Below are 55,297 nucleotides of genomic sequence, written 5' to 3'. Positions count from 1 at the left end.
TCGGGGTCGGGCTCCATGGGCTCGGGTTCCGGTGGTTCGGGCTCGGGCTCCATGGGCTCCGGCGGTTCGGGTTCGGGCTCCTCGGGTTCGGGCTCCTCGGGCGACCAGGGGTCGGGTATCTAACGGTATAGCTGCACGTACCAACAACGACGGCGGCGCCCCACCTGTGAAGGTGAGGCGCCGCCGCCGTCGTGCGTTGAAGCGTCTGAGGACTTAGCCCAGGCGGGTCTTCAGGTTGGCATCGAGCTCAGCGAGGAATTCCTCGGTGGTCAGGTATGCCTGGTCCGGGCCGACCAGGGCCGCGAGGTCCTTGGTCATCTTGCCGGACTCAACCGTCTTGATGACAACATCTTCGAGGGTTTCAGCGAAGCGAATGACCTCAGGGGTGTTGTCCAGCTTGCCGCGGTGCATCAGGCCACGGGTCCACGCGAAGATCGAGGCGATCGGGTTCGTGGAGGTGGGCTTGCCCTGCTGGTGCTGACGGTAGTGGCGGGTAACCGTACCGTGTGCTGCTTCGGCCTCGACGGTCTTGCCGTCCGGGGTCATCAGCACTGACGTCATCAGGCCCAGCGAGCCGAAGCCCTGTGCCACGGTGTCGGACTGAACGTCGCCGTCGTAGTTCTTGCAGGCCCAGACGTAGCCGCCTTCCCACTTCATCGCGGAGGCAACCATGTCATCGATCAGGCGGTGCTCGTAGGTGAGGCCGGCTGCTTCGAACTGGTCCTTGAACTCGGCGTCGAAGACTTCCTGGAACAGGTCCTTGAACTGGCCGTCGTAGGCCTTCAGGATCGTGTTCTTGGTGGAGAGGTACACCGGGTAGTTCCGCTGCAGGCCGTAGGCGAAGGACGCCCGGGCGAAGTCGCGGATGGAATCGTTGAAGTTGTACATACCCATGGCCACGCCGCCGTCGTCACCGTACGTGACAACCTGGGTCTTGATTTCTTCCCCGCCGTCCTTGGGGGTGTAGGTCAGCGTCAGGGTTCCGGCACCGGGCACCTTGAAGTTGGTGGCCTTGTACTGGTCGCCGTGGGCGTGGCGGCCAATGATGATCGGCTTGTTCCAGCCCGGGACCAGGCGCGGAATGTTGGAGATGATGATCGGTTCGCGGAAGACCACGCCGCCGAGGATGTTGCGGATGGTGCCGTTCGGGGAAACCCACATCTTCTTCAGGCCGAATTCCTCGACCCGGGCCTCGTCCGGTGTGATCGTGGCGCACTTGACGCCCACGCCGTGTTCCTTGATGGCGTTGGCAGCGTCAATGGTGACCTGGTCATCGGTGGCGTCGCGGTTCTGGATGGAGAGGTCGTAGTACTTCAGGTCTACGTCCAGGTACGGGTTGATCAGGCGGTCCTTGATGAACTGCCAGATGATACGGGTCATCTCGTCGCCGTCGAGTTCTACAACAGAACCCACAACCTTGATTTTCTCAGCCACACGATCTCCTTGTGTGTTGGTGGGCTCCGAAGCATGTCTTTTGGCATGACGGAACCCGTCTTTTTGGTCTGTATTTGTCTCCAACTATGCCACAGCCCACTAGGGGCACCCTAAAATCCGGGGCGGCGGATTACTCCCACCGCCCCGGGACCATGGAGCCCACGGACCGCTGCCGCTAGTGGAAGAAGTGCCGTGCTCCGGTGAAGTACATGGTCACACCGGCAGCCTTCGCTGCCTCAATGACCTCCTGGTCGCGGATTGAACCGCCCGGCTGCACAACGGCCTTCACTCCGGCGTCAATCAGGATCTGCAGGCCGTCCGCGAACGGGAAGAACGCATCCGAGGCGGCAACTGCACCGCGGGCGCGGTCGGTATCCGGGGCGCCCAAGGTGTTGGCCCGCTCGACGGCAAGGCGGCAGGAGTCCACCCGGTTGACCTGTCCCATGCCCACGCCCACGGACGCGCCGTCGCGCGCCAGCAGGATGGCGTTGGACTTGGCGGCGCGTACCGCCGTCCAGGCGAAGGCGAGATCGGCCAGGGTGGCCTCATCGGCGGCCGGTCCGGAGACGAGCGTCCACGTTTCGGGGCTGTCTCCTTCGGCCTGCATCTTGTCGGATTTCTGGATGAGCATTCCGCCGGAGACCTGGCGGAATTCGGCCGGGTTGCGGCCGTAGCCCTCCGGCAACGTCAGCAGGCGGATGTTCTTCTTGGCCGTGAGGATTTCCAGTGCGCCCGGCTCGAAGTCCGGCGCGATAACCACCTCGGTAAAGATGTCCTTCACGGTCTCGGCCATGCCGGTGGTGACGGTGCGGTTGGCTGCGATGACGCCGCCAAAGGCGGACACCGGGTCGCAGGCGTGGGCCTTGGCGTGGGCGTCAGCGATGGGATCCGCGGCGTCTGCCGAGGCCACGGCCACACCGCAGGGGTTGGCGTGCTTGACGACGGCGACCGCGGGTTCGTCGAAGTCGAAGGCCGCCCGCAGGGCAGCATCGGCGTCGACGTAGTTGTTGTAGGACATCGCCTTGCCGTGCAGCTGGTCAGCCTGGGCTACACCGGGTTTGGAGCTCTTGTCGACATACAGGGCTGCGTCCTGGTGCGGGTTTTCGCCGTAGCGCAGCACCTCGGAACGCTCCAGTGCCAGGCCGGTGTACGCGGGCCAGGTGGTGCCCTCGACTCCGGTTTCGAACTGCTCTGCGGTCCAGGCTGCCACGGCGTTGTCATAGGCGGCGGTGGAGGCAAAGGCCTCTGCCGCCAGCCGGCGCCGCTGGGCCAGGTCGAAGCCGCCCTCGGCTGCGGCACTGACAACGTCCGGGTATTTGGCGGGATCCACCACGACGGCCACCGACGGATGGTTCTTCGCTGCGGCACGGACCATGGAGGGGCCGCCGATGTCGATCTGCTCAACCACCTCGTCCTGGCTGGCACCGGATTTCACGGTCTCCACGAACGGATACAGGTTCACGACCACCAGGTCGAACGGCTCAATGTCCATTTCCGCCAGCTGGGCCACGTGATCTTCGCGGCGGCGGTCAGCCAGGATGCCGGCATGCACCCGCGGGTGCAGCGTCTTCACCCGCCCGTCCAGGCATTCCGCGAAGCCGGTGACTTCGGCAACCTCGGTGACTTCCACGCCCGCGGCAGCGATCTGTTTGGCGGTGGAACCGGTGGAAACGATGCTCACGCCGGCGGCCGCGAGGCCCTGGGCCAGTTCGGTCAATCCCGTCTTGTCATAGACGGAGATCAGGGCCCGGCGGATGGGAACACGGTTCAGTGGCTGTGAGCTCACGCAAATCTCCAAAATGAGGGGGTGTCGGTGGGTTCAGTTTAGGTCACACCGCTCTGCCGGGCAGAGTATGAAGCTGGAAGTTCCGGGGCTGTGGAGGGGTGAATATGCCCCGGCGCCGCGACAACGGAAACCGTTTAGGTCGGTGGCATCAATCGCCCGTCCGGCGTTGTACAGTTTCTTCGGACCTGCCGCCGGCCGGCCCAGCCACCACCTCCGCTTCCCGGAAGGCCGTTCCCTCGATGACAACCACGCATGCCGTGCCTACCGGCGACCAAGTGGTCCAGGACCTGCCCTGGAAGTGGAAGGTCCAGGGGAAGATCTTCATCATCGGCGGGCTGGGCTTCATGTTTGATGCCTGGGACGTCACCCTGAACGGCGTCCTGATCCCGCTGCTCTCCAAACACTGGGCGCTGGAGCCGGCGCAGGCCGCCTGGATAGGCACTGCGAATCTCCTGGGCATGGCCATTGGGGCCTTCGTTTGGGGATCGATCGCAGACGCGATCGGCCGCAAGAAGGCCTTCACCGCGACCCTGCTCATCTTTTCGTTGTTCACGGTGTTGGGTGCCTTCTCCCCCGACGTTGTCTGGTTCTGCATTTTCCGCTTCATGGCCGGATTCGGCCTCGGCGGATGCGTCCCGGTGGACTATGCGTTGGTCGGCGAATTCACCCCTCGTAAACAGCGGGGCCGGGTGCTGACGGCAATGGACGGCTGGTGGCCCGTGGGAGCCGCGCTCTGCGGGGCGGTGTCGGCCTTGATCATGGCCACGCTGGCCGACTGGCGCTTCACCATGCTGATCATGGTGCTGCCGGCGCTGCTGGTGTTCTGGGTCCGGCGGTCCGTGCCCGAATCCCCACTGTTCCTGGTCCGGAAGGGCCGCACCGCCGAAGCCGAGACAGTCATTAATGACCTCATCAAGCGCACCGGATCCCCGGTAACGGAATGGCGGCTGCCGGCCCCGGAAGCAACGGAGAAGTTCACCCTTGCCGCCGTCGCCACCCAGTTGACCGACCTGTGGCGGTACAGCTGGAAGATCACCGTGGCAGCGTGGTCGCTGTTCCTCACCATCCTGCTGGTCTACTACCTGGCCCTGACCTGGATGCCGAAGATCCTCGTGGATTCCGGGTTCAAGGAGTATGCCGCGTTCCTGACCACCTCGGGGATGGCCGCCGTCGGGCTCCTGGGCGTCATCGCCGCCGCACTGCTGGTAGAGCGGGTGGGACGCAAGTGGGTCCTGGCGGTGACTGCCCCGCTGGCGGCTGTCATCCTCGTGATCGTTGCCCTGGTCCTTGACGTCCCCGCTGCCGCCACGGCCTGGCTGCTTGCCTACGGGTTTGTGGTGCAGGTCGCCATTCCGGTGCTTTATGCCTACGTCTCGGAGCTATACCCCACGGAACTGCGCGGCAGTGGCTTCGGCTGGGCATCAACGGTCTCCCGGATCGGCGCCGGATTTGGCCCGCTGATCTTTGTTTCCGTCATGTGGCCGTATCTGGGCCTGCCGTTGTCCTTTGGACTGGCCGGCGTGTTGGTGGTGCTGGCCGTGCTGTGGATGGCGCGGTTCGCGCCGGAAACCAGGGGCGCCGCCCTGGACTAGGAACGGCCCGGCAGGCCCTCGGCACTGAGCCGGCCGAGGGTTTCCAGCAGCAACCGGCGTTCCTGGACCTTGATGCGCTCGTGCAGGGTCTCTTCGGTGTCGGTCTCGAGCACGTCAACGGCCGCCTGCGCCAGGATGGGCCCGGTGTCCACCCCCGCATCAGCAATGTGCACGGTGCAGCCGGTGACCTTGACGCCATAGGCCAGTGCATCCCGCACTCCGTGGGCGCCGGGGAATGAGGGCAGCAGGGCCGGATGCGTGTTCAGGTACCGGCCCTCGAACGTGTTGATGAAGTGCTCGTCCACAATCCGCATGAATCCCGAGGACAGCACCAGTTCAGGCGCGTAAGACGCGACTTTCTCGGTGAGCGCCCGGTTCCAGTCCGCGCGCTTCCCATAGTCCCGGAAGTTCACCACGAAGGTCTCGTATCCGGCTTCGGCGGCCCGTTGCACCCCATAGGTCCCCGGCCGGTCCGCACCCACGGCGGCGATTTCGACGTCGAGCTCGCCGGAGGCGACGGCGTCCAGGACGGCCTGCAGGTTGGATCCGGTGCCGGAGACAAGAACAACAATGCGCATGCGTCAACCTTAGGCTCAGGCGTCGCCTAGGGTTAATCCATGAACAACGACGGCAGTGCCCATAACAAGTCTCCCCAGCCGTTGCAGCAGCAGCCGCAGCAGAAGGCTCCAGCCACCGATGAGCAGAAGCAGGTCACCCGCGGTTACCTGCGGGTTTTCGTAGCTCTGGTTGCAGCATTGCTCCTGACGTCCGGACTGGCCCTGCCCTGGAAGCTGGTGCCGCTGGCACTGGGACTTGCGGCCGTCGTCGTCGGCATCCTGACCCTGGTCAAAGTGGTGCGGTTCGGCATCGGGCCCGTGCAGATGTTTGTGGCGTCGCTGGGCCTGGTTGCATCGCTGGTGATGACCCTGGGACTGGCACTGTCGGTGGCCACGTGGGACAGCACCCAGAAACTTGAGACCTGCATGGGCAAAGCGCTGACCATGCAGGCTGTGGAGAAGTGCCAGTCGGAGTACACCGGCGGGATCCTGCCGCGCTGAAACGCCGCCGCAGATTCCTTCCCCTGATGGGGAACCTGGCCATGGTGTGCGTCCTCGCGACCTTGCTTGGCCTGCTCGCCGGGCCCGCCCTGGTGGGCCTGCGCCCGCTGACAGTCCTGACATCCTCCATGGAACCCGGCCTGCGCCCGGGTGATGTGGTCCTGTTGCGGGAGGTCGATCCCTCCGCCGTCCGGCCGGGGGATGTCCTGACGTACCTGCCCGCCGGGTCCGCTCCGGATGCGCTACCGGTCACGCACCGCCTGACCGGATTTGTTGCCGCAGCAGACGGGTCGTGGAACCTGATCCTGCAGGGGGACGCAAACGCGCTGCCCGATGCGCCGGTTCCGGGCTCCGCGGTGCAGGGCCGGGTCGTGGCGGCACTCCCCTATGCCGGCTATCCGGACCTGCTCGCCGAGCGCGGCCGGCTTTCCTGGCTGCGCCCGGTGCTGGCCATAGCTTTGTTTGGCTACGGGACGCTGCTGGTCTTCCAGCACTTCCGTCAGGGGCGCTCTTCGCGCTCGAGCCAGGGCCCGACGGCGTAGCCCACCACGGTGCCCACGGCCACCTCGGCGGCAATCCAGATGCCCGTCCACAACGGGTCGGCCCCCAGGTCAACAAACCGGCCGATGCCTGCCGATCCGCTGGAAACAAGAACCGCGGCGGCGGCCAGGATTCCGGACACCAGGCCCACGAAGATCCCCAGCAGCAGCGTGGACACCGGAGCCGTGAACCAGCGGGCCCGGATCTTCAGGGACAGCCATTCGTCGAAGTGGTTTTCGCCCTCACGCAGGAACCACCAGCCGGCCAGGATGCCGGCGAACACCGGAAGCGCCAGCACCGCGTAGGCGTACTCCATCCCGCCGGAGGGCAGGGCGGCCAGCACCGGAAGGGCAGGCAGCGGACCAACCGTGGTTTCGAGCGGACTGATGATGCTGCCGGTCCCCAGGGAGAATCCGGCGCCCGAGGTCCACCCCAGTGCCCAGCCCACAAAGTTGGGCATCAGGCCCACCTCGACGACGGTGAGCACGGCGCCGCCGATGATGCCGGCGTCGAGGTGCTGGTAGACGGTGACAATCTCGGCCCAGCTCATCGCCAGGGCTGCGGTGACCAGCAGTGCCGAGAAACCCAGCGCCGCTGTGATGCCCACGACCCCGGCGCGGATGACCGACCATACGTAGGATCCGGCCCAGCGCGAATGCTGGCTGGTGCGGGAAATCCAGTCGGTCAGGTCCACCCCGATCAGCCGGATCCAGGAGCCGGCCTCGCGGCGGGCACCGACAATCAATCCCAGCCCGGCAGCGATCAGCGGGATCAGGGCACCGGCGGTCAGCGAGATGGACACGCCGCCGTCCGAGGAGAAATAGGCGGCGGCGGTGCCGAGAAGCGCATACGTTCCCAGCGCGCCAAGGAGCGCCTGCCACAACTGGTCGGTGTAGGAGGCCTGGGCCAGCCGCCGGCCGGCGCGCCAGGACAGGAAGAAGGGAATGAGCGTCAGGCCCAGCGGGAACAGTGACAGCACCGCCGGTGCGGCAGCGGCGCCGGCTGTGCCGGCCGGCAATGTCAGGGTCAGCGGCACGCCGTGGATCAGCAGCCAGCCCTGCCCGCCCAAGCGGGCCAGCGACGTGAAGTCGCGGTCGGCGAAGCCGTCGGCAAACCAGACTCCGGTCAGGGGCACAAAAACGAGCAGCGCGGAGAGCACCGCGGCCTGGCCGAGTTCGACCACGCCCTGGAGCCACAGCGGCATGGGAAGGACACCCGGGGTTTTCGGGCGGGTAAAGAGTTTCATCGTTCCTATCGTCCCATCCGCCGCGCGGCGGAACGTTGAGGCCGCGCCGTGGACCGGCGGGCTGCTCGGGAGGCGTGGCTCCTCAGTGGATCGCCAGTGACTCAGGCCACCAGGTCGATGATCCCCTTGGTCAGCGCAGCGGCTGCACCGAAGAAGGCGATGACGACGACGGCGGCGCGGGCCTGGTCATCGCGGATGAAACGCTGCAGCTTCTCGCCGGCGTAGATACCACCGATGATCATCAGGGCGATCAACGCCCAGGCCCAGGCCTGGAACGGCGGCATCTGGCCGGGGTCAAGGGAGATCTTGGCGGTCAGCGTGACAACGGCGATGGTGACAAAAAACGGCTGCAGGGTGGCCGCGAACGGACGCTGCGGCCAGCGCGCCATCAGGGCGTAGGCGCTGACCGAGGGCCCGCCCACCCCGGCCACGGCATTGGTGACACCTGAGACGAAACCGGCCACCGCTTTGGCCCCGTTGCCGGTCACGGTCACCGAGGTCCGCTGCATCAGCAGGGAAACACTCAGCGCTGCCAGCACCACGGCTCCCACCACCACTGCCATGGGTCCCGCTGGCAGGTACACGGCCGCCGCCGACGCCGGCACGCTGCCGATAACCGCCGGCACGGCCAGCCAGCGGTACATGCTCCAGTCGATGTCCTTCCAGACACGGAACATGATCAGCGCCGACGAAACGAGCCCGCACACGTTCACCATGAGCACGCCGCCGTGCGAACCCAGCAGGATCACGAGGAACGGAGAGATGAGCAGGGCAAAACCCAGGCCGGCAATCCGCTGCGCAATCGCACCGATAAAAACTGCCACGAGCACGACGATGAGGAGTCCGGTAGTCACCCGAACACACTACGCTGAACCAATGACCCCACCTGTCACAGTGCTGCAGACAGCGGATTGGCGGCAGCGCGTCTTCGGCCTGTACGCCCAGGTGCGGCTCACCGCCCAGGAGGTGTCGCCGTCGTACGCCCACGGCCTCTGGCGCGCCGAACGCGACAAGCTCTTCGCCGAGCACCCCGCATCCCCGCTGAAGCCTGCCGCCCGGGCGCGTTTCCGCGGACTGGAGATCGGGCCCTACGATCCGGACCTGCGCTGCGATGCGCTGATTGACGACGACGGCGCAGGCCAGAGAATGGACGTCCCCACCGGGACCGACGGCGTGGTGCCGTTTGTGCGGCTGGGCACGGTGGCGGCCGACGGCGTGGGCCGGCTTGCCGTGTGGCGGCTGGCGTCCTACGGCGGCGGGATCTTCCTGCCCGTGCGCGATGCGCTCTCCGGCACCGACGGCGGCAGCTACGGCGGCGGACGGTACCTGCTGGACACGATCAAGGGCGCCTCCCTGGGACTGGGTGCGGCTCCGGGGAGCCTGGTCCTGGACTTCAACTTCCTCTACAACCCCTCCTGCGCGTACGACGAAGCCTGGGCGTGCCCGCTGCCCGGGCCGGACAACCGGACCGGAGCACCGCTGGCCGTCGGGGAACAGTACGCACAGTACTGATCCCTGCCGTTGCGCCGGGCGTGCCGCAATTCCCCGTGCCTAAGCTGGACCTGTGACCGTTTCCGTTTCCCGGGCTGAACCCGCCGACGCCGCAGAACTCTCCGCCCTGGCGGCCCTGACCTTTCCGCTGGCCTGCCCGCCGGCGGTAACCGCGCAGGACAGCGCCGCCTTTGTGGCCGCCCATCTGTCGGAGGCATCCTTCCAGCGGTATCTGGCGGAGCGATCGATGCGGGTCCTGGCAGCCCGGGACCGCGGCGACATCATCGGCTATGCCCTGCTGGTCCTCGCGCCGCCTGCCGATCCGGAGGTGGCAGCGGCCCTGCAGGAGGTGCCCGGACCGGTCGCCGAACTTTCCAAGTGCTACGTGCATCCATCCGCCCACGGTTCCGGGACGGCAGTACTCCTCATGGATGCCGCCGTTTCCATGGCTGCCGGCGAGGGATACCGCTCGCTGTGGCTTGGCGTGAACGACCTGAACGAACGGGCCCAGGCGTTCTACCGGAAGTCCGGCTTCGTGGAGTCCGGCCGGCGGAGCTTCGTCGTGGGCCAGCATGTTTTCCGCGACTTCATCCTGTCCCGCCCGCTGCCCCGCCCCGCCGAGTGACACACTGATCCGGTGCAGACGTTCCTCCCCTATGACAGCTTTCCCCGCAGCGCCCGGGTCCTGGACCAGGCCCGGCTGGGCAAGCAGCGCGTCGAGACGCTTCAGGTGCTCCGCGCCCTGGTGATTCCGGACTATGGCTGGCAGAGCCACCCGGCCATGAAGATGTGGATGGGCTACGTGCCGGCGCTGACCGCCTACGGGTTGGCGATGACCAATGAGTGGATTGCGCGCGGGCATGCGGACACGGTGTATGAGCAGCTTCTGGAGTTCGCCCCCGAGGCCGCGGAGGCCGACGTCGTCCTGCCGCCCTGGTTCGGCGACGCTGCCTTTCATGAAAGCCACCGCTCAAACCTGATCACAAAATCCCCCGAGGTTTACGCTCCGCTGTTTCCGGAGACTCCCGGCGGGCTGCCGTATGTGTGGCCGGAGCCGGAGCATCCTGCGCTGCCGTCCGAGCCCGGCGGCGATGCCCTGTGGGTGGCCCGGCCCGTGCCCGGCGCCGCCGGGGAACCGGTGATTGAACTGCCAATGCTCTCGGTAAAGGGAACCCCGGTGGCTGGCAAGAAGGGCCGTACGCTGGTGAGGTTCCTGGAGGACATGGACGACGGCGACGACGTTGTGCTTCTCGGTGCCGACCGGTCGGTGCTGCTGGCCGGAACCGTGGGGCCGGTGCGGCTCACGAATGACACGGCGCGGCGCCCGGTGACCGTCAGCGGTGAAATCCGGCGGCGGGACTTTGCGTATCCGGCGCTGCTGCAGGATCCCCGGACGCTGTTCCGGGTGCCGCGGCCCGGCAGGTTGCAGTCAGGTCAGCAGCCGTAACCGGCCGGGTTGATCAGGCAGTCGTCGGCGACGTTGTTCGAGGTGGAGCGCCATACGCTCACGGTCTGCGGCGCGGACGGAACCGAGGCCCGTCCGTCGATCGGCACGAGGGGCCCGCCGTTGATGGAGTATTCGCCGGAGAAGTGGACCACGACAGAGGCTTGGACATCACCGGTGGCACCGTAAACGTGGCTGGTGGCGGTCTTCTCGCCCCACCGGCTTTCCGGCAACGGGCCACCGGCAAACGGTGCCGGGCCGTAGCTGGTTCCGTCGCCGTAGGTCCACTCATATTCGGTGGGCGTGGCGATGATCCGAAGGTCCTGGCCCAACAGGACGAAGTCGAACGTCTGCTCACGGGCCTCTACGTAGAAGTTGGTCTGGGCGCCGATCAGTGTGTGCGGGCTAGGCTGCATCCCCAGACTCCCGGCCGCTATGGGCCGGGACTGGAACTCGGAGAGAATCACTGCACTGATTTGTTCTCCGAGGCTCGCTGGTTCTTCATCATAAATACATGACGGTGAGCCGAACTCCGTCCATTGATCTGGGCTGGTGCCTCGCAGTCCGCTGTACCACTGGACCACACGGCCGTTTTCCCCGGCTTGGCACCTGATTGGAAGGCCGCCAATACATGTCATATCCCCAGCGCCTTCAGGCATATCGAAGCAGGCAAGTTCGTATCGATAGTCGCTAGTGTCTTGGGCCAGTCCGATCGGCAGTTCTGTCCATACGCCGCTTTTGGAATCCTGAAAATATATCGCTTTAGCTAGGACAGCCCCCTCGTTGATATCGGATTCGACGACGGCAGCTTGGGCCGAGGCGGACCCTAGGCCGAAGACGATAGCAGTCGAAACTAACAGCCCTACCATCTTGTTCAAAGGGAAGCGCAGCCGATTACTGGATCTTAACGACGTCATCCGCGAACCACTCTCCGTCACGGTACGTCGCTTCGATCATCTGCACACCTAGATCCAACGAACTAATTTCTCGAGTTCCTAGGTACTCGCCAGGTGAATAGAAATCCATGGACTGTTGGCTAATTTGGATCAGAACTTGATAACGCCCCTCAGGTGTTACAACGAAATCAGACTTTACCGAGCGGGTCTCAACTTGCCCTCCGCCCATCCAATCGTCATCTACGAAAGCAGTCTCTAGTTGGGGGTAGTAATTAGCGCAAATATTGCAGCTCTCCCCACTTACGGCCTTCACTGGTCCAGCTTCACCAGTCTCGTATCCGTAGTTGATTAGTGCGTACCAGTGCCTCGCAAAGGCTTCCAGACCTTCCTTGGACTCCTGCTTCGCAAGCTCCGGCATCACAGGCAGCGGAACATTCTCGGCGGGACCCTCCGCGGAGGCCGGCTTGTAGGCAGCAAGAGTGGGAGCCTGCGTCGGACTCGACGGGGCAGACGCACTGGCAGTGGCCCCGCTGCTTGGGCTGGCACTGCTCGACGCTTCAGCCGCCTCAGCCCCGGGCTCACCGTCACCGGAACAGCCGCCCAGCACCAGAACGGCCGCCACCCCCAGGGCACCGACCCGGACAACCGCAAAACCGGACCAGGCACGAACACGCTCATGGATCATCGGAAGAACCCCCAGGACATGGTGCGGGACTGTGAGTGACGCCAATAGTACGAGGCTGCCGCAAGCATACGGACTTATCCACAGCACGCCAGAGGAAACCGGAAACGCGTCAGCGGGTATCGCGCAGGGATACCAGCATCCGCTTTATATCCCGGAACTCCGCCGTATTCTCATAGGCTGCGGCGCCGTCGAGATATGACTGGCCTTCCGTTGCTTCTTCCGCCGGATAGGCGCCCGCGAATCGGCCACCGCTGGATTTGGTGAAGGTGAAGTAATCGAAGAGACCGCATTCCCCGCGGTCGCCGATCTCGGTGATCACCGCGTAGGTGGCGATCGGGTCGCCCCGGGTGGGTGATGACGGGGCCACGGAGCGGTAGACAAACCGCTGCTCGGTCCCCTGCTCGGAGTCAAGCTCGGGCATCGGCTCAGTGTCGTACTCCGTGTACGCCACGTCCTCGTCCGGGTCGGCGCAGACAAGGTCGGCGATAATCCCGGTGTCCAGCCGCGCCACCGCGTCTCCCCCGGCGTCGTTCACCTGGACCGAAACGCCTCCGGCGGGATCGTTGGCGGCCGGCGGGAGTTCCTGCACGGTCCAATCGGCCGGGTATTCAAAAACCAGGGCACCGTCGGTCGTCGTGTAGGAGGACCACGAGGCACGCTCGGAGGAACCCCCGTTGCCCGGCGGGCCGGCACAGGATGACATACTGAGCACAAGCAACGTCGCCGCCGCCAGCGTGGTGTTACGGTATCTCACATCAGCTCCCAGCCATGTCCGCGGTAGCAATCCATGCTACGGAGCAGCGGCGCCCGCGCCCAGAGCTTCCCGGCTTTCCGTCCCGGCGCCCGGCCCATCCGGTTTCCGCTCGGAAAGCCGGCACCAGTTACGAGCACCACCTAAACGTGCAGTGCCGCACGAGCCGCGGCCGCCTGCCTCGGCCCGTCCACTGCATCTGAGTCCCTTTGGAGGTTCCGATTACCGATATAGCCGCAGAACACGATGTGTATTTCGGTACCCCCGAACCGGTGCATGAGAGCGAAGATCTCCAGACCGCCTCCCTGGCTGTTGTCCAGCGGGTGGAACACCGTCCCGACGTCGTCAAGGTCAAGGGGCGGCTGACGCTCATGGACACTGGCCTGACACCCAACCAGGCCATGGTCGAAGACCTGCTGTTTGTCCGCAAAGTGCTGGACGACGCCGGCATCTCCTACCTGCTGGTGCGTGGCAACGACCAGCGCCCGGTAATCGCCGTCGATCTGGCCCACCGGGCGGCACTGCGCCGCGCCATGGTCCAGGCCTGCCGTGAGGAGCCCTTTTATTCGCGCAGCGTGGACACCAAGAAGACGCGCACCCTGTTGATTGCCGACGGCGAGCTCGCTCCCGGGGACACCTCCCGGATCATCCGCGTCTTCCGTCCGCGGGCGGTCAGCGGCACCAACCTGGTCTTCGGCCCCTCCGCCGGGGTGCAGCTGGAACTCTGGGACCTCGCCGGCTCCGAGATCACGCTGCCGGTGGAGAACTCCCTGACCCGCCGCACCCTGCCGGCCAGCGAAGTGGTCCGCGGAACCGTGGAAAAGCACGGACTCACCTGGCCGACCATCGAGAACATGTTCGCGGACCACGCCACCGACATCGACTTCGACGTGGACCTCGTCTTCTCCTGGGTAGACGGCAGCTCAGCCGAATACCAGGCCGCCCGCGCCGCCCGGATGAAGGACGCCGTCGTCGGCGAAGGTGACGACAACGAGGCCCGCTTCCGCCACATCAACGAGCTCAAGTACGCCCTGCGCTCGGTCTATATGTTTGCGCCCTGGATCCGCCGCATCTTCATCGCCACCGATTCGGACCGGCCTGATTGGCTGGCCGACCACCCGTCGGTGACCTTTGTCCGTGCAGAGGAGCATTTCAAGGACCCTTCGGTGCTGCCCACCCATAATTCGCAGGCCGTCGAGGCCCAGCTGCAGCACATTCCCGGTCTCGCCGAGCACTTCCTGTACTCCAACGACGACATGTTCTTCGGCCGCCCGGTCGGCCCTGACCTGTTCTTCTCCCCCGGCGGCATTACCAAGTTCATTGAGGCCAGCACCCGGATCGGCCTCGGCGCCAACGACCCGGAGCGCAGCGGCTTCGAGAACGCCGCCCGAGTGAACCGACGGCTGCTCTGGGAACGCTTCGGCCGGATCACCACCCGGCATCTGGAACACACTGCCGCACCGCTGCGCAAAAGCGTGCTCTTGGAAATGGAGGCGGAATTCCCCAACGAGTTCGCTGCCACCGCCGCGAGCCGGTTCCGCGCCAAGGACAACATCTCGGTCACCAACTCGCTGTACCACTACTACGCGCTGCTCACCGGGCGCGCGGTGACGCAGGAAACCGCGAAGGTGAAGTACGTGGATACCACCTCCTACGCAGGCCTGAAGAGCATGGACAAGCTGCTGGCCAAGCGGAACATGGACCTGTTCTGCCTCAACGACGGCAGCTTCCCCGAAGTCCCGGCGCAGGAACGCGCGGAGCGGGTCACGGACTTCCTGGAGAAGTTCTTCCCGATCAAGGCACCCTGGGAAATCTAGCGCGACCCCTCGGCGGGCTAGCTGCGCGGCGGCCTAACTAAGGAAGCCGCGCAGCAGCCGCGGTCCAGCAGGTCGCTGACCCGCGCCCGGACGCCGGGACCGGTGAACACTCCCCTGCTGCAGGAGCTGTTTTCGCCACCGATCCCGAGCCTGACCAGCGCTACCTGGTCACCACCACGTGCTCGTCGGGAACGCAGTGGGTCATGGTCAGGCCCTCGACGTTGCGCGGCCCGTTCCGGCCCAGATTCTTCATCCACGCCTTTTCCGCCTCGGAGAGCGTCTGGGTGGCCAGCGGACCAAGATCCCGGACCTCCTCCAGCCCGATGCCCAGGCCCTCACCGACGCGCGAGCCCAGTTCGTCGTCGCACATGTAGAAGTGCCAGAGCATCCGCTCCTGTACCGGGCGCACCGCCTCCCCGATATTGGCGGCGAAGTTGGCCACCAGGTCGTCCTTCTCCCACGCCTCCATGAGCTGGAAGCGCTGGCCGGCCTGGACGTAGTCATTGGTGCGCGGGAGCCGGGCGCGGGTCAGTTTGCCGGTGAGGTCCGGGCCCTGCTCGTCGTGGGCTGGTTTGGGAGCTTCCGGAACCCCGCCGGTGATCGAGGGTTCGTAGTTCACATGCGGGTTCTGCCCCGGTGCCAGGTCGGTGAAGTAGGACATCTGGCCGCCGCGCTGATTGGTGGCCGCCGGAGCATGCTTGGGCGAATTCACCGGCAGCTGCAGGTAGTTCGGCCCGACCCGGTACCGCTGGGTATCCGAATAGCTGAAGGTCCGCCCGACCAGCATCTTGTCGTCGGAGAAATCCAGGCCGTCCACGAGCACGCCGGTACCGAAGGAAATCTGTTCCGCCTCGTTGTGATGGTCGGAGATGTTCCGCGTCAGGGTCATGGTGCCCACGAATTTGGGTTCAAAGTCCTGCTCCGGCCAGGTCTTGGTGTCATCGAGCGGATCCCAATCCAGCTCCGGATGGTCGTTGTCATCCATCATCTGCACGTACAGGTCCCACTTGGGATAGTCACCGGATTCGATCGACTCGTAGAGGTCCTTGGAAGCGTGGCCCAGATCGTTGGCCTGGATGTTGGCGGCGTCCGCCTCCGTCATGGATTTCACGCCCTGCTGGGGCAGCCAGTGGTACTTCACCAGCTTGGTTTCGCCTTCTTCGTTCACCCACTTGTAGGTATTGACGCCAAAACCCTGCATGTGCCGGTAATCCGCCGGAATGCCACGCGGGCTGAACAGGTTCACCAGCATGTGCATGGACTCCGGGGTCTGGGACATGAAGTCGAAGATCCGGGCCGGTTCCTGCCGGAAGGTGATCGGGTCCGGTTTCAGGGAGTGGATGACATCCGGGAACTTGATTGCGTCACGGATGAAGAACACGCCCAGGTTGTTGCCCACGAGGTCCCAGTTGCCGTCCTCGGTGTAGAACTTCACCGCGAAGCCACGCGGATCGCGGGCTGTTTCCGAGGAGTCCCGGCCGCCGATCACGGTAGAGAAGCGGATGGCGACGTCGGTCTTCTTGCCGGGCTCGGAGAACAATCTGGCCCGCGTGTAGCGGGCAATGGGCTCGTCCCCCCACTTCCCGGAGGCTTCGAAATCCCCGTAGGCCACGAAGCCGCGGGCGTGCACCACCCGCTCCGGGATGCGCTCGCGGTCGAAGTGGCTGATCTTCTCCAGGAAGGGATAGTTTTCCAGGGTAGCGGGGCCTCGTGGTCCCACCGTCCGGCTGTTCTGGTTGTCGTAGACGGGGTGCCCCTGCCGGGTCGTCAGGTGCTGGTCCACCTCGTTGGGCTCGCCGTTTTCGGGGGTCTGGTTCGCTGCGTCTGTCATCGCGTTCGCTCTCTTCCAGGTGCCGGCTGGTCCGAAGCCGTGGCTGATGTAAGGATCGTCCACCTTCAACTCTGATTGTGGCCTCCGTCACGCGTCAAGTTCCCTTCGCTGGTCCACAGTGGCGGCATCGCCGGGCAGTTGGCACACTAGGGCAATGACTACAGACGAGCGGCCCCCCGTGGTGGAACTGACCCCTGAACAGAGCTGGCAGTACCTGGAGAAGACCTATCACGGCCGACTGGCGGTCAGCGTGGCCAACCGGCCGAGCATCTATCCGGTGAACTACTACGCGCACGACGGCGTCATCCTCCTGCGCACCAGCCCCGGCACCAAACTGGCCGAACTGACCGTGAACGACCACGTCGCGTTCGAAGCCGACGGCATCCTCAGTGACCAGGCCTGGTCCGTCGTCGTCAAGGGGACCACGCATACGTTGGAGACCCAGAGCGCGATTGACGCAGCCGATGAGCTGCCGCTGCAACCATGGGTGCGGACGCTGAAGTACCGCTACGTGGAAATCCGGCCGGAGGAGATTACCGGACGCTTCTTCAACCTGGGGCCGGAACCGGAACGGTGAACCGCTAGGCCGAAGCCAGCTGCTCCGCAGCGCGGATTTCCACCCCCGCTGCTTCCAGCCGGCGGCGGGTCTCCGCCTCGTCCACCCGCTCGCCCACGGTGCTGTTCTCATCCAGCGGCACCACCGAGTGCACTACCGAGTCCTCGTACACGTGCACCATGTTGTACGCCTGGCCCGCGTCCTGGCCGCGGGTGCCCGGCGAGGTCAGGTCCTGGCTGTAGCAGGTGGCTGAGGCAACGGAGACCGGGATGCCGGCGAAGGTGGCAAAGGTGGAGTAGTGCAGGTGGCCGGCGATGATGGAGCGGACATCCGTGCCCTGCAGCACAGCCGCCAATTCCTGCTGGTGGCGCAATTCCACAAGCACGCTCAGGTCCTGGACGCTGGGAACCGGCGGATGATGCAGGGCCAGGATGGTGCCCTCGGGTGCCGGTGTTTTGAGCTCGTTCCGGAGCCAGTCCAGCTGGGCGCCGCTGAGCTCGCCGTGGTGGTAGCCCGGCACCGTGGAATCCAGGGTGATGATCCGCAGGCCGTTGACCAGATACACGCGGTCCACCGGAGCCATGTCCGGGGCTTCTCCCAGCAGCATGCTCTTGAGGTTCTCGCGGTTGTCATGGTTTCCCATGGCCCAGATCAGCAGGGCTCCCATGCGTTCGGCTACCGGGGCGACTATGGCATGGAGTTTGGCATACGCCTCCGGTTCGCCCTTGTCCGCCAGGTCTCCGGTAAAGATGATGGCATCGGGCCGCTGCCCTGAAGCTTCCAGCTTCGCGAAGACCTCTGCCAGTTTGGCCTGGCTGTCCACCGCCCCGTACAAGGGACGGGATCCGCCAACCAGGTGGGTGTCGCTGAGATGAAGAATGAAATGACGCGGCCGTGGGTGTTCGGCCGGGAGGTAATCCATGAGGACCTTCTAGTGTCGATGACAGCTGCCACTGCGTACCTTCCCATCCATCAAAGCAGAGTTTGGTCGTAAGGGTGCACCAGTGACGGCGTGTTCCCGGCATGGGTGGTTCAGGTAGCTTCCGCCCGCACGGTGCCCGCTCCGTCGCCGAGGCCGCTGCTCGATGGTTTACCGGCTCTGGCGCGCCGACGGTCACGGCCTTAGGCTCAGGAATGTCAGCGACTCTACGGAAGGATCCCCCCATGAGAATCAGCCATATTCCGCTGCGTCTGGCCACCGGCGCGTACATCCTGAACTCCGGCATGAGCAAGCGCAACCTCGACAAGGACAGCGCGGCAGGACTGCAGCAGATGGCCTCCCATGCCTTCCCCCAGGTGATGGATCTTGATCCCGTCCGGTTCGGAAAACTGCTCAGCTCCGCGGAGATCACCATCGGACTGACCCTGCTGACGCCGTTTGTACCCAGCAGGCTGGCCGGGCTGGTGCTGGGCGCCTTCTCCGGCGGGCTGCTGACCATGTATGCCAAGACCCCCGAGTGGACCGAGGACGACGGCATCCGGCCCTCACCCCAGGGTGTTCCCTTCGCCAAGGACGTCTGGATGGCGGGAGTGGCCGCCGCCTTGATCCTGGACCGCAAGAACCGGACGAAGGTCAAGGAAGTCAAGGTCAAGGACAGCAAGTCCAAGGACAGCAAGGTGCCCGCGCCGGTCAAGGCCGGCGGCGCAGCCCTGGCGGTCAAGGCAGCCAAGAAAGCCAGGGACACCAAGAAATCCAAGGACCGTAAGGACAGCAAGTCCAAGTAGTCCGCGGCACCATTCCTGTCCTCGGCGTAATTCGGAGGTAACACGCAACACCGCTGAAACATGGCGGTGCCACACTCGGACCCATGTTCCTCACACCTTCGGACACGGAAAAGCTGCTGCTCAGCGTGGCGGGCATGGTCGCGCGCGACCGGCGGGCACGCGGCGTCCTGCTGAACTATCCGGAAGCCGTTGCCCTGCTGTCCTGCTGGGTCATGGAACGGGCCCGCGAAGGCGGACTCGTTGCGGATCTCATGAGCCAGGGCCGCAGCGTCCTCACCCGCCAGGACGTCATGGAGGGCGTACCCGAAATGATTCCCGACCTGCAGATCGAGGCCACCTTCCCGGACGGCCGCAAGCTCGTCACCATTACGGACCCCATCTCATGAGCGCTCCCCTGATCCCGGGCGAGGTCCGCACCGCCTCCGGAAGCCTCGAACTGAACGCGGGGCGGGAGACCAGGACGCTGGTGGTCACCAATACCGGTGACCGTCCGGTCCAGATCGGCTCGCATTTCCACTTCGCCGATGTCAACGCCGCACTCGCCTTTGACCGGAGCGCCGCCGTCGGCTTCCGGCTGGGTGTTCCGGCCGGAACTGCGGTGCGCTTCGAACCGGGAGCCTCGCGCGAGGTGGTCCTGGTGAAGCTGGCCGGCACCGGCACCGTGCCGGGCCTGCAGATCCGGCACGGCGGCGCTGCGGCAGACGACGGCGCCGCCGCAGGCGCAGCGTCGCCGGAGCACCCCGGATCGGAGTCCTGACATGCAGATCAGCCGGCACGACTATGCGCACCTGTACGGCCCCACTGTGGGAGATTCGGTCCGCCTCGGCGACACCGACCTGTGGATCAGCCCGGAAAAGGACTACACCTTCGGCGGCGACGAAGCGGTGTTCGGCGGCGGCAAGAACATCCGCGAATCGATGGCCCAGTCCACCCGGACCTCCGCCGAAGGAGCGCCGGACCTGATCATTACCAATGTGCTGATCGTGGACCACTGGGGCATTGTCCGTGCCGACGTCGGTGTGAAGAACGGGCGCATCGCCGGGATCGGCAAGTCCGGCAACCCGGACATCATGGACAACATCCATCCGGCCCTGGTCATCGGCCCCGGTACCGAAGTGATTGCCGGTGAAGGACGGATCCTGACCGCCGGCGGGATCGACACTCACGTGCACCTGCTCGGCACCGATGCCCTGCGCGAGGCCCTGGCTTCGGGCATCACCACCGTGGGCGGCGGCGGCACCGGACCGGCCGAAGGGTCCAAGGCCACCACCGTCACCCCCGGCGCCTGGAACCTGCAGGTCATGCACCGGGCACTGGACACCCTGCCCATGAACTTCCTGCTGTACGGCAAGGGCAACACCGTCAGCCAGGCCGCACTGGAGGAACAAGCCCTGGCCGGGGCGGCCGGTTACAAGGTGCACGAGGACTGGGGCTCCACACCCGCAGCCCTCGACGCCGCGCTCACCGCCGCGGACCGGTGGGGCGTGCAGGTGGCCCTGCACGCTGACTCGCTCAATGAGGCCGGCTACGTGCAGCACACACTGGATGCCATCAACGGCCGCGGCATCCACGTCTTCCACGCCGAAGGCGCCGGCGGCGGACACGCCCCGGACATCATCACCGTGGCAGCAGCCGCGAACGTCCTTCCGGCGTCGACCAATCCCACCCTGCCGTTCACGGTCAATACCGTCGCAGAACATCTGGACATGCTGATGGTCTGCCATCACCTGAACCCGCGCATCCCCGAGGACCTGGCCTTCGCCGAATCCCGGATCCGGGCCAACACCATGATGGCCGAAGATGTTCTCCAGGACCTGGGCGCCATGTCCATCACCTCCTCCGATGCCCAGGCCATGGGCCGGATCGGCGAGACCATCACGCGCACCTGGCAGGTGGCCCACGTGATGAAGAACTACATGGGCGCCACCGAGTCCGCGCTGCCGGCCGATAACGAGCGCGTACGCCGCTACATCGCCAAATACACCATCTGCCCGGCGGTGGCCCACGGCATCGACTCCGAGGTGGGGTCCGTCGAAGCCGGCAAGATGGCCGACCTGGTGCTGTGGAACCCGGCGTTTTTCGGCATCCGCCCCTCGCTGGTGATCAAGGGCGGGGCCATTGTGGCCGGGCAGATGGGTGACCCCAACGCGTCGCTGCCCACCCCGCAGCCGGTCTGGATGCGTGAGGCGCTGGCGGGGCGCGCGTCGTCGGCACCCCATCTGTCCACCTCATTCGTGGCGCAGGCTGCGCTCGACGACGGGCTTGCCGACCGGTTGGGCCTGGTGCGGTCGCTGACCGCCATCCGCTCCACCCGCGACGTGACCAAGGCATCCCTGCCGAACAACACCGCGCTGCCGGACATCACGGTGAATCCGGAAACCTTCATGGTCAGCATCGACGGGCAGGTTGTTGAGCCGGCCCCTGCAACCGAGCTGCCCCTGACCCAGCGCTACACCCTGTTCTAGGCGGCCGTGATGACAACGAGGACCAGATGACGGAGGACTGCTTCGGAGCCGGCGAGTCCGCAATCGCGGCGTTCCTGCTCGCCGACTCCCGGCTGCCCTCCGGCGCGTACTCGCATTCGGCCGGTCTGGAACCGGCAGTGATGGCAGGGCTGGGGGTGGACGGCGTTTATCCCTACCTGCTGTCCCGGCTGCAGAGCGTGGTCCGGATGGAAACGGTCGCCGCCGTGCTGGCCCACCGGCGTGCCCGGGCGTGGGCGGGCGGCCAGGCCGTGCAGGACAACGGCGTTCCCGGCTTCGCCGCGTTGGAAGCCGCCCTCGATGCCCGGACACCCTCCGCCGCACAGCGGGACGCCTCCCGCCGCCTGGGCCGGGGCATGCTGCGGCTGGCGGCGACGCTGAAACCGGCGGATGCCGCCGTCGCCGCCTTGAAGGCGGAGGTGCCGCGTCCCACCCGGCCGGTGGCATTGGGCGTTGCGGCCCGGGCACTGGGGGTGGGCGAACTGCAGCTGGCCAGGCTGGCCTGCTATGACGATGCCCAGTCCGTGGTGGCCGCGGCACTGAAGCTGCTGCCCATCGACCCGATGACCGCCACCGGCTGGATTCTGGCCGCCGAGGAGAAGATCAACGCCGTCGCCGCCGACGCCCTGCATGCCCGAAGCCTCGAAGATCTGCCCGCCCTCAGCGCTCCCTGGATGGAGCACTGGGCCGAAGACCACACCGAAAGAACAAGGAGGCTGTTCGTTGCCTGAGAACACCGCATTCACCGATAAAACCACCGCTGGTGCCAGTGCCGATCCGACCCGCTCGCTGCGCCTCGGCGTCGCTGGCCCGGTGGGAACCGGCAAAAGCTCGCTGATCGCCACCATTTGCCGGGCCATGTCCGGCGAGCTGTCGATCGGCGTCATCACCAACGACATCTATACCGATGAGGACGCGAAGTTCCTGCGTTCGGCCGGTGTGCTGCCCGCCGAACGCATCCGTGCCGTGGAGACCGGAGCCTGCCCGCATACGGCCATCCGTGACGACGTCACCACCAACCTGCTCGCCGTGGAGGACCTGGAGGCGGACTTCGCTCCGCTGGACCTGGTGCTGGTGGAAAGCGGCGGCGACAACCTCACCGCCACCTTCTCCCCCGCCCTGGTGGACGCGCAGATCTTCGTCCTGGACGTCGCAGGCGGCGGAGACGTGGCCCGCAAGGGCGGCCCCGGCATCGCGCGCGCTGACCTGCTGGTGATCAACAAGATCGACCTGGCCCCCTATGTGGACGTCGATGTGGAGCTGATGGTCTCCGATGCCACCGCGGCACGCGAGGGTGGTCCAGTGCTGGCCCTGTCCCGCAAGCAGCAGGACACCATCGATGACCTCAGCGCCTGGGTGCGTTCCATGGTTGCCCTGCACCGCGCCGGCGGCCACACCCCGCAGGATCCCGGCCCGATGGCACCGCATTTCCATGCCGACGAGGACGGCGACGGCGGCTTCTTCCACACCCATGACGAGGAGCCGGACGCTGTTCCGCACCGCCACTGACGCCGGAACGGCCACCGGGCCCGCCGCCCTTCCGGCCCGGCCTGCCGCCACCGATACCGCTTTACCGCGTCCCACCCGGATCAGCGTGGATCAGGTGGGCGGGCGGGCCCGGTTTTCGGTGCTGGACCAGGGACTCTATCTGGCGCCGCGGCCGGTCAGCGGCGGCAGTCATCCGCTGCACCTTCGGGTGGCGCTGATCGGCATCCATATGATGCTGCTGGGCGGTGACGAGGTGCGGATCCAGGTTTCGGTCGGGCCCGGAGTCACCCTGGAGGTGGTGGAGCCGGCGGGGCTGGTGGCGTACGACGCCGATCTGGTGCCTTCGCGCTGGGTGCTGGAGGCGGAGCTCGGTGAAGGGTCGGCGCTGATCTGGGACGGGGCGTCCTTCGTGGCTGCCTCGGGTTCCAATGTGCAGCGGGAGACCCGGCTGCGGCTGGCCGCCGGCGCGCGGGCGCTGATACGGGAGACGCTGGTGCTGGGCCGGTCAGGCGAAGCCGGCGGCCGGCTGCGCAGCATCACCCGCGTCACCGGCGAAGACGGCGATCTCCTCTATGAGGACCTGGACCTCACCGGACCGCGGGAGGACGCCGTCGGCATCCTTGGAGGCTCACGGGTCATGGCGAGCGTGACGGCGGTGGGCTGGCGCCCGGATCCCCTGCCGGCAGCGTCCGGGCCCGCAGCGTCACGGACGCAGGTGTCCGGGGCCGGGCACCCCTCCCGGATGCGCCGGTTCGATCTGGCCTCCCCCGGCGCCATCGCCCGGAGCCTGGACAGCCAGGCCCATACCGCAGAGCGCAGCACCGGTGCCGCGTTCACGGCGTGGCGTGCCGAGCTGACCGGCTGAGTCGGCTGCCTGGGCACCGCCGCGGACGCCGCCCGTCGCCCCGGGGAGGTACGACCGGCCGCCTGCTAGTTCATGCGGCCAGGCGTGGCCGCCCGGCCGTGCAGGCCCGCGGCGGCCCAGGCCAGGACGAAGACGCCCACCACGGCGAAGCCGAAGTACTCCAGGTCCACGGTGCCCAACCAGGCCACCGGGCCGCTCTCCAGGGCCCACACCTCGGTGAAGAGCCCGCCCAGGACGGCGGCTCCCACCAGGAACGCGACCACCACGGAGGCCCCGGTGATCGCCAGGTTGTAGAAGATCTTCCGTTCCGGGCGGTCCAGGGCTGAACTGTAGACCCGGCTCATCAGGATGCCGTCCAAGCTGTCGCACAGCACCATGCCGGCGGTGAAGAGCACCGGCAGCACCATCACCACATACCAGGGCATCAGCACTACGGCGCCGCCGGCCACCACGAAGAGGCCAATGGTGGTCGCCGTGTCCAGCCCCAGGCCGAAGAGGAATCCCAGCGGATACATTTTCCAGGGCCGGTCCACCCGGCGGGCCACCGGGGCCAGGATCCGGCTGATGAATCCGCGCTGGTTCAATGCACGCTCGAGGTCCTCCTCGCTGCCGGTGCCGGTCCGGGACTTCCGGAACGCCCGGTAGATGCCGGCCAGGGCCACGAGGTTGATGGCTCCAATCAGCAGGAGGAAGCTGCCGGAAACGGCCGGCCCCCAAATGCCTGCGGCCTCCTTCAGGACTGAGCCGTCGTCAGCGATGGCCCCGGCGAGCGCATTCACGCCACCTGCCAGCAGGGCCACGGCGCCCAGGACGATCGTCGAGTGTCCCAGCGCGAACCAGAAGCCGGTGCTCACCGGGGGCGTGCCACCGCGCACGGTCAGCCGGCGGCTTGTGTTGTCGATGGCGGCGATATGGTCCGCATCGAAGGCATGGCGCGCTCCCAGCAGATATGCCGTGACTGCCAGTCCGACACCGAAGGTCATTCCCTCGCCGGCAAGGTACTCGTGGGGAAGAACCAGTGCGGCGAACCCTCCCCAGCCCGCGATGTGGAGCGCCAGCACAGCGGCACCCATCCCCCACAAGGTTTTCCTGACGGACGGAACGGCACTGGCGGTCTGTGTCATTGATCCTCTTTGACTGGACGAAACGAACATCCAGAGTCTAGGGATTCCACGTTTCAGCCAGGTTTCCAATCCGGCTTAGTAACGCGGAACTACGCCGTGCCCGATATCCTCCACCACTCGGAAGCGTTCCAGTACGGCAACGGTGGTGTCATCCACGGTGAAGTCCGGATTTCCCAACGCGGAGCGGAACTCTGCGCTGTGCCAGAACTGCTCATGCGCGGTCCGCCACTGCGCCACGCTCCCGTGGCCTTCGCCTTCGTCCAGGACGTGCGCGAGGTCCACCTCACCCAGCGGAGCCAGCCGGACGCCGGTCACTTCGAGAATCGCCACCGGCTTCTGCTCGCTGTCCACCAGGACGGAGCGGGCACCGGGGACGGGAAGCGGCTCACTGTCGACGTCGTACTGCAGCGCGACGCTGGTGGTACTGGTCTTGCTGCCGTCGAGGATGGCTGCCACCAGCGCATCACGGAGCGGTCCGGGAAAGGCGAACTCAGCGTCGGGAAGGTTTGGTTCCATGTCCGGAGCCTACCGTCCAACCGGGCCCTAAGCGCACTCAGTCCGCGGGAGCCACCAGCCCCTCCGCCACCATCCAGTCGTACGCCACCTGCTCCGGTTCCTGGCCCTGGACATCGACCTTGAGGTTCAGCGAGCGCATGGTTTCGTCGTCGAGCCTTGCCGCCACCTGTTCCAGTACCGCCTCCAACTCCGGATATTTCTGCAGGGTCTGCGTATAGATCACGGGGGCAGCGTTGTAGGCGGGAAAATACCCGAGGTCATCCTCCAGCACCACAAGGTCCAAGGCATCGATGCGGCCATCGGTGGCGAAGACCTCACCCACGGCGCATTGGCCCTGGTCCACTGCCCCGTAGATGGCGCCCGTGTCGTAGATGCCCACATTCTGTTCGGGAACCACGCTTCCACGGCTGAGTCCGTACAGCTCGAGCAACGGGGTAAAGCCGTCCTGCCGGGAGTTGAACTCGGCGTCCACGCAGAACGTCAGCTCAGGGACCGGAACGTTGGCCAGGTCCGAGATGCTGCTGACCCCCAGTTCCCCGGCCCGTTCCCGGCTCATCGCCAGCGCATAGGTGTTGTTCAACTCTGCGGGCGCCCCCCAGGTCAGCCCGTTCGCGGCGTCGGCGTCGTAAACGGCCTGCCACTGCTCCTGCTGGTCCGGGATGCCCTGCTCATTGCCCAGGTAGGTCAGCCAGGCGGTACCGGTGTATTCCCACATCACGTCGGCCTGGCCGCTGCGCAGGAGTTCCCGGGCGGGCAGGCTTCCGGGGACATTGCTCAGGTCCGTGACCTCAAAGCCGGCAGCCTTGGCCGCCAGCACGGAGATCTTGCCCAGGATGAGCTGTTCGGTGAAATTCTTGGACGTGACGGTCACCGAGGCGTCATCGGGCAGCCCCTCGATCGGCTGGATGGCCCCGGGTTCCACCGGCGGCACATAGGATCCGGCCGGCTCCAGCCCGCAGCCGGACACCAGCAGGCCGACGGCGGCCAGGGCGGCAACCAGCGTGGCAGCCATCCGGGCGCGCAAAGCGCTTAACGGTGAGCTGGACATCAGATTCCTTTCGGCCGGGCCAGGTACTCCACCACGCGCCCCACCCAATCCACCAGCAGCGCCAGCAGGGCCACCATGACCGCTCCGCCGACGAGGACGCGGGGCAGGTTCAGGTTTACTCCGGTGGTGATCAGCACACCCAGTCCGCCGCCGTTGATGAAGGTGGCCAGCGCCCCCGTTCCCACCAGCAGCACCAGCGCGGTGCGGATACCGGCCAGCATCAGCGGCACGGCCAGGGGCAGCTCCACCCGGAACAGCACCCGCGCTGCACTCATGCCCATGCCGCGGCCGGCCTCCACCAGGCGGGCGTCCACGTTATCCAGGCCCACCATGGTGTTGCGCAGCACCGGCAGCAGGGCGTACAGCACCAACGCCACCACCGCCGTCCGGAAACCGAAGCCGAGCCAGAAGGCCAGCAGCACCACCAGGCCGATGGCCGGGGCGGCCTGCCCGACGTTCACCACGGCCAGCACCGGTCCGGTCAGGAACCGCAGCGGCTTCCGGGTCAGGAGGACGCCCAGCGGCAGCGCCACCAGCAGCACGATGACGGCGGAAAGCCCGGTCAGGCGCAGGTGTTCCACCGTGTAGACCCAGAGCGTTCCCGGGCCCAGCGTGGTCAGTTCGGTCTGGGTCAGGTCCGCAGCCGAGAGCCAGAACAGGAACACGGCCAGTGCCGCAAGGATGCCGGCCAGCTGCCACACCAGGCCCAGCCGGGAGTTGTCCCGGGCCGGCGAATCCGCCTCCGTCCGGGACAGCCGGTGCGCGTCCTTGGCTTGTGCGGACTCGGATCCGGGGCCCTTCGCCGGAATCCGGCCCGCCAGTTGGCGGCTGCTCATGAGCGTCCCGCTTCCGTTGATCCCGCAGGCCTTCCCCGCTCGCGCAGCGATCCTCCGCCCGTTTCCGGAGAACCCTCCGCCTGCCGGAGACGGACCGCCTGCAGGAGCATCGGGGCATCGATCATGCCCTCGAACCGCCCGCCCGCCCCCGTGGCCAGTGCGATCCCCGGAGCGGAAACCAGGATGGCATCCAACGCGTCGGCGAGGCTGTCCTCGGGCCCCACCACGGGCAGGCCCGGCGTCCGCCGATCCGGCAGCGAATCCAGCTGCTCCAGTTCCGCGACCGGGAACCAGGCCAGTGGCCGTCCGTCGCCGTCGACCACAACCGCCGCGTCCGCTCCGGCGGCGACCGTGCGCTCCAGCAGCTCTGCCGGGGATTCGGCGGCGGTTCCGGTGATCACCGGCAACGCCTCCACGGCGCCGACCCGGGCCAGGCCGAGCTGCTTCAGCCCGGCGTCGGAGCCCACGAACTGCCGCACAAAGTCGTTCGCGGGATCGGCCAGGATGCGTTCCGGGGCGTCGTACTGGACCAGATGGCCGCCCTCCGCGAAGACTGCAATCCGGTCCCCCAGCTTGATGGCCTCGTTGAAGTCGTGGGTCACGAAGACGATCGTCTTGCCCAGGTCGGCGTGCAGGGCGAGCAGCTCATCCTGCAGGCGTTCCCGGGTGATGGGATCCACCGCACCGAACGGTTCGTCCATCAGCAGCACCGGCGGGTCAGCGGCCAGGGCCCGGGCCACGCCGACCCGCTGCTGCTGGCCGCCGGAGAGCTCCTTTGGATACCGGTCCCGGTACCGCTCCGGGTCCAGGGAGACCAGGTCCAGCAGTTCATCCACCCTTCGGGCGGTCCGGTCCTTGTCCCAGCCGAGCATCGTCGGCACGACGGCGATGTTTGCCGCCACGCTCATGTGCGGAAAGAGGCCTCCGGCCTGGATGACGTACCCGATCCCGCGGCGCAGCTTGTCGGCGTCGACGGCGGTGATGTCGCTGCCTCCCAGCAGGATGCGTCCCGACGTCGGTTCGATCAGCCGGTTGATCATTTTCAGGGTGGTGGTTTTCCCGCAGCCCGAGGGGCCCACCAGCATGACCATGTCCCCGGCCCGTATCTCCATGGTCAGTCCGTCCACTGCGGAGCGGTCCTGCCCGGGGAAGCGTTTGGTGACGTTCTGGAGCAGGATTCCTTCGGCGGATGGCACTGATGCGGCAGGGCTGGTTTCAGACACGGATACCTCGCGGGATAGTGAGCCGGCCCAGGGCAACCAGCAGCAGGTCAAGGATGAGGGCCAGCAGGACCACTCCCACCACGCCCGTCACCACCGATTCCAGGGAGTTGGCGCCGCCCAGACGGGACAGCCCGGAGAAGATAAACCCGCCCAGCCCGGGGCCGAGCGCGTAGGCGGCAACCGCCGCGATTCCCATCATCATCTGCCCGGAGACGCGGATCCCGGCCAGGATTACCGGCCAGGCCAGCGGCAGCTCGATCCGGAAGAAGATGCGCAACCGGCCCATCCCGAGGCCGCGGGCGGCCTCCACGAGGTTGGCCGGGACAGCCGTCAGCCCGACAATGGCGTTGCGGAGGATGGGCAGCAGGGCAAAGAAGCCCACGACGACGACGGCCGGCAACACGCCGAAGCCGAGCGGCGCGATGAGCAGCCCGATCAGCGCGAAGGAGGGAATGGTCAGCCCGATCGCGCTGATGCTGTCCGCCGCAGCGCGGAGACCGGCGCTGCGGTACGTCAGCGCCGCAGCCAGGACCGCCAGGACGGCCGCGGCCGCCAGGCACTGGATGACAAGGCTGAAGTGCTGCCAGCTGGAAAACAGGATGTCGTTGAGGCGCTGCGAAACAAATTCATACACGCCGTACCCACTTCATCTCTTGGTGGGGTTCTGCCCTTTTCTCCAGCCTAATCCGGCCCCGGGCCGATGGGCAGGGGCCCGCCGCCGGCGGGGCGGCGGGCACCGATATTCCCGGCTCCTGATATTCCCGGCGCCCGGGATTCCGCCTACGGAATGAGGACCAGGCGGACCGGGTTCCCTTCCTTGGCGTCCAGCGCCTTGACGGCCCGGGCTGCTTCGCTCAGCGGCAGGCGGCCACTGACCGACTTGGCGAAGTCCAGCCGACCCAGCCGGGCCAGGTTCACCAGCTGAGGCACGTGGTGCGCCTCTGAACCGTAATGGCCCAGGATCTGCTTGCGGGCGTAGGAGAATCCGGTGCTGTCGCTGATGGTGATGGGCGTGCCGCTCAGGCCCACCAGGACCAGCCGTCCGCGCCGGCCAAGGCACTTGACGGCCTGGGCGCGCACCGCATCGACGCCGGCGAAGTCCAGGGCCACGTCCAGGCCCTTGCCGGCGGTGGCAGCCTTCATGGCCTCTGCGAAGTCAGCCGCCAGCGGGTCCAAGGCGTAGTCGGCACCGAATTCCAGGGCCCGTTCGCGGGCCTCGGGGATGGGGTCCACAGCGATGATGGGGGCTGCGCCGATCAGGCGCAGCAGCTGCACGCCGTGGGCGCCCAGCCCGCCGATGCCCCAGACACCCACCGCTTCACCGGCCCGCACATCGGCGGTAGACGAGATGGCACCCCACGGAGTGGAGACGGCGTCGGGAATGATCGAAGCCTGGTCAAAGGGAATGTCATCGCCCAGCGGCACCAGCACCCCTGCCGGAACCACAACGTATTCGGCCCAGCCGCCGTCGTAATCCACCCCCATGGTGAGAGTGGCGCCGTTGTGTTCGTAGCCGGCCTGGATGACAACCCGGTCCCCGGCTTGGGCGGAGGTGACGCCGGGTCCGGCCAGGTCCACGGTGCCGGCTACTTCGTGGCCGAGGGTAACCTCGCTGCCCTTCAGGAACTGCGGGCGGAGCAGGCCCTGGATCAGGTGCACGTCGGAGAGGCAGACTCCGGCGGCTCCCACCCTGACCCGGACAAAGCCCGGACCGGGCTCGGGAATCGGAACTTCCCGAACCGCGAACTCCTTCGTCTCGACGTTGAGACGGCCTGCAAGCATGGTGCCGGATGACATGGAAACCTCTTTCCCGGAAAAAGACGGCAACTGGTGTTGTCGCCGTTCCCCATTATCTTCCTGCCGTCTTCCCGGCACAAAAAACGGCGGTCCGCCCACAGTGGGCGGTCCGCCGTCGTTCTTCGGCTGGTGCTACGTTGCGGCTAGGTGGTCAGGATGACCTTGAGTGCGTTCGTTTCCGCGGCGCGGGAGAACGTGTCATAGGCCTCGAGGATGTCGGTCAGCGGATAGCGGTGGCTGATGAATTCCTCAGCCGGCAGCTTTCCCTGGGCAATCAGCTTGAGCAGCATCGGCAGGGTGTTGGTATTGACCAGGCCCATGCTGATGTCGATGTTCTCGATCCAGAGCCGGTCCAGGGCCAGGCTCACCGGAGCGCCGTGCACGCCCACGTTGGCCACGTTTCCGCCGGGCCGCACAATATCGGTGCACATCTCAAAGGTTGCCGGAATGCCGACCGCCTCCACCGCGACATCCACTCCCCAGCCGTCGGTTTCGGCCATGATCTGCTCGCGCCAGTCGGCATCGCCGGAATTCACGCCGTGCGTGGCGCCGAACCTTCGGGCCTGCTCCACCCTGTTGGCGTCCAGGTCCACCGCAATGATCTTGGCCGCGCCGTAGAGTCCGGCGGTGGAGATCACGGCCAGGCCCACCGGGCCTGCCCCGATGACGGCGACGACGTCGCCGGGCTTCACCTGCCCGTACTGCACACCCATTTCGAATCCGGTGGGGAAAATATCACTGAGCAGGACCCCGTGCTCCTGCGAGACATCATCCGGCAGCAGATACATGGAGGTATCCGCATAGGGAACCCGGATGTACTCGGCCTGGGTACCGTCGATCAGGTGTCCGAAAATCCAGCCGATGCCGGCTTGCCCTTCATCGCCGGTGCAGTGCGAATACAGGCCGTCCTTGCAGAAGCTGCAGGACCCGTCCGCCGAGACGCAGGAGAGGATGACCTTGTCTCCGACCTTGAACGAATTCACGCCGGTTCCGGTTTCAGTCACCGTTCCGACGCCCTCGTGTCCCAGGATCCTGCCGGGGGTCACGGCCGGCACGTCACCCTTGAGGATGTGCAGGTCGGTGCCGCAAATGGTGGTGGTGTCGATTTTCACGATGGCGTCACGCGGATCCTGGAGCTTGGGGTCCGGAACGTCCTTCCAGGATTTCTGTCCCGGTCCTTCGTACACGAGTGCTTTCATGGTGTCCTCGTCTGCTCGTGCCGACCCCCGGACGGGTATCGGTCCGTTCCCTCCAGCGTAGGAGCGTCCCCGAAGGGTTCGGAAGGGTCCGGGCCTATTCCCCGTCCACGTACAGCCAGTTCCCGTTGATCCGGGTGAAGCTGCTGGTTTCCTCCTGGATTCCGCGCTCGACGCCGGCGCGGTAGTGGGCGCGGAAGCGGACGACGCCGGTGGTATCCAGCGGGCCGCCGGCCACGGTGTCGACGATATCCAGTCGCCGCCATTGCAGGTCTGCGTCCAGGTCCAGGACTGCCGGGCGGGTGGACGGGTGCCAGGTGTCCAGCAGGTACTGCCGGTTGCCGACGGCGAAGGCGCTGTACCGGGAGCGCATCAGGGCAACCGCGGTGGGCGCCTGCTGCCGGCCGGAATGGTATTTGCCGCAGCACCCGCCGTAGGTCTCGCCGCTGAGGCAGGGGCAGCGGTCATCGGGGTCGGGCGTGGTGAAGGAACGGCTGGCAGAAGTCATAGATACAAGTATCTCCGGCTGGCGGCCTGCTCCTTTGCCGCTAGTTTCCTCCGGTGGCCGGAGCGGGTGACGGGTCGCCGGGATTCTCGCGCAGGGCGATTTCCGTCTCCAGGGTCAGCCGCACGGCGTCGATGGCCCCGCTGATCCGCTCGTGCCGGGACAGGGAGACTTCCCCGGAACGGGTTGCCGTCTGCAAGCGCAGGGAGAGATCATCCAGCGAGACCAGGGCCTGCTCATAGTTGCCCTCCTCGGCTGCATCCGTCACTTCGGATACTTGGCCCTGCAATTCCTGCGCGGCGTCCGGTTCGATACCGGGGACCTCGCAGCCCGACACCCCGGCGATCACCAGGGCGCCGGCTGCCAGCACGCCCCATGTGGTCCGCGGCCGCCTCACGGTGTGACGCTTTCCTGCAGTTCCTGCAGCCGCTGGCCCAGCTGTCCCGGAACGGCCGGGTAGCCCTGTCCCTGCGGAAAGATGCCCAGCCGGTCGGCCACCATAATCACTGCCGCTGTCAGGACCACCATTGCCACTGCCGCGAGCAGGGTCCTGCCGGCCAGGGCACGCTTGGAGGGCGGCAGCGGCCGTACGGCTGCGGCGACCGGGACCCGGGTTGCCGTCCGCCACCCCTCGGTTCCGGCAAGAGGCGGCCTGCGCGGCGGCGCCAGTGACGGGGAGACGGGGTGCGGATCCGAGACAGGTTCCGGTTCCGCCTCCCGGACCGGTGCGGGTTGTGAGACCGGTTCCGCTTCCCGGACCGGTGCGGGTTGTGAGACCGGTTCCGCTTCCCAGGCCGGTGCGGGCTGTGAGACCGGTTCGGAAACCCTCTCCGCGAGCGGCAGCGGACCGGCCGCCTCGGCGGTGCGGATGCCACCATCCGTCACTTCCACCGCACCCGCAGTCTCGGCAGGCTGCTGCACTGCCTCGGGTGCCGGCAGCGGCCCGTCGTCAGATGACCAGCGGTGCTCCAGCAGTGCGGCCGAGACTTCCGCGGCGGTTGGCCGCTGGTCCGGATCACGGGCGGTCATGGATTTCAGCAGCGATGTCCAGTACCGCCCGAGCTGCTCGGGGACAGCCGGGTCCCGGCTCAGCCGGGCCAGGGCTGCTTCAACGGCGCTGCCGCCAAATTCGATGCGGCCGGTGACCGCCTCGAGCAGCACCAGGCCCAGGGAGTAAACGTCGCTGGAGTAGCTGACGTCCTGGGAGCTGGCCTGTTCCGGGCTCAGATAGTTGGCGGTGCCAAGGGTGGCGTTCGCTGCCGTGATCCGGTCGCCGTCGAGCATGCGGGCAATCCCGAAGTCGGTGAGCTTGGCCCGCGCCGGGGTGCCGGTTATGACCGGCGGCAGCAGGATATTGGCCGGTTTCACGTCCCGGTGAATCACGCCCCGGTCGTGGATGTAGGCCAGCGCTCCGGAGAGTTCTGCGCCGATGTAGGCTACCTCGGCCGGGGTCATCCGCCTGACCTCGCGTAGCCGCTTGCGCAGGTCCGGCCCGTCAACCAGCTCCATGACCAGAAAAGCCCGGGGTTCGCCGGCCTCACCGTCGTCGCGACCGGCGTCGTCCTTGCCGGCGTCGAACAGCGTGACCAGGCCGGGGTGCGACAGCGACGCCAGGAGTCGCATTTCGGTTTCCTGCCGGCCCACGTCGTCCGGCGAGACCGCGCTGGCCCGGAAGAGCTTCACGGCTATGTCGCGGCCCAGAGCTTCATCCTGTCCCCGGTAAACGGTGGCCATGCCGCCGTGTCCGATGGGTTCAATGAGTCGGTAGCGCCCGGAAATGAGCCTGTTCAGCCCACTTGTTGCGAAATTCTCCATGCTGCAACCTCTCCTCCGCCCTTAAAGCGTAACGGAGAGAAATCATGGCGTAGATGGGGCAGGACCACTTTTTTTAGCCGTTCATCTGCCCTCCCGGAAGCAGCCCCGGTGCGCTAAACTGCCCTGCCGCTTCGCAGAAGCAACAGGGCAGTCGGGCCGGTTTTGGGGACCTGTTAGAACGCCTTGATGATGGCGTCAACGGCCTGCTGGATACCGAGCACAATGAACAGCAGCGCGGTGATTCCCAGAGCGATGTTGGTGTGCAGTTTGTTGGCCCAGGCCTTGGGAACCCGGTGGCCGTTGAGCAGGCCCAGCAGCGTGATGGCCAGGAACGGCATGAACAGCGACCCGAGGACGCCGTAGGCCAGGATCAGGCCGATCGGCTTGCCGAGCAGGAACAGCAGCATCGGCGGGAAGGTCAGCCACAGGATGTAGAACTTGAAGTACTTCCCGCCGATCCGGGTGTCCGGGTGGCCTGATTCCTTTCCGCGCATGTTGCCCCAGAAATCGGCGAACATCAGGGAGACGCCGTTCCAAACACCGATGATGGAGGAGAAGGACGCGGCCCAGAAGCCAACCAGGAAGCCGGTGCCGACGACGTCGCCATACTCCGCCTTGAGCACGTCGTAGAGATCCAGCAGTCCTTCGTCGCCCGAGCTCAGGGAGACTCCTGCTGAACGGACGACCTCGGCGCCGACAATCAGCATGGCAATCACGAAGATGCCGGTCATGACGTATGCCATCGAGTTGTCGATGCGCATGACCTTCATCCACTTGGGCGTGTACCAGCCCTTTTCACGCAGCCAGTAGCCGTAGGCGGCCAGGGTGATGGTTCCGCCGACGCCGCCGGCCAATGCCAGCGTGTAGATAACGCCGCCCTCCGGGATGCGCGGAATCAATCCGGTGAACATCTCCGGCAGGTTGGGGGCGGCAATCACGGCCAGGCCCACCACGGTGATGAACATGATGCCCACCAGGGCGGCGGTGATTTTTTCGAAGGTCGCGTACCGGCCGAACCAGACCATGACGAAACCGGCCAGGCCCATCAGGATGGCGAAGGCCCAGAGCGGGATGCCCGGGAACAATGCGGCCAACGGCAGGGCGGCGGAGGACATGGCGGTGGCTCCGTAGACGAAGCCCCAGATCATGATGTAGGGGCCGAAGTACCAGGTGGTCCACTTCCCGAGCGAACGCCATCCTTCAAAGATGGTCTTGCCGGTGGCCAGGGTATAGCGCCCGGCACCTTCCACCAGGATGATCTTGAGGATCACGCCGAGGATCACTGCCCACAGCAGGCCGTAGCCGTACTTGGAGCCAGCTACCAGGGTTGCCACCATGTCTGCCGCGCCGACACCAGTGGCTGCAACCACCAGTCCGGGCCCGACGACCTTCCATTTGGCGGGAGCACCGCCGTCGTCATCGACGCGGTCTGCATGCGAGACCGGTGCCTTCGGAATACCGCTGTTGTCGGCCATGAGCCAGAATCCTTATCTCAACGCATTTGGGCAGCCGTGAACCACTGTGTTCACAGTCACCAGAGTCAGTGCATTCTCCCACAGCGAACAATGGGGCTTCGAATTCGTGTCCGGGACGGGCCTGTCGGCTTAGGTAGCGCCGGCCGTGTGGGAAGCAGCCAGCGGGTCCAGGACCCGGACATCCAATCCGGCATAGTGGAGAGGTACCGCGCTGACCACCGTCAGGCGGTGCTGCCGCGCCGTGGCCGCGAGGACCGCCGGGCTGTGCAACCGGCCTGCGTCGCCGGGCCCCGATTCCCCCTGCCCTCGGCTCCGGCAGGCCAGCGCAGTGCCGTGGTCCACCGGCAGGATGTTTGCGGCGAACCGCTCGGTGAGTTCGCGGAGCCAGGCCTCCGGGTTGGCTGCGTCGCCTGACCCGGCATCGGCGAGTTCACAGAGGGTCAGCGCGGAAATGAAGATCCGCTGGTGCCGCCTCGACTGCAGGAACCGCGCCACCTCCGGATCCTGGCGGGTGCCGCGGAGCCGGGTCAGGATGCCCAGATCCAGCAGCAGCCCGGAGCATCCGCTCATCCGGCAGCCCCCGGGTGCGAGAGCAGGAAATCCACGAAGCAGGCGCGGGCAGAGGTCAACTGCTCGTAATCCTGCAGGGATACCGCCTGCAGGGATACCGCGTGCTGGGGCTGATCCGGCGGCAAGGCCGGAGAGGGTGCGGCGTGGGGAACTGAGGCAGGGTCCATGAGAATACGGCGGCGTGCGCCGGTCCTTTCGGCGTGCTCTTGCCGGCACCGGTTGCCCGAGGGCGAGTGCTGGCCACTTCTTCATCCGAACCACCCAACGAGCGTGGGGTTGGTATGCGGCCAAGTCGGAGCTTGGCGGCCGCAGTTCTTGAAGCTGTTTGGAAGTATAGCCAGCTTTGCCCGCGCCGAACGGGTGTTTCCTTGTGTGTCCTGAACCCTAGAACGACGCGGGATGCGAGGCAGCGCCGGCCCGGATCCGCTCCCCCTCATGCAGGGACAGCGACGACGCCACCAGGGTTTTGGTGTACTCGTGCCGGGGCTCGGCATAGACCTGGCCGGTCGGACCGGTCTCCACGATCCGGCCGCGGTGCATCACCGCCACGGTGTCGCACAGGTGCCGCACCACGCCCAGGTCGTGGGAAACGAACACCAGGGTGAGCTGGTATTTGTCCACCAAATCGGACAGCAGGTTCAGGATCTGGGCCCGCACCGAGACATCCAGGGCGCTGACCGGCTCATCGGCCACCAGGATGCGCGGCTCGCAGATCAGCGCCCGCGCAATGGCGATGCGTTGCCGCTGCCCGCCGGAGAACTGGTGGGGATACCGGTGCGCAGCCTCCCGCGGGAGGCCGACGGCGTCGAGCATCTCGGCCACACGTGCCCCGTGGTGCCGCGCCGCCACCGGGGTGCCGGGGAGCAGCAGCGGTTCGGCGATGATCTCCCCCACCCGCATCCGCGGGTTCAGGGAGCCCATCGGGTCCTGGAACACGATCTGCAGCTGGCTGCGCAACTGGCGCAGCTGGCCTTCGCGTGACCCGGCTACTTCATTGCCGGCCACCACTACGCTGCCCGACGTTGGCAGATCCAGCCCGGCGAGGATCCGCAGCAGGGTGGACTTGCCCGAGCCGGACTCCCCCACCACGCCAAAACGCTGTCCGGGGGTTACATCGAAGGAGACGTCCTGCAGCGCGTGGACTTCGGCCGGCGGGCGGAAGAGGGAGGTACGGCCCCGGCGGAACGTGCGGGACAGGTTCCGGACCCGGATCAGCGGCTCGGCGGAGGCCTCGTCCGGAACGCCCTGCTCCGGTTCCCGGACCGTAACGGAGGGGGCGGCGGCGGTTGCCGCCGGTACCCCCGCCGGCACCCCGGCCGGAACGTACCCGGCGGCAGAGGCCACCGTGAACAGCCGGCCGTTGCTGTCCGTCGCGTCCAGGTCCGAGGCGGCCAGCAGCCCCCGGGTGTACGGGTGCTGCGGGCGGGAGAAGACCTCGTCGGTGGGACCTTGTTCCACCAACACGCCTCCGCGCAGCACCAGGATGCGGTCGCAGATGCTGGCGGCCACCGCCAGATCGTGGGTGATGAACAGCAGCCCGCTCCCCCGGCGGGCCACGCCGTCGGAAATCAGGGCCAGCATCTGCCGCTGCACGCTCACGTCCAGGGCGGTGGTGGGTTCATCGCAGATCAGCAGGTCGGGGTCGTTGGCCAGCGCCATGGCCAGCAGAACCCGCTGCCGCTGGCCGCCGGAGAGCTGGTGCGGGTAGGCCTGCGCGGCCTGGGCCGGATCCGGCAACTGCACGGAGGCGAGCAGTTCGACACTGCGCTGCGCGGCAGCACGGCCCGGCACGCCACCGTGCCGGGTCAGCGCCTCGGCCACCTGGCGCCCGACCTTCATCAGCGGATTCAGGGCGCTGAGCGGTTCCTGGAACACCATGCCCAGGCGCTTGCCGCGCAGCCGGCTCATCTGCCGGTCGGAGGCACCGATCAGGTCGTGAGCCGTGCCGTCCAGCCGGACCGAACCGGCGGCAGCCACGCCTTCGGGCAGCAGCCCCATGAGCGCCGCGGCGGTCATGGACTTCCCGGATCCGGATTCCCCGATCAGCCCGACCCGCTCGCCGCGGGCCAGGGACAGCCCGAAGTCCTGTACCAGCACCCGGTTCCGGGCGCTGACCGTGAGGCCGGCAACGTCCAGCAGCGGCCCGGCCATCAGCGTTCTCCGTTCAGTTTGGGATCGAACCGGTCCCGCAGGCCGTCGCCGAGCAGGTTGAAGCCCAGCACCGCCACCGCGATGGCCGCTCCGGGCCAGAGGGCCAGGGAGGGATAGGTGCCCAGGAACTGCTGGGATTCCTGCAGCATCCGCCCCCAGGAGGGCACCGGCGGCGGGGTGCCCAGGCCCAGGAAGGACAGTGCGGCCTCGGCCAGGACCGCCAGGCCGAAGGTGACCGAGCACTGCACCACCACCAGGCCGGCGATGTTCGGCAGCACGTGCCGGCGGGCGATGCGCAGCGCCGGCTGGCTGGCGGCCCGGGCGGCCTGCACATATTCGGTGCTCATCACCTGCAGCGTCCCGGACCGGGCTACTCGGGCGAAGCCGGGAATGGAGCCGATCCCGATGGCGACCATCGCCGTCGTCGTGCCCGCCCCAAACACCGCGCCGAACATGATGGCCAGCAGCAGCGCCGGGAAGGCGAGCAGGATGTCGGCGCCGCGCATGGTGACTTCTTCCACCGCGCCGCGGCGCATGCCGGCGAGGATGCCCAGCGGGGTGCCGATGAGCGCGGCGATGCCCACGGCCACCAGGCCCACGAACAGGGTGATCCGGGCGCCGTACAGGATTCCGGAGAACACGTCCCGCCCGTACCGGTCGGTGCCCATGAGGTGCTCCGTGCTGGAACCCTGCAGCCGGTCCGCGGGGAAGGCCTGCACCGGGTCGTACGGGGTCCAGAGGAAGGACAGCAGGGCCGCCCCCAGCACCAGCGAGACAAGCACGGCCCCGGCGAGCAGGGCGGGAGAGAGTTTCCGGGCGGTCTTCATGCGCGCTTCCTGAGGCGGGGATCCACGATGGTGTACAGCACGTCCACCAGCAGGTTGATGATCAGGGTCAGGGCCACCAGCACCATCACCACGGACTGCACGGTGAGCAGGTCGCGGTTGCCCACCGCGTCCAGCAGCATGGAGCCCAGGCCGGGGACGACAAAGACACGTTCAATGACGACGGCGCCGATGATCAACGCCGCCAACTGCACGCTGGCAACGGTCAGCACTGGAACCGCTGCATTGCGCAGCCCGTGCTTGACCAGCGCTTCAAGCTTCCCCAGGCCCTTGGCGCGGGCGGTGCGCAGATAGTCCTCGCTCATCACTTCCAGCACGGCGGAGCGGACATAGCGGGTCAGGACCGCGCCCTGCACCGAGGCCAGGGCGAGCACCGGCAGGGTGACGCGGTGCAGGAAATCGGCAAAGTCCACCCCGGGAGGGGTCCAGCCGTTGGCCGGGAACCAGCCCAGCCCCACGGCGAAGACCACCACCAGCATGATCGCGGCCAGGAAGCCCGGCACCGCGACACCCAGCTGGCTGAGGCCGCTGAGCAGCACGCCGCTGGGTTTGCGGTGCCGCAGTGCCGCCAGCGTCCCGAACGGCACGGCGATCAGCAGGGCCACGGCCATGGCCAGCCCCACGAGGATCAGGGAAACCTGCAGCCGGTCCAGCACCAGCGGGCTGATGTCCGTCCGGGTGACGTAGGAGGTGCCGAAATCACCGCGGAGCAGGCCCGAAACCCAGTCGAAGTACTGCACCGGGAGCGGGCGGTCGGTGCCGAATTCCCGCCGGGTCTGCTCCAGCAGCTCCGGCGTGGCATTGACGCCCAGCGCGATCTGCGCCGGATCCCCGGGAATGGCGCGCATGAAGAAGAACACGGCCACGGTGGCCACCAGGAAGGTGAGCACAAACCGTGCCGCGTTGATCAGCAGGCGGATTCCCACGTTGGGCTACTGCCAGCCCACGGCGCCCAGATCCAGCGCCTCCGTGACGGAGTTGGCCGGGAGGCCGGTCACGCCGGCCTTGGCCACGACGATGTTCGGGAACAGGAACAGGACGCCGGCGGCGGCGTCGTCGTTGATCGTGCGCACTACGTCCTGCATGCCGGAGACATACCCGGCCTCGTCGGCGGCGTCGGCAGCGGCTGCCGCGTCCTTGATCTTCGAGTTGTCGTAGCCCAGGTAGTAGTCCGGGTTGTTGAACATGGTCAGTACGTCGCGGCTTTCCACGGCCAGGACCACGGACATGTCGTAGTCGTGCCGGGTGAAGACCGTGTCCAGCCAGACGGCGGGGAATTCCGCCGATTCGATGGTGGCGTTGATGCCCACCTCGGCCAGCTGGGAGACCACGATCTCGGACACCGAGGTGGCGTAGGGGCGGGTGGGAACGGTGAACGCGATGTCCAGGTTCTCGGCGCCGGCTTCGGCCAGCAGCGCCCGGGCCTTGTCCGGATCGTAGGGGTAGGTGTTGTTGAGGTCTTCGTAGTAGGGGTCGGTGGGCGGCACGGGCGCACCGACGAGGGTGCCGTATCCGCTCCACGCGGTGTCCAGCACGGCCTGCCGGTCCACGGCGTGCAGCACAGCCTGCCGGACCCGGACGTCGTTGAACGGGGCGCGGGCATTATTCATGGACAGCACGATCTCGCCGTTGGAGGTGCCCTCCAGGACCGTGAAAGCGTCGTCGCCTTCAAAGGTCGGCAGCAGTTCGGGGGCCTGCATGTTGTACACCACGTCCACGTCGCCGGAGCGCAGGGCGTTCGTGGTGGCGACGGCGTCGGCGAAGTAGCGCAGCGTAGCGGTCTGGACCTTGGGCGCTTCGCCCCAGTAGTCATCGCGGGCGGCGAAGCCGATGGACTCCCCGCGCTTCCAGGATTCGATGGTGAAGGGCCCGGTTCCGACGGCGGTGGAAGCCAGGTCGGCGACGCCGCTTTCATCGAACATTGCGCCCACGGGGGTGCCCAGATCGAAGAGCCAGGCGTTGGAGGGGCGGGAGAGCTGCACCTCGACCTCGGTGTCGCTGAGGACAGTGACGGTGTCCACCACGTCCATCTTGGCCTTGAGGCTGGAGACCCAGTCCGACTTCACGCGTTCGAGGCTGAACTTCACGTCGTCGGCGGTAAACGCGGCTCCGTTGTTGAACATCACGCCCGGTTCCAGCGTGAAGGTGTAGGTGGTGCGGTCTTCGCTGATGTCCCAGGACTGCGCCAGCAGCGGCTGGATCTGCCCGTCCTGGTCAATCTCCACCAGACCCTCGTACACATTGGCCATCAGGGCCTGCGGAATGGCGGCGCCGGCGGTGGTGGTGAAGTCCAGGTTCGCCGGTTCCCCGGTCAGCGCGACGACGACGCCGGTGGTCCCGCCGTCCTGTCCGGCAGCATCGGCTCCGGCATCTGAGGACCCGCCCCCGGACCCGGCAGAGCAGGCGCTGAGTGTCAGCGCGGCCGCCAGCAGCAGGGCAGCCGCGGACGAGCGGGCGGGAATTCGGCGCATCAAGGTTCTCTCCATCAGTGGGCCGGGCAGTGCCCGGAAGGCCCCGGGCAGGGGCCGGCGCCAAATGTTGTCCTACATAGTATGGACGCGTGCAGGAACAGAGCGGAAATTCCGGCATGTCGCCCGGCGCACCGGCGGCACTGTCGCGGGGAGAGGGTACGGCCGGTCCGGGGCCGGGGATTGGGTCACATCCAGTACCGGTTAACGCAGAAGCAGGACGGGAATTGCTTCCCGTCCTGCATCTTATTCACACCGGTTCCCGGAGGAACCAAAGTTTGGTATTAGAGGGGCTGGATATTTACAGCCTGGGGACCTTTGGGGCCCTGCTCGGTGTCGAAGCTAACCTTCTGGTTCTCTTCGAGCGAGCGGTAGCCACTCGAGTTGATAGCGGAGTAGTGAGCGAAAACGTCGGCGCTTCCATCATCGGGCTCGATGAAGCCGAAGCCCTTTTCGGAGTTGAACCATTTCACGGTACCTGTAGCCATTTTTAATCATCCTTCTAAAGAAACCACTCCCGACCTTCGGGTAGTTTCATGTTGCGGTGTCGTACGCAGCACCGTACGGAAAAAGCGGCTAGCCCTTGATGTGGGTTTCGCCGCTTGGAACGCACGATGCGCAACACTGCAACGCGATTCAGTATACACAGGGGCCTCTGGCGCGTCACCCTCTGGGCGGACTACTCGTTAAGCTGGATACATGCGTTCCACTGGCTCCATCTCCGCCGCCTCGGCGTCCCCATCCGCCCCGTCCTCCCCGATCGAAAACTACCTGCGGAGGATCCATACCGAAATCGCGGAGTTGAGGGACGGAAAGCCCTACAGCAGCATTCCGGCGATGGCCAACGTGGACCCCGACAACTTCGGCATCGCCCTGGCCACCGCCGACGGCTACGTGTACGAGATCGGCGACACCCGCGAGCAATTCAGCATCCAATCCATTTCCAAGCCCTTTACCTACGGCCTGGCACTGGCGGACCGCGGCATGGAGGCCGTGGACGCGAAGGTGGACGTGGAGCCCTCGGGTGACTCCTTTAATGAGATGTCCCTGGCCGAGGGGACGGGCCGCCCGGCCAACGCGATGATCAACGCCGGCGCGCTCACCGCCACCTCCCTGGTGCGCGGCTCCGGCGGCGTCACCCGCTTCAACCGGATCCTGAACACATACTCGGCCTTCGCGGGCCGCCAGCTCACCGTGAGCGAGCGGATCTACCGCTCGGAGCTGAAGTCGGGCCACCGCAACCACGCCCTGGCCTATCTGCTGCGGTCCTTCGACATCATCGAGTCCGATCCCACGCCGGTCATCAAGGACTACTTCCGGCAGTGCTCGGTGATGGTCAATGCGCTGGACCTGGCGATGATGGCGGCTACCCTGGCCAACAGCGGCCGCAATCCGCTGTCCGGTGACCAGGTGCTGGATATCGCTTCAGTGGAGCGGGTGCTTTCGGTGATGGCCACCTGCGGCATGTACGACGACGCCGGCGCCTGGCTCTCCAGCGTGGGCATGCCCGCCAAGTCGGGTGTGGGCGGTGGAACAATCGCCGTCCTGCCCGGGCAGGTAGGGCTGGCCGTGTACTCTCCCCCGTTGGACGCCCACGGTTCCAGCGTCCGCGGGGTGGCCACCAGCCAGCGGATCTCGCACGATATGGAGCTGCATTTCGTCCGCGCCGCACGCACCGGCCGCTCCGCCATCCGCAACGTTTATGACATCACCGCCGCGCCTTCGGGGATGCGGCGCACCGACGAAGCCGCCGAGGTGCTGCGCAGCCACGGCCACCGCGCCCAGGTGCTCGAGCTCAACGGCGACCTGCTCTTCGCCGGCGCCGAGACAGTGGTGCGGGCACTGTCCACCCTGGAGGACGGCGTCGAGATGGTGGTCCTGGACCTGCGCAGTGTCGACGAAGTCTCGGATGTGGCGCTGCGGCTGTTCGCCGAGTCCGCCGACATGCTCGCGGCCACCGGCCGGGGGCTGGTGCTCGTCGACTCGGAGGGAACCGTCTCCAACGATCTAACCGGCCGCGGCCGCGAAGTCCCGTCGTTCGCGACCCGCAACGCCGCCGTCGAATACTGCGAATCGCAGCTGATCTCGGCATACGGAAGCGAGCTGGTGCTGCCGGACACCATGGAGCCCATTGACTCACCTGCCCTGAACCAGCTCGAGCCAGAGGACGCCCAGGCCGTCCAGGACCTGATGGAAGAGCGGGTATACGACGACGGCGATGTGGTCCGCCGGGTGGGGCAGCGGTTCGGCGGGGTGTTCTTCATTGTCTCGGGCCTGATCGCCACCTCCATGCCGGCGCCGGACGGGTCGCGGATCAAGCTGACCACGCTGGGCCCGGGCATGACGTTTGGGGAGATGGCGCTGAGCAGCGACAAGCGGCAGGAAACCACGGTGAAGGCTGCCGGACAGGTCCGGCTCAAGGTCCTCACGGCCGAGGCGATGGAGCAGCTCGAAGAGGAAGATCCGCGTCTGGCGGTGGAACTCTGGAAAGCCCTGACCCGGGATGCCTATACCCGAGTGGAGCAGTACATCCGGGAAAGCGCCCTGCGGGCGATGGACTGATACTGACGGACTGATGCGGGCGGGGGTCCCCAAGGCCCCCGCACCCCCGCCTCGTGCGCAGGAGGCGCTTGGCACCGGGCGGCGGGCGGCGCGGAAGCCGGGTTAAACAACAAAAGCAGGACGGGAAACCCGTCCTGCTTTTGTAAGGCAATTCAGTACAAGTACTGAATAGAAGTCTCTAGATTAGAGCGCCTGGATGTTCGTAGCCTGGGGACCCTTGGGGCCCTGCTCGGTATCAAAGCTAACCTTCTGGTTCTCGTCCAGGGACTTGTAACCATTGGAGTTGATAGCGGAGTAGTGAGCGAACACGTCGGCACTTCCGTCATCGGGTTCGATGAAGCCGAAGCCCTTTTCGGAGTTGAACCATTTTACGGTACCTGTAGCCATTTTAATATTCCTTCTGGAGTGAAGCAGATCCCGACTTTCGGGGAGCTTCAGTCGCGGTGTTCCTTACCGCTTCTACAGAAAAAGCGGCTAGCCCGTTTGGGGTTTCGCCACTTGAAATAAAATGCGCAACAACCAACAACTGAGTATGACTCTACACCACATTTACCGAAAGGGGTAACCGGAGCCTCCGGGGGCGGATTTAGCGGCGGCCGGGTGCGGCCTCCGGGCCCCTAATCAGGCATCAGGAGGTGGGCAGGAATGTCGTCCCGATCCTCGATCCGCCGCAGCAGGACGGGGTCAATGAGCTCCCCTCTGCGCAGGACGCTGACATCCCCGGTCGGCTCCAGGACGGCAAGGGCGACTTCGGAGAAGTTCCTGATGCCTGCCTGCCGGAGCTTGAAGTAGAGCTCGTCTTCTACGATCCGGGCCGCTTTCAGGCCCGCCGGCCGCACCTGGTCTCCGGCCATCAGCAGGATCGGCTTGCTGGAGAAGTACGCCCCGCGCCGGGTCCGCCGCAGCACCGCCTCCAGCCGGAAGAGCACGAACATGGTGGTCAGGGCTACGACTCCGGCTGCCAGGGTGGGGGTATATCCCAGCACAACCCGTCCCAGCACCGAGCCGAAGGCAATGACGATGGCCTTGTCCAGGGTGGACCAGCTGGCCAGCGCCCGCTGCCCCGCTGTCCTGATCAGGACGAAAAAGGCAGCGTAGATTCCAATTGCCGACAGGACTACCCACAGCGCCTCCAAGGGCGAAATACCGAGATTCTGCCACCACACGGTTGCTCTCCTTACAGGGGCGGGGGCGGAGGCGTGTGTCGGTTCCGGAAGGCCCAGCCATGCAGACGCGTAGAAGACCGCGGTGGAGCAGGAGCTTGGATCATGCCGGGGGTGCTGCCGGCAACTGCCTGGCCGATAGGAAAAGGCTAGACCGGGCGAGGCGTTAGTGACAGGCCCGGCGGGCGGTCCGGGCGCCCTAGGCGAAGACCGACGAACCCAGATAGGGCAGCATGAGGTCTTTTTGTTCCGGCGCAATCCGCAGCAGCCTGCCGCTGCCGCCGTCGACAAAGGCCAGCGTGGTCTCGGCCTTGGCACAGGACTCGCCCGTGACGGGGTCGCGGATCACGTAGGCAATCGTCAGGCTGGCTCCCTTGAGGGCGCTGATCCACACATCGATATCCGCCGGAATGTTCCGGTAGGTGAGCGGAACCAGGTACTTCACCCGGTGCTCGGCAACCAGGGCCTGGGTGCCGGCGGGCACGTTGTTGAACAGCGCAACCACCGGTTCCCGCCCCGGCCCGCCCGTTCCGCCGGGCGGACCGAAGGCGTGGATCCTGGCCTCTTCAAGGATCCGCAGGATTTCCACGTTGTTGACGTGCCCGTAGGCATCCATGTCACCCCAGCGCATCCCGACGGAGCACTGGATGACCTGCGGGGTTTGCATCATGCTTCGTTTCTAGCACAGGGCCTAAGGCAGCGCCGGGATCCTGCGTGACGGGCCTCAGGGAGCTAGGCGCGGGCAAGCTCCGTGACACCGGCGAGCAGTTCAAACGAGTGCAGCCGTGATTCCAGCGTGGGTGTCTGGGTCGCAACGATCAGCTCATCGGCGCCGGCATGGGTGCTGAACCAGTCAAGGTAGTCACGGACCTCGGCGGGGGTGCCCACGGCGGAGTAGCGGCCCATCTGCTTGACCTGCTGGCCGCCCGGGGACTCCAGGATCAGATCCGCTTCCTCCGGGGTGAAGGTCCGGTCCCGGCCAAAGAGCTGGGTGACCCGGCGGCGCTGGCCGTCCTCGAACATCTGCTGCGCTTCCGCGGTGCTGTCGGCGGCTATCACGTTGACGCCGGCAATAACGTACGGCTCAGCCAGCTGGGCCGACGGCTTGAAGTCGCGGCGGTAGATGGCCACCGCGTCCTGCAGCGCCTGCGGAGCGAAATGCGACGCGAAGGAATAGGGCAGGCCGAGGGCGGCCGCCAGCTTCGCCCCGAACAGCGAGGAGCCCAGAATATAGAGCGGAACATTGGTGCCCTTGCCCGGGGTAGCCTCGATGCCCTGGATCAGGGTGTTCCCGGTCAGGTAGCCCTGCAGCTCCTGCACGTCCTGCGGAAAACTGTCCGAGGACATAGGGTCGCGGCGCATGGCCCGCATGGTTTTCTGGTCGCTGCCCGGTGCCCGGCCCAGGCCCAGGTCAATGCGTCCCGGGAAGAGGGTCTCCAGCGTGCCGAACTGCTCAGCAATGGTCAGCGGTGCATGGTTGGGCAGCATCACCCCGCCCGCGCCGAGCCGGATGCTCTGTGTGTTGGCCGCAATGTAGCCGATCAGCACGGAGGTGGCGGAGGAGGCGATGGTGGGCATGTTGTGGTGCTCGGCGTACCAGATGCGTGTGTAGCCAAGCTTCTCGGCATGCTGCGCCAGGGCAAGTGACGAATCGAGTGCGTCGCGTGCGGTTTCGCCCTCGTCGATGATGGCCAGATCGAGGATCGAAAGCGGGACAGTCATGGGATATTGGCCTTTCGTTGCGCAGGTGCCGCGGGCTGTTTTCCCGGGCACGTTCCTCAGGTGCAACGGCAAAGACCACCGGCTTATTTCATGAGGCCCCCCGGTACCGTGCGAGGTACCGGGAGAGCCGGTCAAAGGAGGAGTTCCAGCCGGACTCATGACCGTCCAGGTCCCGGCGGTCCTGGAACGGACCCTGCCGGAACGTCATGCGGGTGCCCTCGTGATGCGGAGCCAGCTCAACGGTGATCAGCGTCTCGGGGCTTGCCGGTGCGCCGTCGGGTCCCTGCCATTGTTGGGTCATGGCCATCCTGGTTGGCGGTTCAATGTCTTTCAGGACCCCTCCCCACCACAGTTCGTCGCCGGTGATCGTATTGACCATGCACGCGCGGTAGGACCCGCCCACGCGCTCGTCCACGCTCACCCGGTCGGCCGGAACAATGAACCCCTCCGGACCCCACCAGTCGGTGACGTGGGTAAGGTCCGCCCAGGCGTCATAAACGGCCTGCGGCGGGACCGGAAAGTCCCGGACCATGAGCAGATCATTGCCGTCCGGATCCTGGGCTGCTGGATGTCCCATGGCGTTTCCTCTCGCATCTTCGGATCCTCCCAGTATCGCCCGCCGGGCAGGCACCTGGGCAGCCCCTCACGGAAAGCCACACCCGCTTCACCGCGTTGCCGGCTACCCTGCTATCGCGCTGCCAGCTGCTTGGCCCGCCGGTGTGCCAGGAACTGTCCGCCCACCACCAGGAGCAGCGACACAATGAACATTGCCGAACCGATCACATTGGCCTGCGCCGGAATACCGCGGGTGGCTGCCACATAAACGAACTTGGGAAAGGTATCCACATTTCCCGAATTGAAATTGGTGATGATGAAATCGTCAAAGCTCATGGCGAAGGCCAGCAGGGCCGCCGCCATAATGCCCGGCAGCAGCAGCGGGAAAGTCACCCGCCAAAAAGCCTGCAGGGGCGAGGCATACAGATCGGCTGCAGCTTCCTCCAGTTTCGGATCCAGGCCCGCCACGCGCGCCTTGACGGTGACCACTACAAAAGAGATGCAGAACATGGTGTGGGCAATGATGAGCGTGCCCTTGCCCAGTTCCGCGCCGACGTTCAGGAACTGGGCCAGCAGCGACGCTCCCAGCACCACTTCGGGGGTGGCCAGCGGAAGGAAGATGAGCATGTTGGCGGTGGCGCTGAAGCGGAAGCGGTAGCGGACCAGCCCGACGGCGATGGCGGTGCCCAGCGCCGTCGCCAGCACAGTGGAGATCAGTCCGATCTGCAGGCTGTTCGCCAGGGACGTACAGACTTCGGGCGCTCCGCAGGGGTTCTTCCAGTTGTCGAGGGTGAAGCCGCGCCAGGTGAGGTTGGTGCGCCCGGCGTCGTTGAAGGAAAAGGCAAAGACATACCCGATCGGCACCAGGAGGAACGCAAACGCGAGGGTGCCGGCTGTCGGGATGAGCCACCGGCCAATGGCTCTTTGGAGCGAACTTGTCGTGGTCATGGAGTCCCTCACATCAGTTCCTTCGTGCCGAAGCGCCGGACGTACAGGATCACCAGGAACAGGATCGCCAGCATCAGCAGGAACGACAGCGCAGAGGCGCCGGGGTAGTCCACCACGCGGAAGAACCGGGAATCGATGACCTGCCCAATCATGGTGGTGTTTTGGTTGTTGCCCAGCAGCGCGGCATTCACGTAGTCGCCCGTGGCCGGGATGAAGGTGAGCAGGGTTCCGGCGATGACGCCGGGCAGGGAGAGCGGAAAGGTGATCCGCGCGAACGTGCCTGCGGGGCTGGCGTACAGGTCTCCCCCGGCTTCGATCAGCTTGGGGTCCATCCGCTCCAGGGAGGCATAGATGGGCAGCGTCATGAATGGCAGGAAATTGTAGGTCAGGCCGCAGATCACGGCGAACGCGGTGGCGGTGAGCCGTCCGTCGTCGGGCAGCAGAGAGAGGTTGCGCAGGACGGCGACTACCGGCCCCTCGTCGGAAAGGATCTGTTTCCAGGCCTGGGTCCGCAGGATGAAGCTGGTAAAGAACGGCGCGATGATCAACACCAGCAGGATGCCCTTGAGCAGTTTGTGCGCCCGCAGCCGCACGGCCACCAGGTACGCCATCGGATAACCGATCAGCAGCGCCGCGGCAGTCGCGGCCAGGGCAAAGCCGAAGGACCGAAGGATGGCCGGCCAGTAGTTCGCCAGCACCACCGCGTAGTTGCCGAACTCCAGCGCCGGGACGAACTCGCCGACGTCGGCGCCCTCGGGTTTGACGTACAGCGAGGTGGCGAGCAGGGAGAAGACCGGCAGGACAAAGAACAGCAGCATGAAGATGAAGCCGGGCAGGATCAGCAGGTAGCCCACCCGGCCCCGGCGCCGCAGGGCCTCATTCTCCGCATCGCCGCTGCCGGCCGACCCTGCGCCGCCTGCCCCTGGCCCGCGGCCGGCAGCAGTGAGCAGTGCCATCAGAGTGCGCTCTCGCCCGCGCCGGCCGAGCGGTCCTCGTCGCCGCGAAGGCCAAAGGCATGCTCGGCGTCCCAGCTCAGGGTCACGCGGTCGCCGGGCGCGGCCAGGGCTCCGCCATGGTTCTGGCTGAAAACCCCCATGGTGCCGATGCCCTCCACATCCACCACGTATTCGGTGGACGCGCCGGTGAACGAGGCATCCAGCACCACTGCCCGCAGCGGCTGCGCCCACGCGTTGCCCGCGCCGGCAGCCGGGGCAGGCGGGGCAGGCGGAGCGGCGCCCAGGACCATGCGCAGCTTCTCCGGCCGGATGCCGATCAGCACCCGGCCGCTGTGGTCTGAGGCCCGGTCCTTGCGCAGCCGCAGCCGGTGTCCGCCGGCGTTGACCAGCAGGTCCGGGCCGTCCTCGCCGGTGACCTCGGCGGGCATCAGGTTGGACTTGCCCAGGAAGTTGGCCACGAAGGCGGTCCGCGGCAATTCGTACAGCTCCTGCGGAGCGCCCATCTGTTCCACCCGTCCGCTGTTCATCACGGCCACGGTGTCGGCCATGGTCATGGCCTCCTCCTGGTCGTGGGTGACATGGACAAAGGTCAGGCCCACCTCCAGCTGGATGTTCTTCAGCTCCACCTGCATCTGCCGGCGCAGCTTCATGTCCAGCGCCCCCAGCGGTTCATCCAGGAGCAGGACGGCCGGCCGGTTGACCACGGCGCGGGCCAGCGCCACACGCTGCTGCTGGCCGCCGGAAAGCTGGGCGGGGCGGCGGGCGCCCAGATGCCCGAGTTCCACCAGATCCAGCGCAGCCTTGGCCTGTGCCTCGGCATCGCGCACCTTGCGCCGCTTCAGGCCGAAGGCAACGTTGTCCAGCACGCTCATGTGCGGAAAGAGCGCGTAGTTCTGGAAGACGGTGTTCACCGGACGCTGGTGGGCTCCGGCCGCGGTGATGTCCCGCCCGCCGATACTGATGGTGCCGGCGGTGGGCTGTTCCAAGCCGGCGACCATCCGCAGCGTGGTGGTCTTTCCGCAGCCGGAGGGACCCAGCAGGGCGAAAAACGATCCGGACGGGATCACCAGGTCCAGGTGGTCGACGGCGGTGAAGTCGGCAAAGCTCTTGGACAGTCCGGAGAGCACCAGGTCCCCGCCGGATGCCTTCTGGCGGGCGCCGGAATCGGGCGCAAGGTCAAGGGCTGCCATCAGCTGCCGATCGCGGTCTGGAACCGGTCACTGAAGTCCGTTTCCTCATCGGGCGTCAGGGTGCGGACCACATGGGCGCGGGACAGGTACTCCTCGGTGGGGAAAATCAGCGGGTTCTCCGCGAGCGCCGGATCAATGGACTCCATCACCTCGCGGGCGCCCTCCACCGGGCAGATGTAATTGACGTAGGCGGCCACCGTTGCCGCGTTTTCGGGGTCCAGGTAATAGTTCATCAGCTTCTCGGCGTTGGCCTTGTGCGGTGAGCCGATCGGCACCAGCATGTTGTCGGACCAGAGGGTCCCGCCGGCTTCAGGCAGGGCGAAGCCCCACTTGTCGCCCTCCTCGAAGTTCAGCTGGGTGATGTCCCCGGACCAGCCGATGACGGCGAGCGCATCGCCAGAGATGAGGTCCTCCTTGTAGGAGTTGCCCTTGACCTGGCGGATCTGTCCGTCTGCGATCTGCTGGGAGAGTATGTCGAGGGCATTATCGAACTCGTCGCTCCCCCAGTCCCCGCTGACATCCACGCCGTTTTCCAGCATCAGCAGCCCGATGGTGTCCCGCATTTCGTCCAGGACCTCCACCCGTCCCTTCAGCTCCGGCTGCCACAGGTCAGACACGCTCCTCAGTCCCTGCGGGAAGGCCTCCTTGTTCCAGACGATGCCTGCGAAGCCCGACTGCCAGGTGATGGAGTGCTTGCGCCCCGGATCAAAATCCACCTCCTGCAGCCCGGCAAGGAGGTTTCCCGCATTGGGCATGTTCCCCCGGTCCAGCTCCTGGGTGTAGCCCAGCCGGATCAGCCGGCCCGCCATCCAGTCCGTGAGTGTGACGATGTCCGCGCCGATGTCCTGGCCCGCCGAGAGCTGGCCCTGGACCTTTCCGAAATACGTGTCGTTGCCGTCCACGTCCTCGGAGTAGTTGGCTTCGATGCCGGTGGCGGCGCTGAAGGCCTCCAGGGAAGGGTAGGTGCCCGTGGCGTCGTCGTAATCCAGGTAGAGCGTCCAGTTGGCCCAGTTGACGGTTTTCTCCGACTCGGACAAGTCGGCGGCCGCGGTGGCTGCGGCACCTGCCGGGTTGCCGGAGTTGCCCCCCGTGCCGCAGGCGGCCAGCAGGGATGCCAGCGTCAGCCCGCCGGCACCGGCCAGGACCCGGCGGCGGGACAGCTGGGCGTTGACGATGCTGCGGAGCATCGGATCGGTGATCGGGCGCTTGGGCATGGGGCTCCTTGCTGATCAACTGCTGCGAATTCACTGCCGCAGGACGGAGGTTGTTGCGTTGATAGTGCCAGAGCGCGACGACGGCGGACAAGGTTTTAGTTGTAAAAGTTTTGTTACGCAACGGTTGCCAACAAAAACACCGCTAACTACCTATGGAATCCGTTTCTAAAACCCTTGTTTATCGACGGTTTACGGGCTTCAATATCAATCAGCATTGCCCGCTTGGGTACGAAATCCGCAGAGAAAGGCCCTCACAAACAGTGGAATCCGCAACTGCGCCGGGCGTTGACGACATATCCAAGGCAATCATTGAGCAGCTCCAGGCCGACGGGCGCCGATCCTATGCCGCCATCGGCAAGGCGGTGGGGCTCTCGGAAGCGGCAGTGCGGCAGCGGGTACAAAAGCTCACCGACGCCGGGGTGGTGCAGATCGTGGCAGTCACCGACCCGCTGCAGCTCGGCTTCGCGCGGCAGGCGATGCTCGGCATCAAGACCAGCGGCGACCCGGTAGCGGCAGCAGACAAGATAGCCGGCATCGACCAGGTGGACTACTGCGTGGTCACGGCCGGTTCCTTCGACATTTTCGCGGAAGTGGTCTGCGAAAACGACCAGGACCTCATGGCGCTGGTCAACCGGATCCGGAGCCTTCCCGGAGTCAGCGGCACCGAAACCTTCATGTATCTCTCCCTGCGGAAGCAGGCCTACAACTGGGGCACAAGATGACCGATACAACCGTCCAGCAATCCCTTACCCCGCGCGGCACCGACCGCCAGCAGGCGGCCCGGGACCACCTGTGGATGCATATGGCCCGCCACTCCGGGCAGGCCGCCGGCGGCAAGATTCCCATCATTACCCGGGGACAAGGGCACCTGCTCTACGACGACCGTGGCCACGAGCTCATTGACGGACTGGCCGGGCTGTTCGCCGTGCAGGTGGGACACGGCCGCGAAGAGCTGGCCGAGGCGGCGGCCCGCCAGTCGCGGGAGCTGGCCTTCATGCCACTGTGGTCCTACGCGCATCCCCCGGCCATCGACCTGGCGGAGCGCCTGGCCGCCGGGGCCCCCGGAGACCTGAACCGCGTCTTCTTCACCACCGGCGGCGGCGAAGCGGTGGAATCGGCCTGGAAGCTGGCCAAGCAGTACTTCAAGCTGACCGGCAAGCCCGGCAAGACCAAGGTTATTTCCCGCGCCGTGGCCTATCACGGCACCCCGCAGGGGGCCCTGTCCATCACCGGGATTCCGGACATGAAAGCTCCCTTCGAGCCGCTGGTGCCTGGCGCCTTCCGGGTGCCGAACACCAACCAGTACCGGGCGCCTGCCGGCCTGGAGGATCCCGAGGCGTTTGGCCGCTGGGCCGCGGACCGGATCGGCGAGGCCATCGAATTCGAGGGCGCCGACACCGTGGCCGCCGTCTTCCTGGAACCGGTGCAGAATTCCGGCGGCTGCTTTCCGCCGCCGCCGGGCTATTTTGCCCGGGTGCGGGAGATCTGCGACCAGTACGACGTCCTGCTGGTCGCGGACGAAACCATCTGCGCGTTCGGCCGGATCGGGTCCATGTTCGCCTCCACCGATTTCGGTTTCCAACCGGACATCATCACCTGCGCCAAGGGCATGACCAGCGGCTATGCCCCGATCGGGGCCATGATCGCCACCGACCGGCTCTTCGAACCGTTCGCCAAGGGCGACACCACCTTCTATCACGGCTACACCTTCGGAGGGCACCCGGTGTCCGCCGCCGTCGCCATGGCCAACCTGGACATCTTCGAAGCAGAGGACCTGTTCAACCGGGTCAAGACCAACGCCCCGGCGTTCCGCGCCACCCTGGAAAAGCTGCTGGACCTGCCGATCGTTGGCGACGTCCGCGGCGAGGGCTACTTCTACGGGATCGAGCTGGTCAAGGACAAGGGGACCAAGGAGACGTTCACCGCCGAGGAATCCGAGCGGCTGCTGCGCGGCTATGTGTCCACCGCCCTGTACGACGCCGGCCTGTATTGCCGGGCCGATGACCGCGGCGATCCGGTCATCCAGCTGGCTCCCCCGCTGACCATGGGCCAGCCGGAGTTCGATGCGATCGAGTCGATCCTGCGCGGTGTCCTCAGCGAGGGGCTGAACCATCTCTGACTCCGATGCCCTCCCGCTTTCACTCCCCCAACCGCTCCCACCACCGGATTCCCCGGTCAACGGCCGGGTGTCCTTCTGGTACGCCGCCACCGGAATCCCCTCGACGCGTCCGGCCCTCACCGGGGACACCACCGCCGACGTCGTCATTGTCGGGGCGGGCTACACCGGCCTCTGGACCGCGTACTACCTGAAGAAGGCGCAGCCCGCCCTCGATATCGTGGTGCTCGAAGCCCGGTTTGCCGGGTACGGCGCCTCCGGCCGCAACGGCGGCTGGCTCACCAACAGCATCACCGGCGGACGCGGCCAGTACGTCCGGACGCATGGCCGCGCCGTCACCGGCCGGTTCCAGGAACTGCTCAACGGAACCGTGGACGAGGTCATCGCCGTGGCCGCAGCCGAACGGATCGACGCCGACATCATCAAGGGCGGCGAGTTGAACGTGGCACGCAACCCGGCGCAGCTGGCCCGGCTGCACGCCTGGGCCGCCGAAGAGGAACAGTGGCCCGAAGGCGGGGCGCAGCTCCTGGACGCCGGCGCCAGCGCCGGGCGGGTAACCGTGACCGGGGCACTGGGCGGGCTGTACCAGCCGCACTGCGCGCGCCTGCAGCCAGCCAAGCTGGTGCGCGGGCTGGCCCGGGCCGTTCAGTCGCTGGGGGTGCGGCTGTACGAAGACACCCCCGTCACCGAGATCCGCACCGGCACCGCGGTGAGCCCGCGCGGCACCGTCCGCTGCCGCCACGTGCTGCGCGCCACGGAAGGATTCACCGCGAACCTGCGCGGCTCGCACCGGGACTGGCTCCCGATGAACTCCTCCATGATCGTTTCCGAACCCCTCACGGCGGCGGCCTGGGAGGAGATCGGCTGGAACGGGTTCGACGCCGTGGCAGACATGGCCCACGCCTACATGTATGCCCAGCGCACGGCGGACGGCCGGATTGCCCTGGGCGGGCGCGGCGTCCCCTACCTGTTCGGCTCCCGCACAGATACCGACGGCGCCACCGCTCCCGCAACCGTAGACCGGCTGGCGGCTTTGCTCTACGAGATGTTCCCGGCCGCCCGGGGGACGCGGATTGAACATGCCTGGTCCGGGGTGTTGGGTGTCCCCCGCGACTGGAAGGCGACGGTGGGGCTGGATCCGGCCACCGGCGTTGGCTGGGCCGGAGGCTATGTGGGCACCGGAGTGGCTGCGTCCAATCTGGCCGGGCGCACCCTGGCGGACCTGGTGCTGGGCACCGACAGTGAACTGATCCGCATGCCGTGGGTGAACCGGCAGGTCCGCCGCTGGGAGCCCGAGCCGCTGCGCTGGCTGGGCGTGAGCGCCATGTACAAGGCCTACTACGCCGCGGACCGGAGGGAGAACCGGTCCCGGACCGCTGCGACATCTCCCCTGGCGCGGGCCGCTGACCTGGTGGCCGGACGATGAGCGGAACCGTATATGACCGGGCGGAACGCCAATATCCGCCCCGGGAGGTGGCACCGTCCCTGGCCGGTGCCGCGGCGACCCCCTTTTGGCTCGACGATCCCCGCCGGCCCGTTGAGCTGCCCGCCCTGCACGGCGGCGCCGAGGCGGATCTGGTGGTGGTCGGCGGCGGCTACACCGGGCTGTGGACC

General features: G+C 66.5%; 58 protein-coding genes and 1 riboswitch (1 of these 59 cut by a window edge). Of the genes, 20 read left to right on the top strand and 38 right to left on the bottom strand.

Features of this window, described 5'->3' with window-relative positions; translation table 11 throughout:
* Positions 1-213: 213 nt before the first annotated feature.
* The gene (locus tag KKR91_RS04355) at positions 214-1,434 is read right to left on the bottom strand and encodes an NADP-dependent isocitrate dehydrogenase (RefSeq protein WP_210230169.1); all 1,221 of its coding nucleotides are present in this window, start codon (positions 1,432-1,434) and stop codon (positions 214-216) included.
* 175 nt (positions 1,435-1,609) lie between these two features.
* The gene (gene purH, locus KKR91_RS04350; RefSeq protein ID WP_210230168.1) at positions 1,610-3,220 is read right to left on the bottom strand and encodes a bifunctional phosphoribosylaminoimidazolecarboxamide formyltransferase/IMP cyclohydrolase; all 1,611 of its coding nucleotides are present in this window, start codon (positions 3,218-3,220) and stop codon (positions 1,610-1,612) included.
* 239 nt (positions 3,221-3,459) lie between these two features.
* Here purH and KKR91_RS04345 point away from each other — a divergent pair, with 239 nt between their 5' ends.
* A complete protein-coding gene (locus KKR91_RS04345; RefSeq protein ID WP_210230167.1) occupies positions 3,460-4,812 on the top strand; it encodes an MFS transporter in 1,353 nt (450 codons plus the stop codon).
* On the opposite strand, the gene purN is transcribed toward KKR91_RS04345, so the two are convergent.
* Complete coding sequence (purN, locus tag KKR91_RS04340) at positions 4,809-5,390, bottom strand: phosphoribosylglycinamide formyltransferase (RefSeq protein ID WP_210230166.1); 582 nt, start codon at positions 5,388-5,390, stop codon at positions 4,809-4,811. The two genes, KKR91_RS04345 and purN, sit on opposite strands and share 4 nt — an antisense overlap.
* A 39-nt stretch (positions 5,391-5,429) precedes the next feature.
* On the opposite strand from purN, the gene KKR91_RS04335 reads away from it, so the two are divergent.
* Positions 5,430-5,870, top strand: a complete 441-nt coding sequence (locus KKR91_RS04335; protein ID WP_210230165.1) for a hypothetical protein — start codon at positions 5,430-5,432, stop codon at positions 5,868-5,870.
* A complete protein-coding gene (locus KKR91_RS04330; RefSeq protein ID WP_215057276.1) occupies positions 5,831-6,412 on the top strand; it encodes a signal peptidase I in 582 nt (193 codons plus the stop codon). Before KKR91_RS04335 ends, KKR91_RS04330 begins: the two co-directional genes overlap by 40 nt.
* Here KKR91_RS04330 and KKR91_RS04325 read toward each other — a convergent pair.
* Both KKR91_RS04325 and KKR91_RS04320 read right to left on the bottom strand, forming a co-directional pair.
* Positions 6,370-7,656, bottom strand: coding sequence for a cell division protein PerM (locus KKR91_RS04325; protein ID WP_210230162.1), 1,287 nt, complete (start codon positions 7,654-7,656; stop codon positions 6,370-6,372). The two genes, KKR91_RS04330 and KKR91_RS04325, sit on opposite strands and share 43 nt — an antisense overlap.
* Positions 7,657-7,757: 101 nt before the next feature.
* On the bottom strand, positions 7,758-8,510 hold the full coding sequence (locus KKR91_RS04320) for a sulfite exporter TauE/SafE family protein (RefSeq protein ID WP_210230161.1): 753 nt from the start codon (positions 8,508-8,510) through the stop codon (positions 7,758-7,760).
* A 22-nt stretch (positions 8,511-8,532) separates the two neighbouring features.
* On the opposite strand from KKR91_RS04320, the gene KKR91_RS04315 reads away from it, so the two are divergent.
* The 3 genes from KKR91_RS04315 to KKR91_RS04305 are packed head-to-tail and all read left to right on the top strand — an operon-like array spanning position 8,533 to position 10,594.
* A complete protein-coding gene (locus KKR91_RS04315) occupies positions 8,533-9,168 on the top strand; it encodes a DUF1684 domain-containing protein (protein WP_210230159.1) in 636 nt (211 codons plus the stop codon).
* A gap of 52 nt (positions 9,169-9,220) precedes the next feature.
* Positions 9,221-9,772, top strand: a complete 552-nt coding sequence (locus tag KKR91_RS04310; protein ID WP_210230157.1) for a GNAT family N-acetyltransferase — start codon at positions 9,221-9,223, stop codon at positions 9,770-9,772.
* Between the two features lie 12 nt (positions 9,773-9,784).
* The gene (locus KKR91_RS04305; RefSeq protein ID WP_210230155.1) at positions 9,785-10,594 is read left to right on the top strand and encodes an MSMEG_6728 family protein; all 810 of its coding nucleotides are present in this window, start codon (positions 9,785-9,787) and stop codon (positions 10,592-10,594) included.
* Here KKR91_RS04305 and KKR91_RS04300 read toward each other — a convergent pair.
* The 3 genes from KKR91_RS04300 to KKR91_RS04290 all read right to left on the bottom strand — a co-directional run bounded on the left by KKR91_RS04300 (position 10,582) and on the right by KKR91_RS04290 (position 12,926).
* Positions 10,582-11,007 carry a hypothetical protein gene (locus KKR91_RS04300; protein ID WP_237687484.1) on the bottom strand — a complete coding sequence of 142 codons (426 nt, stop codon included), beginning with the start codon at positions 11,005-11,007 and terminating at the stop codon, positions 10,582-10,584. The two genes, KKR91_RS04305 and KKR91_RS04300, sit on opposite strands and share 13 nt — an antisense overlap.
* 478 nt (positions 11,008-11,485) lie before the next feature.
* Positions 11,486-12,172 (bottom strand): DUF6318 family protein, encoded by a 687-nt coding sequence (locus tag KKR91_RS04295; protein ID WP_210230151.1) that lies wholly within the window; start codon positions 12,170-12,172, stop codon positions 11,486-11,488.
* Between the two features lie 109 nt (positions 12,173-12,281).
* Positions 12,282-12,926 carry a hypothetical protein gene (locus KKR91_RS04290; RefSeq protein WP_210230149.1) on the bottom strand — a complete coding sequence of 215 codons (645 nt, stop codon included), beginning with the start codon at positions 12,924-12,926 and terminating at the stop codon, positions 12,282-12,284.
* 206 nt (positions 12,927-13,132) lie between these two features.
* On the opposite strand from KKR91_RS04290, the gene KKR91_RS04285 reads away from it, so the two are divergent.
* Positions 13,133-14,740, top strand: a complete 1,608-nt coding sequence (locus KKR91_RS04285; protein WP_420481419.1) for a stealth family protein — start codon at positions 13,133-13,135, stop codon at positions 14,738-14,740.
* Between the two features lie 160 nt (positions 14,741-14,900).
* On the opposite strand, the gene KKR91_RS04280 is transcribed toward KKR91_RS04285, so the two are convergent.
* Positions 14,901-16,571, bottom strand: a complete 1,671-nt coding sequence (locus KKR91_RS04280) for a catalase (protein WP_210230147.1) — start codon at positions 16,569-16,571, stop codon at positions 14,901-14,903.
* Positions 16,572-16,725: 154 nt separating this feature from the next.
* On the opposite strand from KKR91_RS04280, the gene KKR91_RS04275 reads away from it, so the two are divergent.
* Entirely contained in the window at positions 16,726-17,148 is a 423-nt protein-coding gene (locus tag KKR91_RS04275; RefSeq protein WP_210230145.1) for a pyridoxamine 5'-phosphate oxidase family protein, read from the top strand.
* A gap of 4 nt (positions 17,149-17,152) precedes the next feature.
* On the opposite strand, the gene KKR91_RS04270 is transcribed toward KKR91_RS04275, so the two are convergent.
* On the bottom strand, positions 17,153-18,049 hold the full coding sequence (locus KKR91_RS04270) for a phosphodiesterase (protein ID WP_210230143.1): 897 nt from the start codon (positions 18,047-18,049) through the stop codon (positions 17,153-17,155).
* 242 nt (positions 18,050-18,291) lie between these two features.
* Here KKR91_RS04270 and KKR91_RS04265 point away from each other — a divergent pair, with 242 nt between their 5' ends.
* From KKR91_RS04265 to KKR91_RS04235, 7 genes are all read left to right on the top strand, one after another.
* A complete protein-coding gene (locus KKR91_RS04265; protein WP_337925086.1) occupies positions 18,292-18,852 on the top strand; it encodes a hypothetical protein in 561 nt (186 codons plus the stop codon).
* 83 nt (positions 18,853-18,935) lie between these two features.
* Positions 18,936-19,238 carry an urease subunit gamma gene (locus KKR91_RS04260; protein ID WP_210230141.1) on the top strand — a complete coding sequence of 101 codons (303 nt, stop codon included), beginning with the start codon at positions 18,936-18,938 and terminating at the stop codon, positions 19,236-19,238.
* Positions 19,235-19,609, top strand: a complete 375-nt coding sequence (locus KKR91_RS04255; protein WP_337925350.1) for an urease subunit beta — start codon at positions 19,235-19,237, stop codon at positions 19,607-19,609. The genes KKR91_RS04260 and KKR91_RS04255 overlap by 4 nt, the downstream gene beginning before the upstream one ends.
* Position 19,610: 1 nt before the next feature.
* Positions 19,611-21,317, top strand: a complete 1,707-nt coding sequence (locus KKR91_RS04250; RefSeq protein ID WP_210230139.1) for an urease subunit alpha — start codon at positions 19,611-19,613, stop codon at positions 21,315-21,317.
* Positions 21,318-21,343: 26 nt separating this feature from the next.
* A complete protein-coding gene (locus KKR91_RS04245; RefSeq protein WP_210230137.1) occupies positions 21,344-22,066 on the top strand; it encodes an urease accessory protein UreF in 723 nt (240 codons plus the stop codon).
* A complete protein-coding gene (gene ureG / locus KKR91_RS04240) occupies positions 22,059-22,844 on the top strand; it encodes an urease accessory protein UreG (RefSeq protein ID WP_237686592.1) in 786 nt (261 codons plus the stop codon). The genes KKR91_RS04245 and ureG overlap by 8 nt, the downstream gene beginning before the upstream one ends.
* On the top strand, positions 22,807-23,688 hold the full coding sequence (locus tag KKR91_RS04235; protein WP_210230135.1) for an urease accessory protein UreD: 882 nt from the start codon (positions 22,807-22,809) through the stop codon (positions 23,686-23,688). The genes ureG and KKR91_RS04235 overlap by 38 nt, the downstream gene beginning before the upstream one ends.
* Positions 23,689-23,753: 65 nt before the next feature.
* Here the strand turns inward: KKR91_RS04235 and KKR91_RS04230 are convergent, their stop codons facing one another.
* The 19 genes from KKR91_RS04230 to KKR91_RS04140 form a co-directional block, all read right to left on the bottom strand.
* Positions 23,754-24,812, bottom strand: a complete 1,059-nt coding sequence (locus KKR91_RS04230) for a HoxN/HupN/NixA family nickel/cobalt transporter (protein WP_210230134.1) — start codon at positions 24,810-24,812, stop codon at positions 23,754-23,756.
* Between the two features lie 75 nt (positions 24,813-24,887).
* Positions 24,888-25,328 (bottom strand): ASCH domain-containing protein, encoded by a 441-nt coding sequence (locus KKR91_RS04225; protein WP_210230133.1) that lies wholly within the window; start codon positions 25,326-25,328, stop codon positions 24,888-24,890.
* A 37-nt stretch (positions 25,329-25,365) separates the two neighbouring features.
* Positions 25,366-26,376: a glycine betaine ABC transporter substrate-binding protein gene (locus KKR91_RS04220; RefSeq protein ID WP_210230132.1), complete on the bottom strand. Its 1,011-nt coding sequence runs from the start codon at positions 26,374-26,376 to the stop codon at positions 25,366-25,368.
* A complete protein-coding gene (locus KKR91_RS04215) occupies positions 26,376-27,212 on the bottom strand; it encodes an ABC transporter permease (RefSeq protein ID WP_210230130.1) in 837 nt (278 codons plus the stop codon). Before KKR91_RS04215 ends, KKR91_RS04220 begins: the two co-directional genes overlap by 1 nt.
* Positions 27,209-28,435 (bottom strand): ABC transporter ATP-binding protein, encoded by a 1,227-nt coding sequence (locus KKR91_RS04210; RefSeq protein ID WP_237687483.1) that lies wholly within the window; start codon positions 28,433-28,435, stop codon positions 27,209-27,211. Before KKR91_RS04210 ends, KKR91_RS04215 begins: the two co-directional genes overlap by 4 nt.
* On the bottom strand, positions 28,428-29,069 hold the full coding sequence (locus KKR91_RS04205; protein WP_210230128.1) for an ABC transporter permease: 642 nt from the start codon (positions 29,067-29,069) through the stop codon (positions 28,428-28,430). The genes KKR91_RS04210 and KKR91_RS04205 overlap by 8 nt, the downstream gene beginning before the upstream one ends.
* Positions 29,070-29,215: 146 nt before the next feature.
* Positions 29,216-30,232 carry a zinc-binding dehydrogenase gene (locus KKR91_RS04200; protein ID WP_237686594.1) on the bottom strand — a complete coding sequence of 339 codons (1,017 nt, stop codon included), beginning with the start codon at positions 30,230-30,232 and terminating at the stop codon, positions 29,216-29,218.
* Positions 30,233-30,375: 143 nt separating this feature from the next.
* The gene (locus tag KKR91_RS04195) at positions 30,376-31,431 is read right to left on the bottom strand and encodes a zinc-dependent alcohol dehydrogenase family protein (RefSeq protein WP_210230126.1); all 1,056 of its coding nucleotides are present in this window, start codon (positions 31,429-31,431) and stop codon (positions 30,376-30,378) included.
* Between the two features lie 94 nt (positions 31,432-31,525).
* Complete coding sequence (locus KKR91_RS04190; protein ID WP_210230123.1) at positions 31,526-31,936, bottom strand: YchJ family protein; 411 nt, start codon at positions 31,934-31,936, stop codon at positions 31,526-31,528.
* Positions 31,937-31,976: 40 nt separating this feature from the next.
* Positions 31,977-32,330, bottom strand: coding sequence for a hypothetical protein (locus KKR91_RS04185; protein ID WP_210230122.1), 354 nt, complete (start codon positions 32,328-32,330; stop codon positions 31,977-31,979).
* A complete protein-coding gene (locus tag KKR91_RS04180; protein ID WP_210230121.1) occupies positions 32,327-33,748 on the bottom strand; it encodes a serine/threonine-protein kinase in 1,422 nt (473 codons plus the stop codon). Before KKR91_RS04180 ends, KKR91_RS04185 begins: the two co-directional genes overlap by 4 nt.
* Before the next feature lie 173 nt (positions 33,749-33,921).
* On the bottom strand, positions 33,922-35,223 hold the full coding sequence (locus tag KKR91_RS04175) for an Nramp family divalent metal transporter (RefSeq protein WP_210230120.1): 1,302 nt from the start codon (positions 35,221-35,223) through the stop codon (positions 33,922-33,924).
* A gap of 129 nt (positions 35,224-35,352) precedes the next feature.
* Positions 35,353-35,793 (bottom strand): PIN domain-containing protein, encoded by a 441-nt coding sequence (locus KKR91_RS04170; protein WP_210230119.1) that lies wholly within the window; start codon positions 35,791-35,793, stop codon positions 35,353-35,355.
* Entirely contained in the window at positions 35,790-35,960 is a 171-nt protein-coding gene (locus KKR91_RS04165; protein ID WP_210230118.1) for a hypothetical protein, read from the bottom strand. Before KKR91_RS04165 ends, KKR91_RS04170 begins: the two co-directional genes overlap by 4 nt.
* A 30-nt stretch (positions 35,961-35,990) precedes the next feature.
* Positions 35,991-36,114: riboswitch (SAM riboswitch) on the bottom strand.
* 63 nt (positions 36,115-36,177) lie between these two features.
* Positions 36,178-37,944, bottom strand: a complete 1,767-nt coding sequence (locus KKR91_RS04160; protein ID WP_210230116.1) for an ABC transporter ATP-binding protein — start codon at positions 37,942-37,944, stop codon at positions 36,178-36,180.
* Positions 37,944-38,771 carry an ABC transporter permease gene (locus KKR91_RS04155; protein ID WP_210230114.1) on the bottom strand — a complete coding sequence of 276 codons (828 nt, stop codon included), beginning with the start codon at positions 38,769-38,771 and terminating at the stop codon, positions 37,944-37,946. Before KKR91_RS04155 ends, KKR91_RS04160 begins: the two co-directional genes overlap by 1 nt.
* Positions 38,768-39,715: an ABC transporter permease gene (locus KKR91_RS04150; protein WP_210230113.1), complete on the bottom strand. Its 948-nt coding sequence runs from the start codon at positions 39,713-39,715 to the stop codon at positions 38,768-38,770. Before KKR91_RS04150 ends, KKR91_RS04155 begins: the two co-directional genes overlap by 4 nt.
* Before the next feature lie 6 nt (positions 39,716-39,721).
* Positions 39,722-41,260: an ABC transporter substrate-binding protein gene (locus KKR91_RS04145; RefSeq protein ID WP_210230727.1), complete on the bottom strand. Its 1,539-nt coding sequence runs from the start codon at positions 41,258-41,260 to the stop codon at positions 39,722-39,724.
* Between the two features lie 281 nt (positions 41,261-41,541).
* Entirely contained in the window at positions 41,542-41,745 is a 204-nt protein-coding gene (locus KKR91_RS04140; protein ID WP_210230111.1) for a cold-shock protein, read from the bottom strand.
* A 211-nt stretch (positions 41,746-41,956) separates the two neighbouring features.
* Here KKR91_RS04140 and glsA point away from each other — a divergent pair, with 211 nt between their 5' ends.
* A complete protein-coding gene (glsA, locus tag KKR91_RS04135; protein WP_210230110.1) occupies positions 41,957-43,819 on the top strand; it encodes a glutaminase A in 1,863 nt (620 codons plus the stop codon).
* A gap of 183 nt (positions 43,820-44,002) precedes the next feature.
* On the opposite strand, the gene KKR91_RS04130 is transcribed toward glsA, so the two are convergent.
* The 9 genes from KKR91_RS04130 to KKR91_RS04090 all read right to left on the bottom strand — a co-directional run bounded on the left by KKR91_RS04130 (position 44,003) and on the right by KKR91_RS04090 (position 51,567).
* A complete protein-coding gene (locus KKR91_RS04130) occupies positions 44,003-44,206 on the bottom strand; it encodes a cold-shock protein (protein WP_104055090.1) in 204 nt (67 codons plus the stop codon).
* A 230-nt stretch (positions 44,207-44,436) separates the two neighbouring features.
* Complete coding sequence (locus KKR91_RS04125) at positions 44,437-44,985, bottom strand: DUF421 domain-containing protein (protein ID WP_210230108.1); 549 nt, start codon at positions 44,983-44,985, stop codon at positions 44,437-44,439.
* Positions 44,986-45,181: 196 nt separating this feature from the next.
* Positions 45,182-45,652 carry an acyl-CoA thioesterase gene (locus tag KKR91_RS04120; RefSeq protein WP_237686595.1) on the bottom strand — a complete coding sequence of 157 codons (471 nt, stop codon included), beginning with the start codon at positions 45,650-45,652 and terminating at the stop codon, positions 45,182-45,184.
* 62 nt (positions 45,653-45,714) lie between these two features.
* The gene (locus KKR91_RS04115; protein WP_210230107.1) at positions 45,715-46,704 is read right to left on the bottom strand and encodes an LLM class flavin-dependent oxidoreductase; all 990 of its coding nucleotides are present in this window, start codon (positions 46,702-46,704) and stop codon (positions 45,715-45,717) included.
* Between the two features lie 88 nt (positions 46,705-46,792).
* Positions 46,793-47,281 (bottom strand): SRPBCC family protein, encoded by a 489-nt coding sequence (locus KKR91_RS04110; RefSeq protein ID WP_210230106.1) that lies wholly within the window; start codon positions 47,279-47,281, stop codon positions 46,793-46,795.
* Positions 47,282-47,391: 110 nt separating this feature from the next.
* Positions 47,392-48,207: an ABC transporter permease gene (locus KKR91_RS04105; RefSeq protein WP_210230105.1), complete on the bottom strand. Its 816-nt coding sequence runs from the start codon at positions 48,205-48,207 to the stop codon at positions 47,392-47,394.
* An 8-nt stretch (positions 48,208-48,215) separates the two neighbouring features.
* Entirely contained in the window at positions 48,216-49,163 is a 948-nt protein-coding gene (locus KKR91_RS04100) for an ABC transporter permease (RefSeq protein WP_210230104.1), read from the bottom strand.
* The gene (locus KKR91_RS04095) at positions 49,163-50,353 is read right to left on the bottom strand and encodes an ABC transporter ATP-binding protein (RefSeq protein WP_210230101.1); all 1,191 of its coding nucleotides are present in this window, start codon (positions 50,351-50,353) and stop codon (positions 49,163-49,165) included. Before KKR91_RS04095 ends, KKR91_RS04100 begins: the two co-directional genes overlap by 1 nt.
* A complete protein-coding gene (locus tag KKR91_RS04090) occupies positions 50,353-51,567 on the bottom strand; it encodes an ABC transporter substrate-binding protein (RefSeq protein ID WP_210230100.1) in 1,215 nt (404 codons plus the stop codon). Before KKR91_RS04090 ends, KKR91_RS04095 begins: the two co-directional genes overlap by 1 nt.
* A 260-nt stretch (positions 51,568-51,827) precedes the next feature.
* On the opposite strand from KKR91_RS04090, the gene KKR91_RS04085 reads away from it, so the two are divergent.
* The 4 genes from KKR91_RS04085 to KKR91_RS04070 form a co-directional block, all read left to right on the top strand.
* Positions 51,828-52,289: an Lrp/AsnC family transcriptional regulator gene (locus KKR91_RS04085; RefSeq protein WP_210233911.1), complete on the top strand. Its 462-nt coding sequence runs from the start codon at positions 51,828-51,830 to the stop codon at positions 52,287-52,289.
* Positions 52,286-53,686, top strand: coding sequence for an aspartate aminotransferase family protein (locus KKR91_RS04080; protein WP_210230096.1), 1,401 nt, complete (start codon positions 52,286-52,288; stop codon positions 53,684-53,686). Before KKR91_RS04085 ends, KKR91_RS04080 begins: the two co-directional genes overlap by 4 nt.
* A gap of 67 nt (positions 53,687-53,753) precedes the next feature.
* A complete protein-coding gene (locus tag KKR91_RS04075; RefSeq protein ID WP_237687482.1) occupies positions 53,754-55,109 on the top strand; it encodes an NAD(P)/FAD-dependent oxidoreductase in 1,356 nt (451 codons plus the stop codon).
* Positions 55,106-55,297, top strand: partial view of an NAD(P)/FAD-dependent oxidoreductase gene (locus KKR91_RS04070; protein ID WP_210230094.1) — the beginning only. It continues 1,248 nt past the right edge of the window; 192 of the gene's 1,440 nt are visible here — the first part of the coding sequence; it begins with the start codon at positions 55,106-55,108; its stop codon lies beyond the right edge, outside the window. The genes KKR91_RS04075 and KKR91_RS04070 overlap by 4 nt, the downstream gene beginning before the upstream one ends.

The sequence above is a fragment of the Arthrobacter jiangjiafuii genome (genome assembly GCF_018622995.1).
GTDB lineage: Bacteria > Actinomycetota > Actinomycetes > Actinomycetales > Micrococcaceae > Arthrobacter_B > Arthrobacter_B jiangjiafuii.
This window is presented reverse-complemented; position numbering and strand designations above follow the sequence as displayed.

Bases quoted from the DNA above. Each gene is read 5' to 3' on its own strand.
- KKR91_RS04280 (WP_210230147.1), bottom strand. From the start codon at position 16,571: ATGACAGACGCAGCGAACCAGACCCCCGAAAACGGCGAGCCCAACGAG.
- KKR91_RS04265 (WP_337925086.1), top strand. From the start codon at position 18,292: ATGAGAATCAGCCATATTCCGCTGCGTCTGGCCACCGGCGCGTACATC.
- KKR91_RS04230 (WP_210230134.1), bottom strand. From the start codon at position 24,812: ATGACACAGACCGCCAGTGCCGTTCCGTCCGTCAGGAAAACCTTGTGG.
- KKR91_RS04235 (WP_210230135.1), top strand. From the start codon at position 22,807: ATGACGAGGAGCCGGACGCTGTTCCGCACCGCCACTGACGCCGGAACG.
- KKR91_RS04105 (WP_210230105.1), bottom strand. From the start codon at position 48,207: ATGACCACGACAAGTTCGCTCCAAAGAGCCATTGGCCGGTGGCTCATC.
- KKR91_RS04195 (WP_210230126.1), bottom strand. From the start codon at position 31,431: ATGAAAGCACTCGTGTACGAAGGACCGGGACAGAAATCCTGGAAGGAC.
- KKR91_RS04180 (WP_210230121.1), bottom strand. From the start codon at position 33,748: ATGGAGAATTTCGCAACAAGTGGGCTGAACAGGCTCATTTCCGGGCGC.
- KKR91_RS04160 (WP_210230116.1), bottom strand. From the start codon at position 37,944: ATGGCCGGGCCGCTGCTGGACGTTGCCGGCCTCACGGTCAGCGCCCGG.
- KKR91_RS04120 (WP_237686595.1), bottom strand. From the start codon at position 45,652: ATGATGCAAACCCCGCAGGTCATCCAGTGCTCCGTCGGGATGCGCTGG.
- KKR91_RS04200 (WP_237686594.1), bottom strand. From the start codon at position 30,232: ATGTCATCCGGCACCATGCTTGCAGGCCGTCTCAACGTCGAGACGAAG.
- KKR91_RS04175 (WP_210230120.1), bottom strand. From the start codon at position 35,223: ATGGCCGACAACAGCGGTATTCCGAAGGCACCGGTCTCGCATGCAGAC.
- KKR91_RS04300 (WP_237687484.1), bottom strand. From the start codon at position 11,007: ATGCAGCCTAGCCCGCACACACTGATCGGCGCCCAGACCAACTTCTAC.
- KKR91_RS04080 (WP_210230096.1), top strand. From the start codon at position 52,286: ATGACCGATACAACCGTCCAGCAATCCCTTACCCCGCGCGGCACCGAC.
- KKR91_RS04130 (WP_104055090.1), bottom strand. From the start codon at position 44,206: ATGGCTACAGGTACCGTAAAATGGTTCAACTCCGAAAAGGGCTTCGGC.
- KKR91_RS04115 (WP_210230107.1), bottom strand. From the start codon at position 46,704: ATGACTGTCCCGCTTTCGATCCTCGATCTGGCCATCATCGACGAGGGC.
- KKR91_RS04095 (WP_210230101.1), bottom strand. From the start codon at position 50,353: ATGGCAGCCCTTGACCTTGCGCCCGATTCCGGCGCCCGCCAGAAGGCA.
- KKR91_RS04225 (WP_210230133.1), bottom strand. From the start codon at position 25,328: ATGGAACCAAACCTTCCCGACGCTGAGTTCGCCTTTCCCGGACCGCTC.
- KKR91_RS04245 (WP_210230137.1), top strand. From the start codon at position 21,344: ATGACGGAGGACTGCTTCGGAGCCGGCGAGTCCGCAATCGCGGCGTTC.
- KKR91_RS04155 (WP_210230114.1), bottom strand. From the start codon at position 38,771: ATGAAGACCGCCCGGAAACTCTCTCCCGCCCTGCTCGCCGGGGCCGTG.
- KKR91_RS04255 (WP_337925350.1), top strand. From the start codon at position 19,235: ATGAGCGCTCCCCTGATCCCGGGCGAGGTCCGCACCGCCTCCGGAAGC.
- KKR91_RS04215 (WP_210230130.1), bottom strand. From the start codon at position 27,212: ATGAGCAGCCGCCAACTGGCGGGCCGGATTCCGGCGAAGGGCCCCGGA.
- KKR91_RS04275 (WP_210230145.1), top strand. From the start codon at position 16,726: ATGACTACAGACGAGCGGCCCCCCGTGGTGGAACTGACCCCTGAACAG.
- KKR91_RS04345 (WP_210230167.1), top strand. From the start codon at position 3,460: ATGACAACCACGCATGCCGTGCCTACCGGCGACCAAGTGGTCCAGGAC.
- KKR91_RS04170 (WP_210230119.1), bottom strand. From the start codon at position 35,793: ATGAGCGGATGCTCCGGGCTGCTGCTGGATCTGGGCATCCTGACCCGG.
- KKR91_RS04165 (WP_210230118.1), bottom strand. From the start codon at position 35,960: ATGGACCCTGCCTCAGTTCCCCACGCCGCACCCTCTCCGGCCTTGCCG.
- KKR91_RS04270 (WP_210230143.1), bottom strand. From the start codon at position 18,049: ATGGATTACCTCCCGGCCGAACACCCACGGCCGCGTCATTTCATTCTT.
- KKR91_RS04090 (WP_210230100.1), bottom strand. From the start codon at position 51,567: ATGCCCAAGCGCCCGATCACCGATCCGATGCTCCGCAGCATCGTCAAC.
- KKR91_RS04260 (WP_210230141.1), top strand. From the start codon at position 18,936: ATGTTCCTCACACCTTCGGACACGGAAAAGCTGCTGCTCAGCGTGGCG.
- KKR91_RS04295 (WP_210230151.1), bottom strand. From the start codon at position 12,172: ATGATCCATGAGCGTGTTCGTGCCTGGTCCGGTTTTGCGGTTGTCCGG.
- KKR91_RS04220 (WP_210230132.1), bottom strand. From the start codon at position 26,376: ATGTCCAGCTCACCGTTAAGCGCTTTGCGCGCCCGGATGGCTGCCACG.
- purN (WP_210230166.1), bottom strand. From the start codon at position 5,390: ATGCGCATTGTTGTTCTTGTCTCCGGCACCGGATCCAACCTGCAGGCC.
- KKR91_RS04100 (WP_210230104.1), bottom strand. From the start codon at position 49,163: ATGGCACTGCTCACTGCTGCCGGCCGCGGGCCAGGGGCAGGCGGCGCA.
- KKR91_RS04250 (WP_210230139.1), top strand. From the start codon at position 19,611: ATGCAGATCAGCCGGCACGACTATGCGCACCTGTACGGCCCCACTGTG.
- KKR91_RS04315 (WP_210230159.1), top strand. From the start codon at position 8,533: ATGACCCCACCTGTCACAGTGCTGCAGACAGCGGATTGGCGGCAGCGC.
- KKR91_RS04325 (WP_210230162.1), bottom strand. From the start codon at position 7,656: ATGAAACTCTTTACCCGCCCGAAAACCCCGGGTGTCCTTCCCATGCCG.
- KKR91_RS04145 (WP_210230727.1), bottom strand. From the start codon at position 41,260: ATGCGCCGAATTCCCGCCCGCTCGTCCGCGGCTGCCCTGCTGCTGGCG.
- KKR91_RS04190 (WP_210230123.1), bottom strand. From the start codon at position 31,936: ATGACTTCTGCCAGCCGTTCCTTCACCACGCCCGACCCCGATGACCGC.
- glsA (WP_210230110.1), top strand. From the start codon at position 41,957: ATGCGTTCCACTGGCTCCATCTCCGCCGCCTCGGCGTCCCCATCCGCC.
- KKR91_RS04110 (WP_210230106.1), bottom strand. From the start codon at position 47,281: ATGGGACATCCAGCAGCCCAGGATCCGGACGGCAATGATCTGCTCATG.
- KKR91_RS04335 (WP_210230165.1), top strand. From the start codon at position 5,430: ATGAACAACGACGGCAGTGCCCATAACAAGTCTCCCCAGCCGTTGCAG.
- KKR91_RS04140 (WP_210230111.1), bottom strand. From the start codon at position 41,745: ATGGCTACAGGTACCGTGAAATGGTTCAACTCCGAAAAGGGCTTCGGC.